51 protein-coding genes, 1 tRNA gene and 1 riboswitch (1 of these 53 only partly in view) are annotated in these 55899 nt (G+C 69.3%); of the genes, 25 read left to right on the forward strand and 27 right to left on the reverse strand.

Annotation, left to right across the window (positions count from 1 at the left end; all coding sequences use genetic code 11):
* On the reverse strand, positions 1–217 hold a 217-nt coding region (locus LPN01_RS15015), incomplete at its 3' end, for a helix-turn-helix domain-containing protein (protein ID WP_262829232.1).
* 290 nt (positions 218–507) lie between these two features.
* Between LPN01_RS15015 and LPN01_RS15020 the strand changes: the two genes are divergently transcribed.
* Positions 508–1539, forward strand: coding sequence for a cation diffusion facilitator family transporter (locus LPN01_RS15020; protein WP_262829233.1), 1032 nt, complete (start codon positions 508–510; stop codon positions 1537–1539).
* Here LPN01_RS15020 and LPN01_RS15025 read toward each other — a convergent pair.
* From LPN01_RS15025 to LPN01_RS15035, 3 genes are all read right to left on the reverse strand, one after another.
* Positions 1470–2282: a DUF1206 domain-containing protein gene (locus LPN01_RS15025; RefSeq protein ID WP_262829234.1), complete on the reverse strand. Its 813-nt coding sequence runs from the start codon at positions 2280–2282 to the stop codon at positions 1470–1472. The genes LPN01_RS15020 and LPN01_RS15025 overlap by 70 nt on opposite strands.
* Before the next feature lie 706 nt (positions 2283–2988).
* Positions 2989–3603 carry a DUF4893 domain-containing protein gene (locus tag LPN01_RS15030; protein ID WP_262829235.1) on the reverse strand — a complete coding sequence of 205 codons (615 nt, stop codon included), beginning with the start codon at positions 3601–3603 and terminating at the stop codon, positions 2989–2991.
* Entirely contained in the window at positions 3600–4385 is a 786-nt protein-coding gene (locus tag LPN01_RS15035; RefSeq protein WP_262829236.1) for a 3-hydroxybutyrate dehydrogenase, read from the reverse strand. The genes LPN01_RS15030 and LPN01_RS15035 overlap by 4 nt, the downstream gene beginning before the upstream one ends.
* 102 nt (positions 4386–4487) lie before the next feature.
* Between LPN01_RS15035 and LPN01_RS15040 the strand changes: the two genes are divergently transcribed.
* Positions 4488–5390 (forward strand): neutral zinc metallopeptidase, encoded by a 903-nt coding sequence (locus LPN01_RS15040; RefSeq protein WP_262829237.1) that lies wholly within the window; start codon positions 4488–4490, stop codon positions 5388–5390.
* Between the two features lie 47 nt (positions 5391–5437).
* Here the strand turns inward: LPN01_RS15040 and LPN01_RS15045 are convergent, their stop codons facing one another.
* Entirely contained in the window at positions 5438–6433 is a 996-nt protein-coding gene (locus tag LPN01_RS15045) for an N-acetylmuramoyl-L-alanine amidase family protein (protein WP_410482834.1), read from the reverse strand.
* 409 nt (positions 6434–6842) lie between these two features.
* On the opposite strand from LPN01_RS15045, the gene LPN01_RS15050 reads away from it, so the two are divergent.
* Both LPN01_RS15050 and LPN01_RS15055 read left to right on the forward strand, forming a co-directional pair.
* Entirely contained in the window at positions 6843–9587 is a 2745-nt protein-coding gene (locus LPN01_RS15050; protein ID WP_262829289.1) for an Rne/Rng family ribonuclease, read from the forward strand.
* Between the two features lie 309 nt (positions 9588–9896).
* Complete coding sequence (locus tag LPN01_RS15055) at positions 9897–10277, forward strand: META domain-containing protein (protein ID WP_262829239.1); 381 nt, start codon at positions 9897–9899, stop codon at positions 10275–10277.
* A 123-nt stretch (positions 10278–10400) separates the two neighbouring features.
* On the opposite strand, the gene LPN01_RS15060 is transcribed toward LPN01_RS15055, so the two are convergent.
* Positions 10401–11390, reverse strand: a complete 990-nt coding sequence (locus LPN01_RS15060; protein WP_262829240.1) for an NADP-dependent oxidoreductase — start codon at positions 11388–11390, stop codon at positions 10401–10403.
* A 108-nt stretch (positions 11391–11498) separates the two neighbouring features.
* Positions 11499–12707: a DUF2171 domain-containing protein gene (locus LPN01_RS15065; protein ID WP_262829241.1), complete on the reverse strand. Its 1209-nt coding sequence runs from the start codon at positions 12705–12707 to the stop codon at positions 11499–11501.
* A 249-nt stretch (positions 12708–12956) separates the two neighbouring features.
* Here LPN01_RS15065 and LPN01_RS15070 point away from each other — a divergent pair.
* The 3 genes from LPN01_RS15070 (at position 12957) to LPN01_RS15080 (ending at position 14603) form a co-directional block, all read left to right on the forward strand.
* Positions 12957–13032: transfer RNA gene (locus LPN01_RS15070), tRNA-Ala, on the forward strand.
* Positions 13033–13134: 102 nt separating this feature from the next.
* Positions 13135–13872, forward strand: coding sequence for an NUDIX hydrolase (locus tag LPN01_RS15075; protein WP_262829242.1), 738 nt, complete (start codon positions 13135–13137; stop codon positions 13870–13872).
* Positions 13872–14603, forward strand: a complete 732-nt coding sequence (locus LPN01_RS15080; protein WP_262829243.1) for an extensin family protein — start codon at positions 13872–13874, stop codon at positions 14601–14603. The genes LPN01_RS15075 and LPN01_RS15080 overlap by 1 nt, the downstream gene beginning before the upstream one ends.
* A gap of 39 nt (positions 14604–14642) precedes the next feature.
* On the opposite strand, the gene LPN01_RS15085 is transcribed toward LPN01_RS15080, so the two are convergent.
* The 4 genes from LPN01_RS15085 to LPN01_RS15100 all read right to left on the reverse strand — a co-directional run bounded on the left by LPN01_RS15085 (position 14643) and on the right by LPN01_RS15100 (position 17453).
* Positions 14643–15200 (reverse strand): hypothetical protein, encoded by a 558-nt coding sequence (locus LPN01_RS15085; protein WP_262829244.1) that lies wholly within the window; start codon positions 15198–15200, stop codon positions 14643–14645.
* Positions 15201–15491: 291 nt separating this feature from the next.
* Positions 15492–15767 carry a hypothetical protein gene (locus LPN01_RS15090; protein WP_262829245.1) on the reverse strand — a complete coding sequence of 92 codons (276 nt, stop codon included), beginning with the start codon at positions 15765–15767 and terminating at the stop codon, positions 15492–15494.
* A gap of 64 nt (positions 15768–15831) precedes the next feature.
* Positions 15832–16617, reverse strand: a complete 786-nt coding sequence (locus tag LPN01_RS15095; RefSeq protein ID WP_262829246.1) for a transglutaminase-like domain-containing protein — start codon at positions 16615–16617, stop codon at positions 15832–15834.
* A gap of 83 nt (positions 16618–16700) precedes the next feature.
* On the reverse strand, positions 16701–17453 hold the full coding sequence (locus LPN01_RS15100; RefSeq protein ID WP_262829247.1) for a Bax inhibitor-1/YccA family protein: 753 nt from the start codon (positions 17451–17453) through the stop codon (positions 16701–16703).
* 132 nt (positions 17454–17585) lie between these two features.
* Here LPN01_RS15100 and thpR point away from each other — a divergent pair, with 132 nt between their 5' ends.
* Both thpR and LPN01_RS15110 read left to right on the forward strand, forming a co-directional pair.
* Positions 17586–18155, forward strand: a complete 570-nt coding sequence (gene thpR / locus LPN01_RS15105) for an RNA 2',3'-cyclic phosphodiesterase (RefSeq protein ID WP_262829248.1) — start codon at positions 17586–17588, stop codon at positions 18153–18155.
* Between the two features lie 23 nt (positions 18156–18178).
* Entirely contained in the window at positions 18179–18715 is a 537-nt protein-coding gene (locus tag LPN01_RS15110; protein ID WP_262829249.1) for a superoxide dismutase family protein, read from the forward strand.
* Positions 18716–18758: 43 nt separating this feature from the next.
* Here LPN01_RS15110 and LPN01_RS15115 read toward each other — a convergent pair whose 3' ends face one another.
* The 3 genes from LPN01_RS15115 to LPN01_RS15125 form a co-directional block, all read right to left on the reverse strand.
* Positions 18759–20330 (reverse strand): spinster family MFS transporter, encoded by a 1572-nt coding sequence (locus LPN01_RS15115; RefSeq protein ID WP_262829250.1) that lies wholly within the window; start codon positions 20328–20330, stop codon positions 18759–18761.
* Positions 20331–20429: 99 nt separating this feature from the next.
* Complete coding sequence (locus tag LPN01_RS15120) at positions 20430–21113, reverse strand: hypothetical protein (protein ID WP_262829251.1); 684 nt, start codon at positions 21111–21113, stop codon at positions 20430–20432.
* Positions 21086–22321, reverse strand: coding sequence for a TIGR04063 family PEP-CTERM/XrtA system glycosyltransferase (locus tag LPN01_RS15125; RefSeq protein WP_262829252.1), 1236 nt, complete (start codon positions 22319–22321; stop codon positions 21086–21088). Before LPN01_RS15125 ends, LPN01_RS15120 begins: the two co-directional genes overlap by 28 nt.
* Before the next feature lie 137 nt (positions 22322–22458).
* On the opposite strand from LPN01_RS15125, the gene LPN01_RS15130 reads away from it, so the two are divergent.
* The 3 genes from LPN01_RS15130 to LPN01_RS15140 are packed head-to-tail and all read left to right on the forward strand — an operon-like array spanning position 22459 to position 25011.
* Positions 22459–22611 (forward strand): hypothetical protein, encoded by a 153-nt coding sequence (locus LPN01_RS15130; protein WP_262829253.1) that lies wholly within the window; start codon positions 22459–22461, stop codon positions 22609–22611.
* Positions 22604–23959 (forward strand): putative O-glycosylation ligase, exosortase A system-associated, encoded by a 1356-nt coding sequence (locus LPN01_RS15135; protein WP_262829254.1) that lies wholly within the window; start codon positions 22604–22606, stop codon positions 23957–23959. Before LPN01_RS15130 ends, LPN01_RS15135 begins: the two co-directional genes overlap by 8 nt.
* The gene (locus LPN01_RS15140) at positions 23956–25011 is read left to right on the forward strand and encodes an acyltransferase family protein (protein WP_262829255.1); all 1056 of its coding nucleotides are present in this window, start codon (positions 23956–23958) and stop codon (positions 25009–25011) included. Before LPN01_RS15135 ends, LPN01_RS15140 begins: the two co-directional genes overlap by 4 nt.
* A 22-nt stretch (positions 25012–25033) precedes the next feature.
* Here LPN01_RS15140 and LPN01_RS15145 read toward each other — a convergent pair whose 3' ends face one another.
* The gene (locus tag LPN01_RS15145) at positions 25034–25600 is read right to left on the reverse strand and encodes a type 1 glutamine amidotransferase domain-containing protein (protein ID WP_262829256.1); all 567 of its coding nucleotides are present in this window, start codon (positions 25598–25600) and stop codon (positions 25034–25036) included.
* Between the two features lie 128 nt (positions 25601–25728).
* Here LPN01_RS15145 and LPN01_RS15150 point away from each other — a divergent pair, with 128 nt between their 5' ends.
* Both LPN01_RS15150 and LPN01_RS15155 read left to right on the forward strand, forming a co-directional pair.
* Positions 25729–26757: a DNA topoisomerase IB gene (locus LPN01_RS15150; protein WP_262829257.1), complete on the forward strand. Its 1029-nt coding sequence runs from the start codon at positions 25729–25731 to the stop codon at positions 26755–26757.
* A gap of 11 nt (positions 26758–26768) precedes the next feature.
* Positions 26769–27965, forward strand: a complete 1197-nt coding sequence (locus LPN01_RS15155; protein ID WP_262829258.1) for a mechanosensitive ion channel family protein — start codon at positions 26769–26771, stop codon at positions 27963–27965.
* Here the strand turns inward: LPN01_RS15155 and putA are convergent.
* The gene (gene putA / locus LPN01_RS15160; RefSeq protein ID WP_410482837.1) at positions 27962–30961 is read right to left on the reverse strand and encodes a bifunctional proline dehydrogenase/L-glutamate gamma-semialdehyde dehydrogenase PutA; all 3000 of its coding nucleotides are present in this window, start codon (positions 30959–30961) and stop codon (positions 27962–27964) included. The two genes, LPN01_RS15155 and putA, sit on opposite strands and share 4 nt — an antisense overlap.
* Positions 30962–31121: 160 nt before the next feature.
* Between putA and LPN01_RS15165 the strand changes: the two genes are divergently transcribed.
* The 3 genes from LPN01_RS15165 to LPN01_RS15175 all read left to right on the forward strand — a co-directional run bounded on the left by LPN01_RS15165 (position 31122) and on the right by LPN01_RS15175 (position 33606).
* Complete coding sequence (locus LPN01_RS15165; protein ID WP_262829290.1) at positions 31122–31556, forward strand: MaoC family dehydratase; 435 nt, start codon at positions 31122–31124, stop codon at positions 31554–31556.
* 31 nt (positions 31557–31587) lie between these two features.
* On the forward strand, positions 31588–32766 hold the full coding sequence (locus tag LPN01_RS15170) for an acetyl-CoA C-acyltransferase (RefSeq protein WP_262829260.1): 1179 nt from the start codon (positions 31588–31590) through the stop codon (positions 32764–32766).
* 357 nt (positions 32767–33123) lie between these two features.
* Entirely contained in the window at positions 33124–33606 is a 483-nt protein-coding gene (locus LPN01_RS15175) for a pyridoxamine 5'-phosphate oxidase family protein (RefSeq protein ID WP_262829261.1), read from the forward strand.
* A 78-nt stretch (positions 33607–33684) separates the two neighbouring features.
* On the opposite strand, the gene LPN01_RS15180 is transcribed toward LPN01_RS15175, so the two are convergent.
* Positions 33685–34917, reverse strand: coding sequence for a polyhydroxyalkanoate depolymerase (locus tag LPN01_RS15180; protein ID WP_262829291.1), 1233 nt, complete (start codon positions 34915–34917; stop codon positions 33685–33687).
* A 152-nt stretch (positions 34918–35069) separates the two neighbouring features.
* On the opposite strand from LPN01_RS15180, the gene LPN01_RS15185 reads away from it, so the two are divergent.
* Positions 35070–36839 carry an ABC transporter transmembrane domain-containing protein gene (locus LPN01_RS15185; RefSeq protein WP_262829262.1) on the forward strand — a complete coding sequence of 590 codons (1770 nt, stop codon included), beginning with the start codon at positions 35070–35072 and terminating at the stop codon, positions 36837–36839.
* Positions 36840–36916: 77 nt separating this feature from the next.
* A complete protein-coding gene (locus LPN01_RS15190; protein ID WP_262829263.1) occupies positions 36917–38065 on the forward strand; it encodes a saccharopine dehydrogenase family protein in 1149 nt (382 codons plus the stop codon).
* 40 nt (positions 38066–38105) lie between these two features.
* Here the strand turns inward: LPN01_RS15190 and LPN01_RS15195 are convergent, their stop codons facing one another.
* Entirely contained in the window at positions 38106–38435 is a 330-nt protein-coding gene (locus LPN01_RS15195; RefSeq protein ID WP_262829264.1) for a hypothetical protein, read from the reverse strand.
* Positions 38432–40657 (reverse strand): ribonuclease R family protein, encoded by a 2226-nt coding sequence (locus LPN01_RS15200; protein ID WP_262829265.1) that lies wholly within the window; start codon positions 40655–40657, stop codon positions 38432–38434. The genes LPN01_RS15195 and LPN01_RS15200 overlap by 4 nt, the downstream gene beginning before the upstream one ends.
* 33 nt (positions 40658–40690) lie before the next feature.
* Between LPN01_RS15200 and LPN01_RS15205 the strand changes: the two genes are divergently transcribed.
* Complete coding sequence (locus tag LPN01_RS15205) at positions 40691–41665, forward strand: rhodanese-related sulfurtransferase (RefSeq protein ID WP_410482835.1); 975 nt, start codon at positions 40691–40693, stop codon at positions 41663–41665.
* Between the two features lie 750 nt (positions 41666–42415).
* Here LPN01_RS15205 and LPN01_RS15210 read toward each other — a convergent pair.
* Positions 42416–43945: a proline--tRNA ligase gene (locus LPN01_RS15210; RefSeq protein WP_262829266.1), complete on the reverse strand. Its 1530-nt coding sequence runs from the start codon at positions 43943–43945 to the stop codon at positions 42416–42418.
* A 79-nt stretch (positions 43946–44024) separates the two neighbouring features.
* Between LPN01_RS15210 and LPN01_RS15215 the strand changes: the two genes are divergently transcribed.
* Positions 44025–44933 carry a DMT family transporter gene (locus tag LPN01_RS15215; RefSeq protein ID WP_262829267.1) on the forward strand — a complete coding sequence of 303 codons (909 nt, stop codon included), beginning with the start codon at positions 44025–44027 and terminating at the stop codon, positions 44931–44933.
* Here the strand turns inward: LPN01_RS15215 and LPN01_RS15220 are convergent.
* From LPN01_RS15220 to LPN01_RS15245, 6 genes are all read right to left on the reverse strand, one after another.
* Complete coding sequence (locus LPN01_RS15220) at positions 44900–45442, reverse strand: cytochrome c biogenesis protein CcdC (RefSeq protein ID WP_262829268.1); 543 nt, start codon at positions 45440–45442, stop codon at positions 44900–44902. The genes LPN01_RS15215 and LPN01_RS15220 overlap by 34 nt on opposite strands.
* A 77-nt stretch (positions 45443–45519) precedes the next feature.
* Positions 45520–47088 carry an aminomethyl-transferring glycine dehydrogenase subunit GcvPB gene (gene gcvPB, locus LPN01_RS15225; RefSeq protein ID WP_262829269.1) on the reverse strand — a complete coding sequence of 523 codons (1569 nt, stop codon included), beginning with the start codon at positions 47086–47088 and terminating at the stop codon, positions 45520–45522.
* Positions 47085–48443 (reverse strand): aminomethyl-transferring glycine dehydrogenase subunit GcvPA, encoded by a 1359-nt coding sequence (gene gcvPA / locus LPN01_RS15230; RefSeq protein ID WP_262829293.1) that lies wholly within the window; start codon positions 48441–48443, stop codon positions 47085–47087. The genes gcvPB and gcvPA overlap by 4 nt, the downstream gene beginning before the upstream one ends.
* A 120-nt stretch (positions 48444–48563) precedes the next feature.
* Positions 48564–48935, reverse strand: coding sequence for a glycine cleavage system protein GcvH (gene gcvH / locus LPN01_RS15235; protein ID WP_262829270.1), 372 nt, complete (start codon positions 48933–48935; stop codon positions 48564–48566).
* Positions 48935–50128 (reverse strand): glycine cleavage system aminomethyltransferase GcvT, encoded by a 1194-nt coding sequence (gene gcvT, locus LPN01_RS15240; protein ID WP_262829271.1) that lies wholly within the window; start codon positions 50126–50128, stop codon positions 48935–48937. Before gcvT ends, gcvH begins: the two co-directional genes overlap by 1 nt.
* Before the next feature lie 164 nt (positions 50129–50292).
* Positions 50293–50384, reverse strand: a riboswitch (glycine riboswitch).
* Between the two features lie 165 nt (positions 50385–50549).
* Positions 50550–51203 carry a hypothetical protein gene (locus tag LPN01_RS15245; protein ID WP_410482836.1) on the reverse strand — a complete coding sequence of 218 codons (654 nt, stop codon included), beginning with the start codon at positions 51201–51203 and terminating at the stop codon, positions 50550–50552.
* Positions 51204–51434: 231 nt separating this feature from the next.
* Here LPN01_RS15245 and ispH point away from each other — a divergent pair, with 231 nt between their 5' ends.
* The 3 genes from ispH (at position 51435) to rnhA (ending at position 53963) form a co-directional block, all read left to right on the forward strand.
* Positions 51435–52406 (forward strand): 4-hydroxy-3-methylbut-2-enyl diphosphate reductase, encoded by a 972-nt coding sequence (gene ispH, locus LPN01_RS15250; RefSeq protein ID WP_262829273.1) that lies wholly within the window; start codon positions 51435–51437, stop codon positions 52404–52406.
* A gap of 130 nt (positions 52407–52536) precedes the next feature.
* On the forward strand, positions 52537–53490 hold the full coding sequence (gene thrB / locus LPN01_RS15255) for a homoserine kinase (RefSeq protein ID WP_262829274.1): 954 nt from the start codon (positions 52537–52539) through the stop codon (positions 53488–53490).
* Complete coding sequence (gene rnhA / locus LPN01_RS15260) at positions 53487–53963, forward strand: ribonuclease HI (protein ID WP_262829275.1); 477 nt, start codon at positions 53487–53489, stop codon at positions 53961–53963. The genes thrB and rnhA overlap by 4 nt, the downstream gene beginning before the upstream one ends.
* A gap of 189 nt (positions 53964–54152) precedes the next feature.
* On the opposite strand, the gene LPN01_RS15265 is transcribed toward rnhA, so the two are convergent.
* Positions 54153–55166 carry a DUF3644 domain-containing protein gene (locus tag LPN01_RS15265; RefSeq protein WP_262829276.1) on the reverse strand — a complete coding sequence of 338 codons (1014 nt, stop codon included), beginning with the start codon at positions 55164–55166 and terminating at the stop codon, positions 54153–54155.
* Between the two features lie 191 nt (positions 55167–55357).
* On the opposite strand from LPN01_RS15265, the gene LPN01_RS15270 reads away from it, so the two are divergent.
* Positions 55358–55899 carry the 5' portion of a hypothetical protein gene (locus LPN01_RS15270; protein ID WP_262829277.1) on the forward strand. The gene runs 529 nt beyond the window's last position, so only the first 542 of its 1071 coding nucleotides appear in the window; its start codon is at positions 55358–55360; its stop codon lies off the right edge, out of view.

Raw genomic sequence — 55899 nt, forward strand, 5'->3', positions numbered from 1 at the left:
CGCCCGGCTCGCCCGCGGTCAGCGCGCGTGGATCGAAGTCGTAGGATTCGGCGAGCTTGACCAGCAGCGCCGCCGACAGCGGCCGCTGGTTGCGCTCGACGAGGTTGAGGTAGCTCGACGAGATCGCGAGCGTCTCCGCCATCGCCGCCTGCGTCAGCCCGGCCTGGCGGCGCAATCGACGCACCGCGTGCCCGGCAAACAGTTTACGCTCCGCCATCCCGTCCTCCCGATCGCGTCGAAGCGTCGGACACGCCCGATCATTTGTCAAATCCTTACAGCGTGACGATCCGGCCTGTCTGCGTGGTGGACACGATGACATGCCCGCCGCCGTCGCGGCACTGCCCGACCGCCCGGTCCGCGGCTACCCACCGGTCGAGAGTTTCCTGGGGAGGAAAGGTGGCCGTCGGTGTTTCGTACACCGGCGGCCATTCCCGTTTGGCAACGGACCCGCACGCGCGGTTCGCGCGTAGCGTCACCGGCACGACGATACCGCCACGGGGAGCATGCATGGGCCAGGGACTGACCGCACGGATTCGCGAGAACATCGTGCTCTACGGCGCACTGGCCGCCAACCTCGGGATCGGCATCGCGAAGTTCGTCGCGGCGGGGATCACCGGATCGTCGTCGATGCTGACCGAAGGCGTGCACAGCTGCGTCGACAGCGGCAACCAGGTCCTGCTGCTCTACGGACAGCACCGTGCCAAGCGCCAGCCCGACGCGGTCCACCCGTTCGGTTATGGCCGCGAACTCTATTTCTGGGCGTTCGTCGTCGCGATCCTGATCTTCGCGGTCGGCGCCGGCGTCTCGGTCTACGAGGGCTATCTCCACATCGTCGAGCCGGAGCCGCTGAGCGACCCGCTGGTGAACTATATCGTGCTTGCCATCGCCTTTGCGCTGGAGGGGTCGTCGTGGTTCATCGCGATGCGCGAATTCGCCAAGGCGAAGGGCGACACCGGATGGTGGCGCGCGATCCGGCAGAGCAAGGATCCGGCGGGGTTCATCGTCCTCTTCGAGGATTCGGCGGCGCTCGCGGGTCTTGCGATCGCCGCGATCGGCGTCTGGGCGAGCCATGCGCTGGCCGATCCGCGGATCGACGGCGTCGCATCGATCGCGATCGGCCTGATCCTGGGGCTCGTCGCCGTCCTGCTCGCGCGCGAGGCGAAGGGGCTGCTGATCGGCGAGCGCGCCAATCCACAGGTGGTCGAGACGGTGCGCGCGATCATCGATCGCCACCCGGCGGTGACCTGCGTCAACCACGTCCGCACGATCCACACCGCGCCGGATGCGATCTTCGTCGCGGTCAGCGCCGATTTCGTCGACCACGTCACGATGGGGGAGGCGGAAACGCTGATCGAGCACCTCGAGGACGAATTGCGCGCCGCGGTGCCGCTGCTCAGTTCAATCTACATCCGCCCCGAAAAGCGCGAGAATGCGGCGACGCTGGCGCCGGCGGGTGATCGCCGCCGCGGTCAGTTCGCGAGGCGCGCCGCGCCGCGGCTCAACCGCTCGATCACCTGCGTATCGGTGATGCGGCGATAGACCGCCTCCACCGCGCTGAACACGCCGAACAGCAACAGCCCCGCCGCGACGGTGATGCGCAGGCTTTCGGGAAAGCTGTCGAGCGCCTGTTCCAGCCCGCCCGCGTCGGACGCGCGGCTGTTGCGGCTCGCCTGCGCCATGAACACGCCGGTCGCGGCAAAGACGATACCGCGCGCCAGATAGCCGGCACGCCCGACCCAGGCGACCCAGGCCTGTCCCGCCGCACGCGGTTCGAGATGCTTGAGGAACCCCAGCTTGACCGCCTTGACGATCTGGTACGCCGCCAGTCCGATGAGGACCGCCGCCACCACGATCAGCGCGATCCGGCCGCCAGGCCAGCGCAAGGCCGTCGATGCGCCCATCTCCGCGGCATTGCCCGCGCTGCGCTCGCCCCAGACGAGCAAGCGCACCGCCGCCCAGCACAGCGACAGGTGCACCACGCCCGATATCGCGCCGCCCAGTCGCTTGACGATCCCGCCCGCGCCGCTCCCCTGCCCCTCGCTGTCGACCGCGGCCTCGGACAGGCGCCACAGGCCATAGCCGGCGAAGCCCAGCGCCATCAGCGCCAGCACTATCCCGCCGCCCGTGCTCTGCACGAAACCGAGCGCGCCCTGGTTGTCCTCCGTCCGGCCGAGCCGCAGCGTCAGGTAACCGACCGCGCCATAGGTCACCGCGCGCGCCGCGAAGCCGAGCCGCGCCGCCATCTCCAGTCCGTCGATCCTGCCGCTCGCCCGTTGTGCCATGTCGTCGCCTCCCCGTGTCCGCACGCCAACCGTCACGCACCGGCGATCGTTCCGGCGCGGACCGCCGGCCCGGCCATGGTTGCACGGGATGCCGGCGCGCTGGTATCGGGGCGCGGATGCAACGCCTGCTCCTGCGCCTGCCGCGCGCCGCCGTGATGCTGTTCGCCCTGGCGCTGACGCCCGCCCCCGCCGGCGCCGCGGTGACGATGACCTTCTGGAGCCACGACTTCGGCAAGCATTTCCCGCATGCGCTCATCAGCCTGCGCGGAACGCCCGACGCCGGCGGCGCGGCGGTCGACCGCGTGCTGGGCTTCACCGCCCGGTCGCTGTCGCCGGCGATCCTGTTGGGGACGGTCCGCGGGCGCGTCGAATCGCCCGACCGCGGATATATGGACCAGAGCGTCGCCCAGTTCTCGGTCGTGCTCGACGATGCGCGCTACGCAAGAGTGGTGGCGCTGGCCGCGGCATGGGACGAGGCGACCGGCGACGCGCGGTACAATCTCAAGTCGCGCAACTGCGTCCATTTCGTCCGCGAAGCCGCGCGGATCGCGGGGCTCGCCGGGCTCGACCAGCCGCGGCTGATGAAGAAGCCGCGATCCTATCTGCAGGCGGTGGCGGCGGCGAACCCGGACAGGATCACGATCGTCGCGATGCGCGGCGATGCCTATCTGGCATCGCTGCCGCCGCTCGCCCCCGCCGATCCGCCCTATCCCCGCACGATCTCCATCACGTCGAGCGTCGACTGGAATCCCGGGAACGGCAGCACCAGCCGCCAGCGGGCCGGGCCGATGCGCTCGACCAGCCCCGCCATGTCGCGTCGTTTGTCGCGGCCGTAGCGCATCGGCCGGTCCTCGTCGCCGAGCGCCAGTGTGCCGAGGAAGACGGTGCGCGCATCGGTGCCGTCGTACAGATCGCCGCTGGCGCGCTGTTCGCCGTCGGTGACGAAGCGGCGGACGCCCGCCTCCTCGATCACGCGGCACCCCTGCCACGCGCCGCTCAGCAACGCGCGGGTGCCGGGCCCGACCCCGCCCAGTCGATGGACGCGGCACCGGTAGCTGCCGGGCCGCAGCGCCGCGCCCTCGATCGCGCGGTCGGGGTCGAACAGCGCCCGGTCGGCACGCAGCGCGGCGGCCCCGTCCGCCGTCGCGCCGACCTTGGCCAGCGCCTGCACCCAGGCGTCGCGCCAGCCGCGCAGTCGCTCGCGGTCCTGCCGCGTCGCGACCTTGCGCCAGTCGACGTCGACGTCCGCCTGCGCCCGGACCGCCGCGGTCGCGAGCAGCGCCACGGCGAGCGCGGGCAGCGCGACGCGCAGCGCCCTCATGCCGCGGTCCAGCCGCCGTCGACCGACATATTGGCGCCGGTGATCGCCTTCGCCTCGTCGCGGCAGAGGAACAGCGCGAGCGCGGCGACCTGTTCGGGGGTGACGAACGCCTTGGTCGGCTGCGCCGCGAGCAGCACGTCGTTCATCACCTGTTCGCGCGTCATCCCGCGCGCGGCCATCGTGTCGGGGATCTGCGCCTCGACCAACGGCGTCCAGACGTAGCCCGGCGAGATGCAGTTGACCGTGATCCCCGAGGTCGCGGTTTCGAGCGCCAGCGTCTTGGTGAGGCCCGCGATGCCGTGCTTGGCCATGACATAGGCCGACTTGTTGGGGCTCGCGACGAGGCTGTGCGCCGAGGCGGTGGTGATGAGACGCCCCCAGCCGCGCGCCTTCATGTGCGGGATCGCCGCCTTCGCGACATACCAGGCCGACAACAGGTTGATGCGGATGATCGCCTCCATCCGGTCGTCCGGGAAGCTTTCGATCGGCGAGACGTGCTGGATGCCGGCATTGTTGACCGCGATGTCGACGCCGCCCGTTTCGCGCGCGGCGCGATCGACCAGCGCGGCGATCTGGTCGGGCTTCGTCATGTCGGCGGGATCGTACAGCGCCGCCGCGCCGCTGGCGCCGGCGAGCTCGGCGCGGATCACCTCGATCGCGGCGGCGTCGCCGAACCCGTTGATGACGACGCTCGCGCCCTCGGCGGCGAACGCGCGGGCATAGGCGAGGCCGATGCCGGAGGTGGAGCCGGTGACCAATGCGGTCTTGCCCTTGAGGAACATCAGAACTCTCCTGTTGATCCCCGGTACCTGCGTCGATGCGCGGCCGGTTGCAACCGGGGGTGGTGTTCGGGCATTCGTAACGCAAGCTAAACGGAGCCTGCCATGCGCCTCGACGATTTCGACCCCAATATTGACGTCGGCGACCAGGGCAACCGGGGCGGTGGCGGTGGCGGCGGCGGCCTGCTGTTCGGCCTGCTGCCGCTGATCGGCAGCCGGTTCGGCTGTGGCGGGATCGTCGTCGCACTCCTGCTGTTCGCCGTGTTCGGCGGGCTGGGCAATCTGGGCAGCCTGGTCGGCGGCGGTGGCGGCAGCGGCACGCAGGTGACGCGCAACGCCCCCGCAGGGGGCACGTCGGCAACGCAGATCTGCACCTCCGATCCCGCCAAGAAGGCGGCGTGCGACGCATTCAGTTCCGCGCAGAAGACGTGGACGGCGCTGTTCGCGCAGAGCGGCGAACGCTTCCAGGCACCCGGCCTCCAGTTCTTCTCGCAGAACGGCCAGTCCGGTTGCGGCGCGGCCCAATCGGCCATGGGGCCCTTCTATTGCCCGACCGACCAGAAGATCTACCTCGACACCAGCTTCTTCGGCGAACTCGCCAACCGCTTCGGTGCCAAGGGCGACTTCGCGCAGGACTATGTGATCGCGCACGAGTTCGGCCACCATATCCAGAACCTGCTCGGCACGTCGGACAAGGTGCAGCAGATCCAGCGCAGCGCGGGTGAGGTCGAGGGCAATGCCGCCTCGGTCCGCCTCGAATTGCAGGCCGATTGCTATGCCGGCGTCTGGGCGGCGCAAAACCGCAGCCGGATGGAGCCCGGCGACCTCGAGGAAGGGCTGACCGCGGCGCATGCGATCGGCGACGACACCTTGCAGAAGGAAAGCCAGGGCCGCGTCGTCCCCGACAGCTTCACGCACGGCACGTCGGCGGAGCGCGCGAAATGGCTCCAGCGCGGCATCCAGAGCGGCGATCCGGCGCAATGCGACACCTTCTCCGGCGCGATCTGATCGATCCGCCGCGCTGGGCGCCGTTCCTGCCGCCGCCGGAGCGCCGTTCAGCGGCCCGCGAGCTGACGGGCGAAATGCACCTCGACCGCCCGCGTCACGCTGTCGGCGATCCGCTGGCGTCCGTCCGGGCTGTCGAGAAAGGCGGCGTCGACCGGGTTTGAGATATAGCCCGTCTCGAACAGGATCGAGGGCATGTCGGGCGCCTTCAGCACCATCAGCGACGCCATCCGGTGGAACACCGGCTTGGTCGGGATCCGCGGCCTGGCTTCGCGGCCGAGCAGGCGGGCGAAGGCCGCGGACGTGTTCATCGTCTCGCGCTGCGTCAGGTCGATCAGGATCGACGACACGTCCGCGCCCGCATCGCCCAGGTTGAGGCCGGCGATCACGTCCGCCTTGTTCTCCCGCGCCGCGAGCCGCGCCGCCTCCTTGTCGGACGCGACCTCGGACAGCGTATAGACCGACGCGCCCGACGCATCGCCGCTGCCGACGCTGTCGCAATGGATCGAGATGAACAGCGCCGCCTTCAGCCGGCGCGCGATCCCGTAGCGTTCGCGCAGCACGAGATAGCGGTCGTCGTCGCGGGTCAGCGCGACGCGCACGCGCCCGGTGGCGAGCAGGTCGTCGCGGATCGCCTGCGCGATGCGCAGCGTAACGTCCTTCTCGCGCAGGCCGTTGGCGGCGTTGATCGCGCCGGGATCGATCCCGCCATGGCCCGCGTCGATCACCACCAGCGGCCGGCTGTCGTCGCCACGCACACGCGGCAGCGTCATGCCGCGCGCGGGCGGCGGCACCGGCACCGACACCTTATATTGCGGCCGCCGGCCCCATCGGGCGATGTCGAGCGCCACGGCGTCGGGCACCGGGCCTCGATCGGCGACGGCGGGTCGCGCGCCCGACGCCGGCGGCGCGATCCCCAGGGCGACGGTCAGGAGCGCGGGCGCGAACACGTGATATCCTTGCCGCGACCGGGGGCTGCGGGTCCAGCGAAAAGCCATGCTCACCTCGTCCCGCGTCGCCACCGCGGGACGCCTGCCGCGCGTCATGCCGCAGCGTCCGCAAACGCGCGGTTAACGTACGCGAGCGGCAGGATTCTGCCGCTTCGGGCGGCAATGTGCTGCCAGTTGCGGTGCGGGTGTGGCGATGCTACCAATCACCGGCACCCGTGCGTCGCGCCAACCACAGGCGACGTGCAGGTCCCCGCGTCTTCCCGGCGCGGGTTTAACCAGGTTGACGCTCGCATGACGCACTTATCCAACGTTCGACACCGCCCGGCTTCGGCCGGCGGCGTGTCGGGCGTGTGGGAGGGCCGTGCCCCCCGACGTGCCGGGCGAGCAGACGCATCTTTGCCACATCGCGCCGGTTTGCCCGGCGCCACCTATCAACGCGCGTGCGCGCCCTTCGGCGATGCCGGTGGAGCGCCACGCGCGCGGAGACATTTCAATGACCACGCGTATGCTGATCGACGCACGCCACCGGGAGGAAACCCGGGTCGCCGTCGTCAAGAATAACCGGATCGAGGAATTCGATTTCGAGAGCGCCGAGCGCAAGCAGCTCAAGGGCAACATCTACCTCGCCAAGGTGACCCGCGTCGAACCGTCGCTGCAGGCGGCGTTCGTCGACTATGGCGGCAATCGCCACGGCTTCCTCGCGTTCAGCGAGATCCACCCCGATTACTACCAGATCCCCAAGGAGGATCGCGACGCGCTGCTGCGCGAGGAGGCGGAGCATGCCGCCGAGGAAGCCGCGCTGCGCGCCGAGCACGACGACGACGACCATGACGACGACGGCGATCACGGCGACGACCATGGCGGCGACGACCACGACGACGATTACGACGCCGACGACGGCGATGGCGACGCGGGCGAGGACGGCGAAGGCGCGGCCGAGCGACCGTCCAAGAAGGCGCGCAACGGCAACGACGATCAGGTGGAGGCCCTGCGCCAGCGTCGCATGAACCTGCGCCGCCGCTACAAGATCCAGGACGTGATCCGCCGCCGCCAGGTGCTGCTGGTGCAGGTCGTGAAGGAAGAGCGCGGCAACAAGGGCGCGGCGCTGACGACCTATCTCAGCCTCGCCGGCCGCTATTGCGTGCTGATGCCCAACACGTCGCACGGCGGCGGGATCAGCCGCAAGATCAGCAACGCCGCCGATCGCAAGCGGCTGAAGTCGATCATGGCCGACATGCAGCTGCCGCCGTCGATGGGCTGTATCGTGCGGACCGCCGGGCTCCAGCGCACGAAGGTCGAGATCAAGCGCGACTTCGACTATCTCGCGCGGCTGTGGGACGGCATCCGCGACGCGACGCTCGGCTCGTCGGCGCCGGCGCTGATCTACGGCGACAGCGACCTCATCAAGCGCGCGATCCGCGACATCTACAATCGCGAGATCGACGAGGTGATCGTCGAGGGCGAGGAGGGCTATCTCCACGCCAAGGAATTCATGAAGCTGCTGATGCCCAGCCACGCGCGCCGGGTGAAGCAATATGCCGACGCGGTGCCGCTGTTCCAGCGTGCGCACGTCGAGGACCAGCTGGCCGCGATGTACCATCCGGTCGTGCAGCTGAAATCGGGCGGCTATCTGGTCATCAACCCGACCGAGGCGCTGGTGTCGATCGACATCAACTCCGGCCGTTCGACGCGCGAGCACAATATCGAACAGACCGCGACCGCGACCAACCTCGAGGCCGCCAAGGAAATCGCCCGCCAGCTGCGCCTGCGCGACATGGCCGGCCTCGTCGTCATCGACTTCATCGACATGGACAACAATTCGAACGTCCGGAAGGTCGAGAAGGCGATGAAGGAGGCGCTGAAGGACGATCGCGCCCGCATTCAGGTCGGCCGCATCTCGTCGTTCGGGCTGATGGAAATGAGCCGCCAGCGCCTGCGCACCGGCGTGCTGGAGGCGTCGACGCGCGCCTGCCCGCATTGCGAGGGGACCGGGCTCGTCCGCACCGCCTCGTCCGCCGGCCTGTCGGCGCTGCGCATGATCGAGGACGAGGCCGCGCGCGGTCGCGGCTCGCTGCTGACGCTGCGCGCCAGCCAGGAAGCGACGATCTACGTCCTCAACCGCAAGCGCGCCGACATCGCCGAGATCGAGGACCGCTACGGCGTGCAGGTCGAGATCCTGCCCGATCGCGAGGAGGAGGGCGCGCGCATGTCGGTCGAGGCGTCGGGTCCGCCGCCCGCCTATGCGCCCAAGATCGAGGCGCTGATCGCCGAGGACTATGACGACGTCCCCGAGGAGATCGAGGAGGACGAGGAAGAGATCGTCGAAGAGGCGGAGGCCGAGGAACAGCCCCGCCGCGAAAGCCGTCCGCGCGAACAGCGCGAGGATGGCGAGGGTCGCGGTCGTGGTCGCCGCCGGCGTCGCGGGCGTCGCGGTCGCAAGGACGAGAATGGCGAGGGCGGCCAGGACGACGGCGCGCAGGACGACGCGCGCGGTCAGGACGAGGACGCACCCGTCGGCACGATCGATGCCGACCTCGACGACGGCGACGCGGTCAGCGATCGCGCCGACACCGGCGATGCCGAGTTCGCCGGCGAGCAGCCGCAGGGCGAGGGACGCCGCCGTCGCGGTCGTCGCGGTCGCCGCGGTGGCCGTCGTCAGGAGGGCACGCAGGACGGCGCCGATCGCGGCGCGACGGACCCGCAGTTCCCCGATGACGAGGCGGACACCGCACAGGACGAGCGCGAACCGATCGTCGAGGCCGGCGATGCCGGTCCGGTGACGACCGGGCTCGACGCCCCCGCCCCTGCCGTGGTCGAGGACGCCGTTCCCGTGGATGCGCCCAAGACGCGCCGCCGTCCGCGCGCACGCGCCGGCGCCCCGGCGGTCGATGCGCCCGTGGTCGAGGCACAACCCGTCGCCGAGGCCGCTGCCGCTGTGGACGCGGATGTGCCGGCCAAGCCCAAGCGCACCCGCAAGAAGGCGACGCCGGCCCCCGCCGCGACAGACGACGTGACGCCAGCCGCCCCGGTCGTCGAGGACGCACCCGCCGCCGGGGAAAAGCCGAAGCGCCGCCGCACGCGCAAGCCGGCCGCAACGGAGGAGGCCGCAGCCGTCGAGGATAGCGCGCCGGAACCGGTGGTGGCGGACGAGGCCCCCGCGGCCGAGGTCGCGGACACGCCGGCCGGCGGCAGCGACGACCCGGACGGTGCCCCGCGCCGCGGCTGGTGGCAGCGCACCTTCGGCGCCTGAACCCCTGACGACGACCCCTCCCGCTCACCCGAGCGGGAGGGGTTTTCGTTGGAACCGGACACGCCGCGGGATGGCCACGCCGGGGGGGGTCTGCGCAACATCACGAGGGGAACGGCCGCGTCGGGTCGCTCGACGGTCTACGCCGAACCATCCTCGATCTCAGCCTTGCTTTGAAAGCCCCGCGGTTCGTGCGGGTGGAATCCGCGGTGATTCACTTCCGATATTCGACCGATCCGCCTCGGTTACGGAAAACGGCCCGCACCAGCGATCCGGCATAGCGGCCGTTCCACCCGAAAAGGCACCACGCCAATGCTCGCTATCACGATGGCCATCCTGTTATCGACCGCGATCGGCGGGCGTGATCCTGCGACGTCGGGGACATATCCGGCAAACATGGCCGATCGGATTTGGGTGCTGCATCATTTCGATAATGTCAGCGTGTCGGACCCGAATGCCGCCACGCTCACGTTTCGGCGCGATGGCGGGGTCGAAGGAACGGTGTGCAACAACAGGGGGTCTTCAGGCTGGTGGTCCTGGTCCGCCAGGCGATCCGGCCGCGAAGGTGCCATCACCTATCGACCGGATGATCCGGGAAAATTGACCCTTTACACTTTGATCGGATGCCGCATCCCGGGGTCGGGAACGATCGGCGGAGATTTTTGGCAGAAAATGCGCTCTGCGACGTCCTGAAACGTATCGGCGTCGACATTGACGATCACGTTCGCCGATCGATCGTCGGCCACGCTCGTCCGTCGCGCAGAGCCGGAGCGGGCGCCATGACGCGAGATCGCCATCACGGCGCCCGCCCCCGTCCTACACGCGCACCAGCATCTTGCCGGTGTTGCCGCCGGTGAACAGCCCCAGGAAGGCGTCGGGCATGCTGTCCAGCCCGTCGAACACCGTCTCGTTGCGCTTGAGCTTGCCGTCCTTCAGCCATCCGCCCATGTCACGGTAGAATTCGGCGGCGCGGTCCATATAGTCGCTGACGATGAAGCCCTGGATGCGCATCCGCATCCCGATCAGCCGCGCCAGATAGCGCAATTCGGTCGCCTTGCCGCTGTTGTACACGTCGATCATGCCGCAGATCGCGAAGCGTGCACCCTGGTTGCCGTGCGCCAGCGCGGCGTCGAGATGCTCGCCGCCGACATTGTCGAAATAGACGTCGATGCCGGTCCGCGCGACCTCGCCCAGCGCCTTCACCACCGGCGTGCCGCCTTTGTAGTCGATCACCGCGTCGGCGCCGAGCGATTCGACCCATGCGCATTTGTCCGCGCCCCCGGCGGAGCCGATCACGCGGCACCCCTTCGCCTTGGCGATCTGCACCACGGTCGATCCGACCGCGCCCGCCGCAGCGGAAACGAAGACGGTATCGCCTTCCTTCGCGCCCGCGACCTCGAGGAGCCCGAAATAGGCGGTCATCCCCGGCATGCCGAGCTGGCCCAGATAGGCCTGCGGATCGACATCGAGCTGCGGCAGCGGCTGGACCTGATCGGCGGGCAGGATCGCCTCGTCGCGCCAGCCGGCGAAATGCTGGACGACGTCGCCCGGCGTGTAGCGGTCGGATCGGCTTTCCACGACCTTGCCGATCGCTCCGCCCTGCATCGGCGCGCCCAATTCAAACGGCGGCGTGTAGCTCTTCACGTCGTTCATCCGCCCGCGCATGTACGGATCGACCGACAGCCAGGTGTTGGCGATGCGGACCTCGCCGTCACCCAGATCGCGCGTGCCGAGATCGACGATCTCGAAATTGTCCATCGTCGGCGTGCCTTGCGGCCGGGACTTGAGACTCCATGCGCGTGCCATTCCTGCTCTCCTTGGTTCGTTGCCGCCAGCTTGGCCAGTTCAGTTGCATTCCGCAACGAAAAAGGCCCGGGAAATCCCGGGCCTTTCCGTCGGTTCGTCGCGTCCGGGTCAATAGGTGCCCGAGAAGCTCCGGTTGAGCGTCTTGCCCTCGTCACCGGTCGTCGCGGTGGTCGAGGATGCGCCCGAGGTGCCGGTCGATGCCGCGCCGGCGCTCGACCGCGTCGTCGCATCGCTGCCGGTCGTCTGGCCGTAGCGTGCACGGTCGTTGCCCTCGTCGCCGAACATCGCCTGGTTGCGTTCTTCGTCGCGCCATGCCTTCTTGGCTTCGGCGGCGGTCTTGCTCAGCGTGACCTTGCCATCCACCGTCTGCAGCCAGCTCGACGGGATCGAATGATGGCGACCCCCGGCATCGACGTCGTTCTTGGTCAGCAGGATGCGATCACCGCGCACCTTGTCGACCGTGCCGACATGCTCGCCGTCGGAACCCACGACGTCCATATGCTCCTCGACCGAGTTCAGCGAATCGCGCTGCGTCTGGCGCGTCGAGCGCCAAGATCCGAACTCGTTTTCGAACTTCGTCCGGTTTTCGCGGCGATATTCGTCATAATCGCGGTCCAGCGACTGGATCTGGCCGCGGCGCCAGCTGTGATAATCGTTGTCGCGGTCGGTGTCGTAACGATCGTCCATCCGCGAATCATATTCGCGACGGCGCTCGGCATCCTCGTCGCCGAACCACGAGCGGACCTCGTCGCCCGCGCGGGCGAGGAACCCGCGATCCTCATAGTCATAGCCCTGCGGCTGACGGCCATAGCCCTGCTGGCCCTGCGGCCGTCCGTAGGACGCCGGCCGCGATCCGCGGTCGCTGCGGTAATTGTCGTCGTCGGCGTGCTTGCGGCTGCCGAAATCCTCGAACGGGCGGCTGCCCGACCCGTAGCTGCCATGATATTCGCGCGGCGCATCGCGACCGGCATCCGCGCCATAGCGCTGGCGCTCGCCGTAGCGGCCGTCGGACTGGCTGTCGTAACGACCCGCCTGATCCCGGTCCTGGCGCGAAACCGCATCGCGGCCGTAGCCGCCCTGCCCGCCGTAATAGTCGCGCCCGCCGGCGGTGCCGCCGCCCTGATACTGGTCGCGCTGCGCGTAGCGCTGGTTGCCATAGTCGCGGCTGCCATAGCCCTGCCGCTCACGGTCGCGGTTGCCGTACTGGCCCGCGGTGCCATAGTCGCGCGCGCTGGAATAGCTGTCGTCGCGGCCGGAGCCGTAGTCGCGGCCGTAGTCCTGACGGTCGTCGTCGCGCGGATAGCGTTCGTAGCCCATGGTCATCTCCTGAAAGATCGTCCTGCGGGTGCGGGGCGCATCATTGGCTGCACGCCCCTGCTCCTGGGCTAAAAAAGGTCCAGCCGACGCTTCGTTCCTATCGTTGCCTGACCGCAACGACTTTGCGTCGCACGGGACGCCCGGCCGGTCGCAACCGATTTTTTTGAGATGGGGGACGCCCGCGGCCTGTTGCATCGCCCATGGAGGCTCGCTAATGGCGTCGCTCCGGCCAGGCCGGACCCGGGGTGCGGGGCTGTAGCTCAGATGGGAGAGCGCTGCAATCGCACTGCAGAGGTCAGGGGTTCGATTCCCCTCAGCTCCACCACCACCCCGCGCCGACGCTATCCTGCCCCTATACTCCCCCTGCCTGCGCGAACCCGATCGATCGGGTGACGCCGTTCGCGGTCGCCACGCGTTGGGACGCGGCATGCCCAACGATCCCATTCCCGCCGCGACCCTGATCCTGATCCGCGACCGCGCTGCGGGTCCGCCGGACCTGCTAGTGGTCGAACGGGCAAAGGCGATGGCGTTCGCGGGCGGCGCGATGGTCTTTCCCGGCGGACGTATCGACCCCGGCGACCGGGCGGCGGCGGCGGGCGACGACGATCGTGCCGCGCGGATCGCCGCGATCCGCGAGACGATCGAGGAAGCCGGCGTCGCGGTCGGCATCGTGCCGCCGCCCTCGCCCGCGCTGCTCGCCACGATCCGCCGACGACTGCACGACGGAGAACCGTTCGCGGCGATCCTCGCGGACGCGGGCCTGACGCTCGATCTCGACGCGCTGGTGCCGTTCGCGCGCTGGCTGCCGGCGCACGCGCACATGCGCATCTTCGACACGCTGTTCTTCCTCGCGCGCGCGCCCGACGACGCCGCCCCCACCGTCGACGAAACCGAGACCGTCCGGCTCGCCTGGACCGGTGCCCGGGCACTGCTGGACGATGCCGACGCAGGGCGCGCCACGATCATCTATCCCACGCGGCGCAACCTCGAACGGCTGGCGAGGTTTGCCAGCCATGCCGATGCGGTCGCGGATGCCGCGGCCAATCCGGTGCGGACGATCACGCCCTTCGTCGAGGAGCGCGACGGCGTGCCGCACCTCTGCATCCCCGCTGACTGCGGCTATCCGGTCACCGGCGAGCCGATGAGCGCGGCGATGCGCGGCTGATGCGGGCGCTGCGCCGGGCGATCGGCTGGTCGGCGGCGTGCCTCGCGATCCTCGCCGGGCTGCTGCTGTTGTGGGCGTGGGTGCGGGGACGGCCGCAGGACCTGCCGTGGACGCCGCTCGACCTGTCGCAACCGGTCGGCCTGTTTACCGGCGCCAAGCTCGCCGCGCTCGGCCGCGATTTTCCCCGCTGTCGCGCGCTGCTCGATGCCGCGGGCGTGCGCTACAACGTCCTGCCGCCGCGTACCGATGGCGGCCGGTGCGGCTATGCCGACGGCGTGCGCTTCGCTGCGGGCGGATCGCGGCGCATCGGCCTGCGGCCGGCGGAGCTCGGGGTCGCCTGCCCGGTCGCCGCTGCGCTGGCCAAATGGGAATGGGACGTCGTCCAGCCCGCGGCGCAGCGCCGCTTCGGCCGCCGCGTCGCGACGATCGACCATTTCGGCAGCTATTCCTGCCGCCGCCTCTACGGCCGCGACGCGGGCAGCTGGAGCGAGCATGCCACCGCGGATGCGGTCGACATCGCCGGTTTCCGCCTGTCCGACGGCACACGCGTCACGGTCGTCGGCGACTGGTCGGGCGGCGGTGCGAAGGCGGCGTTCCTGCGCGACGTGCGCGACGGGGCATGCACGCTGTTCGCGACGACCCTGTCGCCCGACTACAACGCCGCCCACCGCGACCACCTGCACCTCGATCAGGCCGATCGCGGCCGCACGGGCTGGCGCGCCTGCCGGTGACGTCCTGCGCTCCGGCCCCCCGGCGGAGCGCAGGCGCGGTCAGTGCGGCAGCGCCGCCGAACCGCTGTCGACCTTTTCGACCCAGTGCGGGAAGAACGCGGGCTGACGGTTCGACCAGCCGGACGCGGTCGCCGCCGCCTCGCTGATCGACTGGAGCAGCTTGCGACGCAGCTCCGGGTGAAGATGCGGCAGCGCCGCGGCGGCGCAGAAGGCGCTCGGCAGCCACGGCCGCGCCGCGGCGCCGATCAGGCGCTCGTAGAGAAAGCGGAATGCCGAAAAGCTCGTCAGCCGCCCCTGCCCCAGGTCGAAGCCCACCAGCGTCACCAGCGGCGCGAGAAACGGCTCCACCGCGGCGAGATCGGCATCGTCGGGCACCAGCAGCCGCAGTTCGGGCAGTGCACGGTACAGACGCGCCTGCGCGCGGATGCTCGCCGCCTCGACGACGTCGCGCGACCAGCGGGCCATCGCGTCGTCGCGATCCAGCCCGATGTCGAGGCTGCGCCGGATGTAGCGCTGCGTCGAACTCGGGAACGCTGCGAATTCCTTCATTTCGGCCAGCGTCATCGCGCCTTCGGCCGGTCTCATCTTGGCACCCATGATCGTGACCCCACCCCGCAGTGAACAATATCGCGACCATGGCACAGGATGGTTAACAGCCGCCTTAACGCCATCGTCTTGCGATGGTCACAAAGCATCACGAAACCTGTTGCACCGCAACATCGGATGCGACGAGCGGAGCCGCACTCGTCGCAAAGCCCGTGGGGTGCGACCCGCGGGCAACAAACGTGCGGCGCGGGTTAACGGCGGCCACGCCTGCCGATCCGGGGGCGCACATACGAAAACGGCGGCCCGAACCGGACCGCCGCTCCCGTTAGAACTGTGCGCAAGTCACTGCTGACGCGCGCGTTCCGCTTCCTCGTCATAGCCCGACGACGGCGCCGGGCCATGGTTGTGCACCGGCTGGGTCGACGATGGCGGGTCGCTTGCGTCCATCGATTCGTCGAGGCCCGCGTCCAGGCGCGCATCCGCGCTCTCCGGGTTCTTTTCCAGCCGCTTGTTGATCGCCTTGTCCTGGCCCGCGTCCTGACGCGGATCGCGCTCCTGGCCGTTGGCGGTCGGCGCGACCGACAGGCTGTCCAGCGCCTTCTCGTCGATACCGGTCATATGACACCCTCCTGTGATTACAGATGCAGAACGATCGCCCGATCGTTTCCGTTCCTGTCCGACGTCATCCGTCGGCGCGGGTGACGCGCACGTCCTGGCGGACGAACTGCGCCTCGCCGAATACGGTCATGAAGGCGATGTCGGTCGCATCGCGGCCGACGCAGACCCGCGCGATCGTATCGGCGGGGGCCATGCCGGTCGCGTCCACCAGCCGCCACGCGCCGTCGAGCCACATTTCGGCCACCGCATGGAAATCGGGCGGATCGACGCCGGGCGCATAGGCGGCGACGCAGCGTGCCGGAATCTCCCCCGCCCGCGCGAGCGCCACCAGCAGGTGCGCATAGTCCCGGCACACGCCCGACCGGCTGGCGAACGTGTCGAGCGCCGTCGTCTCGCCGCTGCTGCTGTTCGACCGGTATTCGAGTGCCCCCGCCACCCAGTCGGTCAGCGCCGCGGCGAGCGCACCGCCGGTCAGCCGGCCGAACTCGCGGCGGACGAACCCCTCCAGCCGGTCCGATTGGCAATAGCGGCTCGGCAATAGGTAAGGGACGAGCGCGCCGTCGAGGTCGCGCACCGGCGTCGCCGGCAGCACGCCGATCGACGCGTCGGTGCGGACGACATCGACCGTCGCGCGATATTCCGCCTTCAGCCAGCTGTCGGCGCGGATCCAGCAGCGCTGGCCGATCCCGTCCTCGCCGCGCACGGCGGCGATGGGATTGTCGCTCCATACCGTCAGCGCTTCCGATACGATCCGCTGGTCGGGCATCGCCGCCGCCTCGATCTGCAACAGCACGTCGGCGGGTGGTCCGATGATGGCATAGTCGAGATCGACGGCGATCGTGAGCCGCATGGGGGCCGGTCCTTCAGGCAAAAAAAGAAGAGCCCGGCGGCATCGGCCACCGGGCTCCGGTCATCGACGTTCGATGGGCTGCGTCAGTTCCGCTGCGATCCGAACAGGCGCAGGACGAACAGGAACATGTTGATGAAGTCGAGGTACAGCGACAGCGCCGACATGATGACCGCCTTGCCCACCATGTCGCTGCCCGCGACCTGGAAGTACAGGCTCTTGGTACGCTGCGTGTCATAGGCGGTGAGGCCCGCGAACAGCAGCACGCCGACCGCGCTGATGACGAGGTTCATGACGCCCGACTGGAGGAACATGTTGATGACGCTCGCGACCAGCAGGCCAACGACACCGATGATGAGGAACGTGCCGAACGCCGACAGGTCGCGCTTCGTGGTGTAGCCGTAGAGGCTGAGCGCGGCGAAGCCCGCCGCGGTGGCGAAGAACGCGCCCGCGATCGACGTCCCGCTATAGACGAGGAAGATCGTCGAGAGCGACACGCCCATCAGCACCGCGAAAGCCCAGAACAGCATCTGCAGCGTCGCCGTCTTCATCCGGCCCTGCCCGAAGCTCATCGCGAAGACGATCGCGAGCGGCGACAGCGCGACGATGAAGCCCAGCATGCTGGTGCGGCCGGTCGGGCCGACCAGCGCGTTGACCGCGCCGCTCGAGGCGAACAGCAGCGCGACGATGCCGGTCAGCAGCACGCCGGAGGTCATGTAATTGTAGACCGACAGCATGTACGAGCGCAGACCCGCGTCATAGGCGCCGCTGCGCGCTGTGTCGGCGCGCGCGGCTCCGAATGGCGCGGCGCTCGGCCGGGGGTCAGACCAGTTTGCCATGGTATCCGAAACTCCTTTGCCGACCTGATGTCGGATGACCGAAATATCGGCTTCGCCCGGTCGCATTTCAAGCGAAACCGGATATGTTGCCGATACGGGGCAATAGAACATTACAAAGGGGCTTTCGTTCACATGCCGCGCCTGTTCGTCGCCCTGCGCCCGCCCCCCGACATCCGCCGATTGCTCGACGGCGCGATGGGCGGCGTACCGATGGCGCGGTGGCAGGACGACGCGCAGCTCCACTGCACGCTGCGCTTCATCGGCGAGGTCGACCGGCCGCAGGCGGAAGACGTCGCCGCCGCGCTGGCGAGCGTCCACGCCCCCGCCCCGGTCGTCCGGGTGGCGGGCGTCGGCCGGTTCGCGCGACAGGGCCGCACCGACACCCTCTGGGCCGCACTCGCCGGCGGCGGCGATGCGCTGCACCACCTCGCGCGCAAGATCGACCAGGCGTGCATCCGGGCGGGACTGACGCCCGAGCGCCGCGCCTACATGCCCCACATCACGCTCGCGCGCCTGCCGCGAAGCGCCGGCGCGGCGCCGGAGATCGCGGGCTGGCTCGCGGCCCACGCCGGGCTGGCGACGCCCGCCTTCGCGATGCCGCACCTCATGCTCTATGAAAGCCACCTCGGCCATGGCGGCGCCATCTACGAGCCCGTCGTCCGCTGGCCGCTGGAACCACCGGCGACCGCGCCGGGTTCGTGACCTCGATCAGGGAGAAATCGACCATGCGCACTATCTTCGTCCTCGCCGGCCTGTCCACGCTGGCCCTTGCCGCCTGCACCCGCGACGAATCGGTCGCGGTCGGATCGCCGACCCCGGGCGGCGCGCGGGCCACCGCATCGCTGAAGACCGCGACCGGCGCCGACGCCGGTCGCGCGACCGCGACCGAGGTCGCCGGCGGCATCCGCTACACGCTCGACGTCAAGGGCCTGCCCGTCGGCACGCATGGCGCGCACGTTCACATGATCGGCCGCTGCGACGCCCCCGACTTCACCACCGCCGGGGGCCATTGGAACCCGACCGCGATGAAGCACGGCAGCATGAATCCGCAGGGGCCGCACGAGGGCGACCTGCCCAACCTGATCGTCGGATCGGACGGCCGCGGCACGCTGGGCATCACCGTGCCCGGCGCGACGATGGCGGGGCTGCTCGATGCCGACGGCGCGGCGATCGTCGTCCATGCGGCGGCCGACGACCTGATGACCGATCCGTCGGGCAACAGCGGCGGGCGGATCGCCTGCGGCGTGTTCGCCGCCGCCTGACGGCGCGTCCCCATCGCCGCGTCGTTGCGGCGATGGGGACGGGTCAGATCGCTTCGCCCGCCGCCCGCGCCCGCGCCTCGCGCGATGCCTCCGCCTTGGGCACCAGCCGATAGGCGGCGATCGCGCAGCCCAGCGTGATCGGCATGACCGCGAGCAGCGATAGCATGCCGACCGACAGGCTGCCCGACAGCGTCGAGATCCGGCCCGCCAGATAGGGCCCCATCGCAAGGCCCATCAGCGTCGTGCCGATGAAGAAGGTCGCGGTCGCGGTGCCCCGCATGCGCGGCAGCACGAGGTCCTGCGTCGTCGCCGCCGCCGAACCGAGGGCGCCGCTGGCCGTCAGCCCGGCGAGGAAGATGCAGGGATAGAAGACCCAGACGCTGCTCGCGGTGAACGCCCCGATCAGGAACGGCACGGGCACGGTGGCGCCGAAGATGACGACGATCAGCCGCCCGGCGGGGTCGGCACGCCGCAACCGGTCCGCGACGACGCCGCCGATCGTCAGCCCAAGGAAGCCCGACAACGCGCCGCTGCTGCCGAGGAACAGCCCGGCGCGCGCCGGCGTCTCTGCCAGTTCGCGCATCACATAGGGCGCCGCCCAGAAGCTCGACGCATAGCTCAGGAACGCGTTCAGGCCGTATGCCACGACGGTGCACAGGAACGCCGGCGTGCCGACGATCAGCGCGAAGGTCGCCGGATCGCGGCGCTTGAGCGCGCAGGCCCAGGAAAACACCGCGTAGACGCCGATTCCGATCGCCAGCCATTGCGGCTTGGGTTCGCCCAGTCCGATCAGCAGCGCGACGGTCGCGACGACGGCGGCGAGCCCGGTCAGGTTGACCAGCAACGCCCGCGTGCCGCCCCGCGCCGCGCCGATGATCGTCAGCGGCGGGATGATCGTCAGCAATTCCTCGAAAAAGGCGCGGAACGGCGCGGGGTGCCGTTCGGGTTCGGGCAACCCCTCCACCAACCCGCGGATCGGCTCGCGCACGGTGGCGATCCATGCCGCGACGATCAGTCCGGGCAGACCGACCGCGAGGAACGCCGCCTGCCACCCGACCAGCCCGAGCGGGCCGCCGCCCGGCCAGGCCCGGTTCCAGCCCTGGACGATCAGGCCGCCGATGAACAAGGAACAGCCCCCGCCGACGTACAGCCCGGCCGAATAGATCGACAGCGCCGTGGCGCGCAGGCGCTTGGGAAAATAGTCGGAAATCAGCGAGTAGGCAGCCGGACTTGCAGTCGCTTCGCCGACGCCGACGCCGATCCGCGCCGCCGCCAGCTGGCCGCCGGTACGCGAGAATCCCGACAATGCGGTCATCGTCGACCAGAGGGCCAGACCCACCGTCATCAGCCGCACGCGGTGCCAGCTGTCCGCCAGCCGCCCCAGCGGGATCCCGAACAGCGCGTAGAATACGCCGAACGCGGTGCCGTACAGGAACCCCAGATCCTCGTCCTTCAGGTGCAGGTCGCGCTTGATGTCTTCGGCCAGGATCGAGATCACCTGGCGGTCGATGAAGTTGAGGACATAGACGACGAACAGGATGCCGAGCACGTACCAGGCGTAGCGCGATGCCTGCTGGCCATCCGCCAGGGGCTGTTGCGGGGCTGGGGTCGCCATCTACCTCTCCGTTCGGTTTTGCCGGAGGCTAACAGACGAACGCCGGAGCGGTAACCCGGAAAACGATACCCGATATTCTAAAGACGATGCGGCGGCGGATCAGGCGCGCAACGGGCGGCGCGTCCCCTGCTCCAGCCGCATCAGCAGCGATTCGATCGACGGCGCCGCGGGCGATTCGGCCGGTGCACGCGGCAGTTCGACCGTCGTGATCCGTTCGCCATCGGCCAGGGCGAGGCGCGGCCGGAGCGGCGCGACCGGCCGCACCGGCTCGCGCGGCACGTCGGGGACGGCGCCGGGATGGAAGGCGGCGAGCGGCAGGTCGAGGTCGGCGGGGATCGGACGCACCGCCGGCGGCGGCGCTGGCGGGGGCAGCGGCGCCCCCAGGTCGGCCGCCGACATCGGCTTGCGGGCGGGGGCATCGGGATGCGTGTCGGCACGACGGAGCACGGGCACACCGGCCTCCGCCACCGGTCGCGGCGCCAGCAGGCCACCCGGCCCGAACAGCAGGAACAGGGCCGACCACGCCACCGCCGCCGCCACCGCGCCGACGCCGACCGCCAGCGCGGCATGCGCGGTCGCGCCGAGCGGCGGCGCCGCCATCGGCACCAGCGACGGCAGCCCGCTCCGCCATACCCAATCCTCCAGCACGTCGCGCGGCACCAACCGCACCGGCACCGCCGCGACGATTCCCGCGATCGCGCCACCCGCCGGCGCGATCCAGCGGTCGAGGCCGGCGAGGCGCCATGCGGGACGTTTCAGACTCGGGCTGGTGAACGCTGCCATGATCCATCCACTGTCGCGGCCGCCATCAGCCGCTGGTAAACGGGTTCGTAACGACAAATGTTTGACGACCAGTTACGCTCGGCGGCGACGAACGCCCGCCCCCGCGCGCGCCGCGCCGCCCAGCCGCTGCGGTCCGCGAGCAATCCGGCGAGCGCGGTGGCGATGGCGGCGGGATCGTCCGGGCGGAACAGCGTGCCGGTGTCGCCGTCGCGGATCAGTTCGCGATGTCCGCCGACGTCGGACGCCGCCACCAGACGCCCCTGCGCCATCGCCTCCAGCGGCTTGAGCGGCGTCACCAGATCGGTCAGCCGCATCGCCTTGCGCGGATAGGCCAGCACGTCGATCAGCGCGTAATAGCGCTCGACCTGCGCGTGCGGCACGCGGCCCGCGAAGCGGATCGCCGCCGCGGCGGGCGATGCCGCCGCCTGCGCGCGCAACGCCGCCTCCATCGGCCCGCCGCCGACCAGCAGCAGCCGCGCGCGCGGCCGCGCCGCGATCAGCGCGGGCATCGCCGCGATCAGGTCGTCGAGCCCTTCGTAATCGTAGAAGCTGCCGATGAAACCGATCGTCTCGGCATCGACCAGGTCCAGCGACGCGGCCAGCGCCGGATCCGGCGCGACGGGGTCGCCGAACAGCGTCAGGTCGACGCCGTTGGGCGACACCACGATCCTGTCCGCGGCGATGCCGCGCGCGATCAGGTCGTCGCGCAGGCCGTCGCAGATGACCGCGACCGCATCCGCGCGCCGCGCCGCCCAGCTCTCCAGCGCGCGCGTCGTGCGATATTTCAGCGACCCTTCGCGGCCCGTACCGTTGCCGACCGCCGCATCTTCCCAGAAGGCGCGGATCTCGTAGACCAGCGGCAGCCTGCGCGCGCGTGCGACCCGATACGCCGCGAGCGCATCGAGCACCGGCGAATGCGCGTGCAGGATGTCGGGACGGAAGGCATCGACGGCGGCATCGATCCGCCGGGCGAAGGCGGCGATCCCGGCCAGTTCCCCCATCACCCCCGGCCGTAACGGCGTGCGCGTACGATAGAAGGTCAGCCCGTCAACCGATTCGACCGCGTCGCCCGCGCCGCCGTGGCGCGGCCCGGTGACGGCCGCGACCTGCCAGCCGCGCTGTTCCTGCGCCTTCAGGATCGCGCGCGTGCGAAAGGTGTAGCCGCTCTGCAGCGGCAGTCCGTGGTCGAGGACGTGGAGGATGCGCATCGCCGCCGCATGCCACGCCGGCGCTTAATGCCGCGTCAACCGCCCCCCTCCGCGGACGTCCCGCCGGACTTAACGCGGCATCAACCCGGGTCCGCTATCGCTCGCCCGGCCCGTACGCAAAGGAGCGCCGCGACACCATGATCGACACGCTGTCGCTCGCCCTGACGCACGGACTGATGCTGCTCGCGGCCTGGCTGCTGCTGCGCCGCCCCGATCTCGATTCCGAAGCGCCGCCGCCGCGGCACTGGCGTGCGCGTGGCAAGCCGGCGGAGCCGCCCGCCGGTGCGTGACCTGTTCTTCGTCGCATTCCTCGTCGCGATCTTCGCGATGGGGCTGCGCCGGCCGTTCGTGCTCGTGCTCGCCTATGTCTATATCGACATCGTCTCGCCGCAGCGGCTGACCTATATCCTGCTCAACACCGTTCCGATTTCGCTGATCGCGGTGACGCTGGCGGTCGGCGGCTGGATGGCGATGGATGCGAAGGCGGACAGCCGCTTCACCCCGCGCCAGGGGCTGATGCTGGTGCTGCTGCTCTATTGCTGGGCGACGACGGGCGGCGCCGATTTCCCGATCGACGCGCACGACAAATGGGACTGGGTATGGAAGTGCCTGGCGTTCGCGGCCTTCCTGCCGCTGACGCTGCGCACGCGGCTGCGGATCGAGGCGCTGCTGCTGTTCATGATCCTGTCGGCCGCATCGATCATCATCGTCGGCGGGATCAAGACCGCCGCAGGCGGCGGCGGCTATGGCCAGCTCGACCTGATGGTGAACAACAATTCGGGCCTGTACGAAGGCAGCACGATCTCCACCGTCGCTATCGCGATCGTGCCGCTGATCGCGTGGTTCATGCGGTTCGGCACGATCTTCCGCCCCGACTGGCGGGTAAAGGGCTTCTGCCTGTGCCTGATCTTCGCCTGCCTGCTGATCCCGGTCGGCACGTCGACGCGCACCGGTCTGCTGTGCATCGTCCTCGTCGCGCTGCTGTCGCTGCGCAACGCGCGGCGCAAGCTGCTCTATCTGGCTATGATCGCCGCGGCGGCGGTGATCGCGGTGCCGTTCCTGCCCGCGAGCTTCACCGACCGGATGAGCACGATCAAGAGCCACGACGCCGACGAATCCGCCTCCACGCGGCTCGCCGTGTGGCAGTGGACGATCGACTATGCGAAGGCGCATCCGTTCGGCGGCGGGTTCGAGGCGTATCGCGGCAACCATATCCGCTACGAGATCCGCAAGACCGATGGCGCCGGCCCGTCCCCGGGGGTGACCGAACAGGCGGTGACCGACAAGGCCCGCGGCTATCACAGCGCCTATTTCGAGATGCTCGGCGAACAGGGCTATATCGGGCTCGCGCTATGGCTGGCGATCAGCCTCACCGGCGTCGCGCGGATGGAGGTGCTGCGCCGCCGCTATCGCGATCCGGACGGCGAATTCGCCTGGGCGGGCCCGCTTGCCGCCGCGTTGCAGACCGCGCATCTCGTCTACCTGCTCGGGGCGGCGTTCATCGCGATCGCGTTCCAGCCCTTCGTCTACATGCTCATCGGTGCGCAGATCGGGCTCGATTCGTATCTGGCGCGCCGACGCGCCGACACCGCGCGCGTGCCGATGCGCGCGCCCCGCGCCGCGCCGCAGCCGGCATGACCGAATTGCGCGCGCTGACCGGCGCCCGCGGCGTCGCGGCGTGGCTGGTCGTATTCTACCACATCCGCGGCGGCATTGCGGACCTGCCGCCCGCGATCGAGACGCTGCTGGCCAAGGGTTATCTGGCGGTCGACTTCTTTTTCCTGTTGTCCGGTTTCGTCATCTGGCTGACGTGGCACGATCGGCTGCGGGCGCCGGGCGCGATCCCGCTGTTTCTCCGCAAGCGGATCGCGCGCGTCTGGCCGTTGCACGCGACGATGCTCGCCTGCGCGGTCGCGCTCGCGCTGCTGCTCCGCGCGACCGGCCGGCACGACCCGGCGTTTCCCTTCGCGGAGCTGCCGCTGCATGTGCTGCTGGTGCAGAACTGGGGCGGTACCGACATGCTGCGGTGGAACGATCCGGCGTGGTCGATCAGCTGCGAATTCGCCGCCTATCTCGCCTTCCCGCTGCTGGTCCTCGCGGTCGACTGGCGGCGGCTGCCGGGCTGGGGACTGGCGGCAACGATCGCCGTCCTGCTGGTGGCGCTCCATCTCGCGATGCGCGGCGCGGCGTCGCTGGGGAGCGACATCCCCCGCTTAGGACTGGTCCGCTGCCTCGCCGAATTCGCGACCGGGACGCTCGTCGCCGCATTGTATCTGCGCAGGCCGTCGCCGGCGTGGCCCCTCGCGGTCGCTGCGATCGCCGCAGGCGGCTGGGCGCTGGGCGTGCCCGAGACGCTGGCGGTCCCCGCGATGTTCGCCGCGGCGCTGCTCGCGCTGGCGCTCACCGCAGGGCGACCGCACCATCCGCTGGAGGGCCGTGCGGTCCATGCGCTGGGCGTGGTCAGCTACGCCACCTATCTGTCGCATTTCCTGCTGTGGAAGGCGTTCCGACTGCCGCTCGGCGGCTCGTCCCTGTCGATGTCGCTGATCGCGCTGTACCTTGCGCTGGTGCTCGCCGCGTCCTTCGTACTGTATCGGCTGGTCGAGAGGCCGGCCCAGCGCCTGCTCGCCACGCCGCGGCCCGGGGCGCGGCCCCGGCGCGGTCGCGGTGGACGGGTGACGCAGCCCTAGACGCCGCGCCACCCGCGCCGGATCAGGCGTCCTCGCTTTCCTCCGCCAGCTCTTCGGCCAGCGCGTCGAGGATCGCCGCGTTGAACGCGGGAATGTCGTCGGGCTTGCGGCTGGTGATGAGGTTGCCGTCGACCACTACCGCTTCGTCGACCACGTCCGCGCCGGCATTCTCGAGGTCGGTGCGCACCGACGGCCAGCTCGTCACGCGCCGTCCGTCGACCACGTCCGCCTCGACCAGCAGCCACGGCGCGTGGCAGATCGCGGCGACGATCTTGTCGTCCTCCATGAATTCGGTGACGATCTCGACCGCGCGCTCCTGAAGCCGCAGCTTGTCGGGGTTGCCGACGCCGCCCGGCAGCACCAGCGCATCGTAATCGCCGGTATCGACGTCGTCGAGCGTCAGGTCGGGCGTGATGCTCTCGCCCTTTTCATCGTCGTTGACGACACCGCGGATCGGGTCCGTGGTGATCGAGGCCAGCGTCAGGGTGACGCCCGCATCCAGCAGCGCCTGCCGCGGCTTGAACAATTCGTCCTGTTCGAAGCCGTTCGTCGCGATCATCAGCACGCGCGCTTGCGATAGGTCGGCCATGTCGGGGTAACTCCTGTGGTGGGGTGCCGTCCCTCAACCCCCGCCCGCCCCGCCATGTTCCGGTGGCGCGCCGGAACACACCGCATCCCCTGCGCATTTCCGAACGACCTGCCGAAAGGACACGCCGCGTGGCATCACGGATCACCTATTGCGACGATTCCAGACCGGGCATCACCCGCAGGAAGGTCCGCAACGGCTGGGCCTATTACAGCCCCGACGGCGAGCGCATCACCGATCGCGACGAAATCGACCGGCTCAACGCCGTCGGCCTGCCCCCCGCCTATCGCGATGCCTGGTATTGCCCGAAGGCCAACGGCCATATCCAGGCGGTCGGCTGGGACGAAAAGGGCCGCAAGCAATATCGCTACCACACCGGCTTCCGCGAGGCGCAGGAGGCGGCGAAATACGAGAAATGTGCCGACTTCGGTCATTGCCTGCCACGGCTGCGCAAGCGGGTGGAGGCGGACCTGTCCGCGCGCGGGCTGCACCGCGACCGCGCGATCGCCGCGGTCGTCCGGCTGCTCGATATCGGCCATATCCGCGTCGGCAACGAAGCCTATGCGCAGGCGAACGAAAGCTATGGCGCGACGACGCTGCGCAAGGAACACGGATCGGTCCGCGGCAACACGCTCAAGCTGCGCTACAAGGGCAAGTCCGGGCGCACGCGCGACATGACGGTGACCGACAGGCGGCTCGCCGCGACGGTCCGCAAGATGCAGGACCTCGACGAACAGCACCTGTTCGCCTGGGTCGACGCGGACGGCGAGGCGCATCCGGTCACCTCGTCCGACGTCAACGACTATATCCGTACCGCCACCGGGGGCGATTTCACCGCCAAGCATTTCCGCACCTGGGGTGCCAGCGTCACGGCATTCGAGGCGCTCGCCAACGCCGAGGCGGACCTCAGCCTGAAGGCCATGCTCGAACCCGTGGTCGAGCGACTGGGCAATACGCCCGCCATCGCGCGCAAGAGCTACGTTCACCCCGCGCTCATCGCCCTCGTGAAAAAGGGGCAGCAGAGGTTCCGCACGGCGCTGCGCCTGCCGCGCTCCGCCCGCTATCTGAGCCGGGAGGAACGCGGGCTGATCGCCTTCCTCGAAACCGGGCAGGACCCGGTCGCGGCCGCAACGCCGCCCGCCCTGAAGGCGGCCGCCTGAAAAGAGTATCGATGACGACCAGCAACACCGCCGCCAGCGCGCCGATCCTCGATGCCGGCACCGTCCAGGACCAGATCGGCGAACTCTACCGCGCGAGCGAGATCTGGCTGCACACCCACTGGCTCCAGATCCTCATCGCCTTCGGCATCGGTTCGGTGATCGTCGTCGCGCTGCACGGCCTGCGCCGGCTCGGCCAGCGCCTCTGCGGCAAGCCGCTCGGCGACCCGGCGCTCGGCACGGCGGCGACGCGGCGCGGCTGGGGCACGATCATCGGGCGGGCGATCACGCGGACGAACAACTTCTTCATCGTCATGCTCGCGGCCAAGCTGGTCGTCGGTTATGCCGGCGCGCCGAGCCAGGTCGCGACGACCGTCAATTTCCTGTGGACGGTGGCATCGGTGTTCCAGGCCGCGATCTGGGCGCGCGAACTGATCCTCGGCGCGATCGAACATCGCACCAGCAGCGAACATTACAGCGGCGAGGCGCTGCTGAGCGCGATGGGGCTGATCCGGCTGCTCGTCACCGTCGCGCTGTTCGCGGTCGCGCTGGTCGTCGTGCTCGACAACCTCGGCGTCAACGTCACCGGCCTGATCGCCGGGCTGGGCGTCGGTGGCATCGCCATCGGCCTTGCCGCACAGGGCATCTTCGGCGATTTGTTCGCGGCGCTCGCCATCATCTTCGACCGCCCGTTCCGCCGCGGCGACAAGATCAGCTACGGCACCACCAGCGGCGTCATCGAATCGATCGGGCTGAAAAGCACGCGCATCCGCGCCTTTACCGGCGAGCTGCGCGTCATCAGCAACAAGCAGTTGCTGGACAAGGAAATCCAGAACACCAGCGTGCGCGACCACATCCGCATCCAGTTCACGATCGGCGCGGCCTACGAAACCCCGCCCGACGCGCTCGCCCGCATCCCGGCGATGCTGCGCGAGATCGCCGAAGGCGAAGGCGGCAAGGTGGCGCGCTCCAGCTTCGAAAGCTTCGGCGCGTCGAGCCTCGACTTCGTGCTGCAATTCGACATTCCCGGCGACGACTGGGCCACCGCGCATCCGATGCGCGACCGTGTGATGGTCGCCATCATGACCCGCTTCGCGGCGGAGGGGATCGTCATCCCGTACCCGACGCAGACGACCTACACCGCGGCCCCCGACGGGACGCTGGTGATGCCATATGCGGCAACGGCGGCGGCGGCGGCGCCCTCCTCCTAGAGTCCCCCCTCGTCCAGCGACAGCAGCGACGCATTGCCGCCCGCCGACGTGGTGTCGACCGACACGGCGCGCTCGGCGCAGAAGCGGTACAGGTAATGCGGGCCGCCCGCCTTGGGGCCGGTGCCCGACAGCCCCTCGCCGCCGAACGGCTGCGATCCCACCACCGCGCCGATCATCGACCGGTTGATGTAGAGGTTGCCGACCGCCGCCGCCGCCTCGGTCACCTCGGCGGCGCGCGCGATGCGGCTGTGCAGCCCCATGGTCAGGCCATAGCCCTTGGCATTGACCCGCGCGATCGTCTCCGACAGCGTGCCGGCGGGCCATGTCGCGACGTGCAGGATCGGGCCGAACCACTCACGGTCGAGATCCTCGATCCGGTCGAGGCGCACCAGCGTCGGCGGCACGAACAGGCCGTCCGCGGGCGCGTCGAGCGTCTTCAGGGTGCGGGCCGAGACGCTGGCGCGATAGTCCATCAGCCGGTCGTACGAAGCCCGGTCGATCACCGGGCCGACGTCGGTCGCGGGATCGGCGGGATCGCCCAGCCGCAGCGTGTCCATCGCCCCCTTCAGCATGTCGATCACCGTGTCGGCGACATCCGCCTGCACCAGCAGCAGCCGCAACGCCGAACACCGTTGCCCCGCCGAACGGAACGACGAGGTGACGACATCGGCGACCACCTGTTCGGGCAGCGCCGTCGAATCGACGATCATCGCATTGATCCCGCCGGTTTCGGCGATCAGCGGCACGATCGGGCGATCGTCGTCCTGCACCAGCGTCCGCGCGATGCGCTTGGCGGTCGCGGTCGATCCGGTGAAGGCGACGCCGGCGACGCGCACGTCGGCGGTCAGCGCCGCGCCGACCTCCGGCCCGCCGGTGACCAGCACCAGCGCATCCGCCGGCACGCCTGCGCGGTGCGCCAGCGCGACCGCGACCCGCGCGATTTCCGGCGTCTGCGGTGCGGGCTTGGCGACGACGGTATTCCCCGCGACCAGGGCCGCGACGGTCTGGCCCAGGAAGATCGCGAGCGGGAAGTTCCACGGCGCGATCGTCGCCCACACGCCGCGCCCCTCGATATGCAGCATGTTGCGTTCGCCGGTCGGACCCGGCAGCTCGACCGCGCGCAGCCGCGCGCGCGCCTCGCCCGCATAATAGCGACAGAAGTCTGCCGCCTCGCGCACCTCGCCGATCGCGTCCGGAATCGTCTTGAACGCCTCCTGCACGCAGATCGCCATCAGCCGGTCGCGGTGCTCCTCGACCAGGTCGGCGAGCCGTTCGAGACAGGCGGCGCGATCGTCCACCGGCGTGGCCGACCAGGCGGGAAAGGCGGCGTGCGCGCGGCCGATGGCATGGGCAACGTCGCCCTCACCTTTTCCATGGCCTTCGGCAGCGGGCCCCTTCCCCGTCCCGACGGGAGAGGACGGGAGCGGCGTAGCCGCGGAAGGGCGAGGGTAAACGGGCTGCTTTACCGCCGCCACCGCCGCCTCCAGCGTCGCGACGTCGCTCAGGTCCAGCCCGCGCGAATTGCGATGTCCTGGCGCGAACAGGTCTTTCGGCAACGGGATGCTGGGATGCCGCGCGCCGCCGACCGCGGCGATCTTCGCCACCGGATCCGCCAGGATCTCGTCCTCGCTCAGCCGCGCATCGGCCAGCTGGTGCACGAAACTGGAGTTCGCGCCGTTTTCCAGCAGGCGCCGGACCAGATAGGCGAGCAGGTCGCGGTGACCGCCGACGGGCGCGTAGATGCGACAGTGATAGCCGTTCTCGCGCACCAGCCGCTCGTAAAGGCCGTCACCCATGCCGTGCAGCCGCTGGAATTCGAAATCGCGCGAATTGCCCGCCCATTCCAGGATCGTCGCGACGGTCAGCGCATTGTGGCTGGCAAAGGCGGGGCGGATGTTCTCCGCCGCCAGCATGTCCTTCGCCACCGCCAGATAGGATACGTCGGTCGCCGCCTTGCGGGTGAAGAGCGGATAGTCGGCCAGCCCCTCGACCTGCGTGCGCTTGATCTCGCTGTCCCAATAGGCGCCCTTGACCAGCCGCACGTTCATGATCCGGTCGAGCCCGTTCGCCCAGGCGACCACCGGCCGCGCGCGCTTGCCATAGGCCTGCACCGCCATGCCGAACCCATCCCAACCCTTCAGCGAGGGCAGCGCGGCGACGGCACCGATGATGTCGAGGCTCATCTCGAGCCGTTCGGATTCCTCGGCATCGACGGTCAGCGCGATGCCCTTGTCCGCCGCCTGCACCGCCAGCGCCTCCAGCATCTCGGTCAGCGCGGGCACGCACTCGCTCCACCGCGCCACCTCGTAGCGCGGGTGCAGCGCCGACAGCTTGACCGACACCGAATGCCCCGCCGCGGGGTCGCTGCCCACCGCCTCGATCGCGCCGACGTACGACTGGAAATAGCGCTCGCCGTCGGCGAACGTGCGCGCCGCCTCGCCCAGCATGTCGAAACTGGCAGTGAAGCCCTTGTTCTCGCCGCGCTTCATCCGTCGCATCGCCTCGTCGATGGTGCGCCCCATCACGAAGATCTCGCCCATCGTCTTCATGGCGGTGCCGACCGCCTGGCGCACGAACGGCTCGCCTGCCCGGCTGATGAGGCGCCGCAGCGGGCCCGACGGCCCCTCGCCGACCAGGACGCGTCCGACGACCAGGCCCCAGGTCGCGGTGTTGACCAGCTTGCTGTTCGACCGCCCGGCATGACTGCGCCAGTCCGCATCGCCCAGCTTGTCCGCGATCAGCAGGTCGGCGGTTTCGGGATCGGGCACGCGCAGGAACGCCTCGGCGAGGCTGAGCAGCGCGACGCCCTCCGACGAATTCAGCCGGTATTCCTGCAGGAACTGGTTCACCCACCCGCGGTTCTGCGCGGCGCGCAGGTCGGCGAGCAGCCCCGATGCGTGGCCGACGATCCGCTGGCGCGAATCGGGCGAGGTCGACGCCCGGTCCAGCAGGGACTTTAGAACATCGGGTTCGCTGGCGCGGTACAGTTGCGCCATGGATTTGCGGGCAGCGGACGTAGCGGCAGAGGACATGTTCAAGCTTTCGGTCGGTCGAGGCTTGCGAGGGACACCCTCCCGCGCCTAGAGGATGGCCCGCGTCTAGCGCCAAAATGTGTTGGAGGGGAATCCCGTGACGACGACGATCACCGCGGAAGAGATGAAGGCCAGGATCGGCACCGAGACCGTGTCCGACTGGGTCGAGGTGACGCAGGCGATGATCGACACGTTCGCCGACGCCACCGGCGACCACCAGTTCATCCACGTCGATCCCGTCGCCGCCGCCGCGACCCCGTTCGGCGGCACGATCGCGCACGGCTTCCTGACGCTGTCGCTGATGCCGCTGCTGTCGTCGAAGGTGCCGGACATGCCGCGGCTGGCGGGCGCCAAAATGGGCGTGAACTACGGTGGCAACAGTGTCCGCTTCCTCACCCCCGTCCCCTCTGGCAGCCGCGTGCGCGGCCGGTTCACGCTGATCGCGTTCGACGAGAAGCGCCCGGGCCAGTTCCAGCAGACCAATGCGTTCACCGTCGAGATCGAGGGGGTCGAGAAACCCGCGATGGTCGCCGAGTGGATCAGCCAGATCTTCGTCTAACCGTCATCCATCGTCACTGGGAGGATCCCTCATGCGCTCCGCCGTCATCGTCTCCACCGCCCGCACCCCGATCGGCCGCGCCTATCGCGGCGCCTTCAACGCCACGACGCCACAGGCGCTCGCCGGCCATGCCATCGCCCATGCCGTCCAGCGCGCGGGGATCGAGGGGGCGGAGGTGGACGACGTCGTGCTCGGCGCGGCGCTCCAGCAGGGGCATCAGGCGGGCAACATCGCCCGTCAGGCCGCGCTGCGCGCCGGCCTGCCGACGTCGGTGTCGGGCATGTCGCTCGACCGGCAATGCGCCAGCGGCCTGATGGCGATCGCCACCGCCGCGAAGCAAATCATCGTCGACGGCATGGACATCGCCGTCGGCGGCGGCGTCGAGAGCATCAGCATGGTCCAGACGCCGCAGATGCGCGTCGCCCCGGACAAGGAGCTGATCGCGATGCACGGCGACATCTACATGCCGATGCTCCAGACCGCGGAGACGGTGGCGAAGCGCTACGGCATCGGGCGCGAGGCGCAGGACGCCTATGGCCTCCAGTCGCAGCAGCGCACCGCCGCCGCGCAGGCCGCGGACAAGTTCGACGACGAGATCGTCGCCATGGCGGCGACGATGAACGTCGTCGACAAGGCGACCAAGGAGGTCAGCACCCGGGACGTCACGCTGTCGAAGGACGAGGGCAACCGCGCCGACACGACGCTGGAAGGGCTTCAGGCGCTCCAGCCCGTCCTCGGCCCCGATGCCGTCATCACCGCGGGCAACGCCAGCCAGCTGTCGGACGGCGCATCGGCATCGGTGCTGATGGAGGAAGGCGTCGCCGCCGCGCGGGGGCTGACCCCGCTCGGCCGCTACGTCGGCATGGCGGTCGCCGGCACCGAGCCGGACGAGATGGGGATCGGCCCGGTCTATGCCATCCCCAAGCTGTTGAAAGCCAATGGCCTGACGATGGACGACATCGGCCTGTGGGAACTCAACGAGGCATTCGCGGTGCAGGTCCTCTATTGCCGCGACACGCTCGGCATTCCCGACGACCTGCTCAACGTCAACGGCGGCGCGATCTCGATCGGCCACCCCTATGGCATGTCGGGCGCGCGGATGACTGGCCACGCGCTGATCGAGGGCAAGCGCCGCGGCGCCCGGTACGTCGTCGTGACGATGTGCATCGGCGGCGGCATGGGCGGCGCGGGATTGTTCGAAGTGCTGTAACTTGAACTTCGTTGCGCGAAACGATATCACGATGCGCGGCCACTTCACGAACTGGCCTCTGTAGAGCCCCGGTCGTTGCAGCGATCGGGGCTCAATGCGTTTGGGGCCTGGATTGCAGTCCAGACTCCGCCCGGCGCCTTATCGGTGGCGTGCCACTTCGATGATCTTCAGGACGAAGGTCCCGAAGGCGAAGAGCAAACCGAGGATGAGGCACAGATCGGCAAGTTTCACGAACTCATTCCTCTGTAGCGACGGCGGGATTGCCGCCACCGGCCATCGTGGCCGATGCGGCCCCATCGCGCAACCAACCCGGGTGGCGCTCGTTCTCCCGCCAACCCCACACGCAGGAGACGACGCATGGCCGATCACGACAGCCCGCAGGAAATCGCCGCCAAGTTCCTCGACAAGCTGAAGAGCAGCCCCTTCGTGATGATCGGGCTGAACGACGGCGCGCATTCCGAGCCGATGACGGCGCAGATCGACGACGATCAGCCCAACACGCTGTTCTTCTTTTCCGGCCGCGACAACCGTATCGCCAAGGGTGGCGACGCGATGGCGCAATTCGTCGGCAAGGGGCACGATTTCTTCGCCTGCCTCGCCGGCACCGTCACGCGCGACGACGACCGCGCGCAGATCGACAAGCTCTGGAACAACCAGGTCGACGCCTGGTTTCCGGGCGGCAAGGACGATCCCAACGTGACGCTGCTGCGCTTCGACATCGACAGTGCCGAACTGTGGGAAACCGACATCTCGATCTCCGGACGGGTCAAGATGCTGTTCGGCGGTGCGATCCGCGGCGATGAATCGAGCAGCCACGCCGTGGTCGATTCGGTCGCCTGACCCATGGCGGGGTGGTCCCGCAGGCCATCCCGAACCAATCCACCGGGGAGCGGTGCCACAGGCGCCGCTCCCGTCGGGTCAGCCGTGGGTCGCCATCCATTCCTCGACCACCGGCGCGACGTGGTTGCGCCATTTCGAGCCGTTGAAGATGCCGTAATGCCCGGCCCCCTCGGCCATCAGGTATCGCTTGCGGTCGTCGGACAGGTTGGTCGCCAGCGTCAGCGCGGCGCGCGTCTGGCCCAGCCCCGAAATGTCGTCGCGCTCGCCCTCGATCGCCAGCACCGCGACGTCGGTGATCGCCCCCGGATCGACGCGGCGGCCACGGTGCATCATCTCGCCCTTCGGCAACGCATGCGTCTGGAAGACGAGATCGACCGTCTGGAGATAGAATTCCGCGGTCATGTCGCAGACCGAGCGATATTCCTCGTAGAAGCTCTTGGTCGCATCGGCGCTCTCGCCGTCGCCCTGGACCAGATGTTTGAACATCTCCCAATGCGACACCATGTGGTTGCCGAGGTTCATTGACATGAAGCCGGCGAGCTGGAGGAACCCCGGATAGACCTTCCGGCCGGCGCCCGGATACATCATCGGCACCTTGACGACGACGTTCTGCTCGAACCAGGCATGCGGCCGTTCGGTCGCCAGCGTGTTGACCGCGGTCGGCGCCTCGCGCGTGTCGACCGGGCCACCCATCATCGTCAGCGTCTTGGGTCGGCAGGGATGCTTGTCCGCGCTCATCAGCGCGACCGCGGCATAGCAGGGCACCGAGGGCTGGCAGACCGCGAGCATGTGCGTGCCGCCCTGCCCTTCGTTCGGGCCGATCGCCTCCATGAACGCGACGAGGTAATCGATATAGTCGTCGAGGTCGAAACGGCCATCGGTCAGCGGCACCAGCTTCGCGTCGCGCCAGTCGGTGATATAGACCTCCGCGGTCGGCAGCATCCGCTCGACCGTTCCGCGCAGCAGCGTGGCGAAATGGCCCGACATCGGCGCGACGATCAGCAGTTTCGGCCCCGTCTCGACGCCCTCGCGGCGGAAGCGCTTCAGCTGGCCGAACGGCTTCTGGAGCACGATCTCCTCATGCACCGCGACCTCGCGACCCTCGATCGTCGTATGCGTCAGGCCGAAGGCGGGCTTGCCCCGCGTGGCGGATGCATGGGCGAAGACCTCCAGCGCCGACCCGATCAGCGAACCACCGCCGCCATAGGACCAGGGATTGGCCGGATTGCGCATCCAGTCCGCACCGAAGGTCGCCATGGCGCTGGCGCCGGCGAGCATCGATCGCTGCATTTCATAGGCATCGTAGAGCATGCTGATATCTTCACCCATGTCAGGTTGACGTATAGGTAACGCAAAGCGCGTGCCTGGCAATGTGCCTAAACGCACCAGAAGCCGGATAGGCCCCCCGACCGTCCCGCGCCGGGGCGTTGAGCGCCCCTGCCGCGACTGCTAGGCGCTTCGCGATGGCCAAACCTCCCGTTCCAACCAACCGCCGCCTCGGCGACCTGCGTCTCGTGGCGGAACGCGTGCTCGCCTATCCGCGGCACCTCGCGATGGCGCTCGCCGCGCTGGCTACGACATCGGCGGCGACGATCGGCATCCCCTACGGGTTCAAGCGGGTGATCGATCGCGGCTTCGCCCCCGGCGGCGGCGAGACGGTGGCCTCGTCGTTCCACTATCTGCTGATGATCGTCGCGGTGCTCGCGGTCGCGACGGCGATCCGCTTCTATTTCGTGTCGTGGCTGGGCGAACGCGTGGTCGCCGACATCCGGACGCGGGTACAGGCGCATCTGCTCGGCCTCACCCCGCGCTTCTTCGAAGAGAACCGGCCGTCGGAAATCGCGTCGCGACTGACGTCCGATACCGCGCTGATCGAGAGCGTCGTCGGCAGCACGGTCAGCATCGCGCTGCGCAACACCTTCACCGGCGTCGGCGGCATGATCTATCTGTTCACGCTCTCGCCGAAGCTTGCGGGCATGTTGCTGCTGGGCATCCCGCTCATCATCCTGCCGGTGACCGTGCTCGGCCGCCGCATCCGCAACCTGTCGCGCACGTCGCAGGACCGCGTGGCGGACGTCGGCTCGCTCGTCACCGAAACGCTGGGCGCGATGAAGATCGTGCAGGCGTTCGGCCAGGAACCGCGTGAGGCGCAGCGCTTCACCGCCGCGGTCGACGCGACGTTCGCCGCCGCGAAGACGCGGATCGCGCTGCGTGCGGTGATGACCGCCATCATGATCTTCCTGATCTTCGGCTCGATCACGCTCGTGCTGTGGGAGGGCGCGACCGACGTCGCCGCGGGGCGGATCACCGGCGGCGCGATCGCCGCCTTCGTGCTGACGGGCGGGATCGTCGCCGGCGCGTTCGGTGCCTTGACCGAGGTCTATGGCGACCTGCTCCGCGGTGCGGGCGCGGCGAGCCGCCTTGCCGAACTGCTCGCCGAACGGCCGGAGATCACGCGCCCCGCCACCCCGATCCCCCTGCCGGTGCCGGTCAGCGGCGCGCTGACGTTCGACCGCGTCCGCTTCCATTACCCGACCCGGCCGGAGGTCGCGGCGCTCGACGCCTTCTCGCTCGCCATCCGCCCCGGCGAGACGGTGGCGGTGGTGGGGCCGTCGGGCGCGGGCAAGTCGACGCTGTTCCAGCTGGCCGAGCGCTTCTACGACCCCGCCGAGGGGCAGGTGCTGCTCGACGGCGTCGAACTGCGCGAGGCGGATCCGGCGGCGATCCGGGCGCAAATCGCGATGGTGCCGCAGGATACCGTGATCTTCGGCGCCAGCGCGCGCGACAACCTGCGCTACGGCGACTGGCAGGCGAGCGACGAGGCGCTGTGGGCGGCGGCGGAGGCGGCCAATGCCGCCGATTTCCTGCGCGCGCTGCCGCAGGGGCTGGACACCAACCTCGGCGAGGGCGGTGCACGCCTGTCGGGCGGCCAGCGCCAGCGCGTGACGATCGCGCGCGCGCTGCTGCGCGATGCCCCTATCCTGCTGCTCGACGAGGCGACCAGCGCGCTCGACGCGGAAAGCGAGCGGCTGGTGCAGCAGGCGCTGGAGCGGCTGATGGAGAACCGCACCACGCTGGTGATCGCACACCGGCTGGCGACGGTGCGCGCGGCGCAGCGGATCATCGTCATGGACGAAGGCCGCATCGTCGAGGAAGGGACCCACGCCAGCCTGATCGGTCAGGACGGCCTGTACGCCCGCCTCGCCCGGTTGCAGTTCAGCGAGGCGGCATAGCGGCATCCCGCCGCCCGCATCTTGATCCCGCCGCACCCGAAGCGCATGACGTGCGCGTCAAGCCAAGGGAGAGAGCAATGCGCGACTATGACATCATCGTCTATGGCGCGACCGGCTTCACCGGGCGGCTGGTCGCCGAATATCTCGTCCAGCAGGGCGTCGGCCGCTGGGCGATGGCGGGGCGCAGCCGTGCCAAGCTCGAGTCGGTGCGCGACCTGATCGGCGCGCCGGCCGACACGCCGCTGGTCGTCGCGGACGCCGACGATCCCGCCTCGCTCGGCGCGATGGCCGCATCGACCGCGGTCGTGCTGACGACGGTCGGGCCCTACCAGCTGTACGGCGAGCCGCTCGTCGCCGCCTGCGTCGCGGCGGGCACCGCCTATGTCGACCTGTGCGGCGAGCCCGCCTGGATGCGCCGGATGATCGACGCGCATCACGTCGATGCCCAGCGAACCGGCGCGCGCATCGTCTTTTCCTGCGGGTTCGATTCGATCCCCTTCGATCTCGGCGTCCAGACGTTGCAGGAGTGCGCGCGCGTCAAATACGGCCGGCCGGCACCGCGCGTGAAGGGTCGCGTGCGCGCGATGCAGGGCGGTTTTTCCGGCGGCACCGCGGCCAGCCTGAAGGCGACGCTGGCCGCCGCGGCGCGGGATCCGTCGATCCTCGGCCTGCTGGCCAGCCCGTTCGCGCTGACGCCGGGGTTCAGCGGACCGCACCAGCCGACCGGACTGCTGCCGGAGTTCGACGCGACGCTCAACACCTGGGTCGCGCCCTTCATCATGGCGGCGATCAACACGAAGAACGTGCACCGCACCAACTTCCTGCTCGACCACCCCTATGGCCGCGACTTCGTCTACGACGAGATGATGGTCGCGGGGCTCGGCGATATGGGCAAGGCCGCGGCGGAGGCGATCGCGCGGCTCAATCCGCTGGCGAGCGACAAGGGCCCGAAGCCCGGCGAAGGGCCGAGCAAGGACGAGCGCGACAACGGCCATTACGACCTGCTGTTCGTCGGGCTGATGCCGGACGGGGCGCGGTTCGACGCCGTCGTCACCGGCGATCGCGATCCGGGCTATGGCTCGACCAGCAAGATGATCGCCGAAACCGCCCGCTGCCTGCTGGAGACGGAGGGCGCGGGCGGCGTCTGGACGCCCGGCGCGCTGCTCGGCAAGTCGCTGCGCGACCGGTTGCAGGACAAGGCGGGACTGACCTTCACGGCGGGGTGATTGCGGGGGTCGGGAACAGGCGAAGGTTACGCGACCACCCTCACCCCCGGTAGAACAGCACCGCCACCGCCGCGACCAGCAGTGCCACGATCAGCATCACCGGCACGCTGCGCGCCCGGCGTGCCGCGGCGGCGGCCTCATAGGCGTCCATGTCGAAATAGAACCGCCCCGCCCGGGGCATCCGGATCGAACCGTCGGCGATCATCGCCGCGAACGCCTTCGCCTCGCGCGCATCCGCGGGCACGAACGCGATCGCGTCGTCGGCGGTGACCGCGCGCACCTCGACGAAGTGCGGGGCGATGCTGCCCCTGACCAGATACCGGTCGCGCACCGTGCCGCGCGCGGGCTCGCGGACCAGCCGGCCGGTCACCGCCGCTTGCCCTGATGGCGGATGTTCTGCGGCCGGCCGCGGTGCTTGATGACGCGGTCCTTGCGACCCGAGCCGAGGTGCCGCGGCCCCGGCGCCGCGCCCTTGCCGCCGGGCAGCTCGAAGCGCAGCGCGCCCGACACCGGGTTCGCCTCCGCCAGCCGCAGGTCGATGCGCTGGCCGAGCGCATATTCCTCGCCGCTCTGCTCGCCGATCAGCTTGCGCGCCGCCTCGTCGAAGCGGAAATATTCGCCGCCGAGGTCGCGTACCGGCATCAGTCCGTCGCCGCCGATCCCCTCGACCGTCGCGAAGAAGCCGTAGTTCTGCACGCCGGTGATCCGCGCCGCGACCGTTTCGCCGACGCGTTCCGAGAGGAATGCGGCGACGTAGCGGTCGATCGTGTCGCGCTCCGCCTCCATCGCGCGGCGCTCGAGGCCGCTGATCGTCGTCCCGATCTGCTCCATCGCCTCGGCATCCGCCGCGGTCAGACCGCCCGGACCCAGCGCATAGGCGCCGACCAGCGACCGATGCACGACGAGGTCGGCGTAGCGCCGGATCGGCGAGGTGAAATGCGCGTAGGAGCCGAGGCTCAGGCCGAAATGCCCCTGGTTCGCCGGCGCATAATAGGCCTGGGTCTGCGTCCGCAGCACCTGCTCCATCACTTGCGGCCGGAAGTCGGCGTCGCCGACGCGGGCGAGCACGTGGTTGAACGTCGCCGGGCGGATCACCTGCCCCAGCGCGAAGGCGACGTCGAAGGTTTCCAGATAGTCCTTCAGCGCGACGAGCTTCTCGCGGCTGGGCGGTTCGTGCACGCGGTACATCACCGGTGCCTTCTTCGCCTCCAGCGCCTTCGCCGCGGCGACGTTGGCGGCGATCATGTAATCCTCGATCAGCCGGTGCGCGTCCAGCCGCTCGCGCGGAGCGACCGACATGATCCGCCCCATCTCGTCGAGCACCACCCGGCGTTCGGGCAGGTCGAGATCGAGCGGTTCGCGCGCGTCGCGCGCCTTGGCGAGCGCACGCCAGCACGCCCAGAGCGGTGCCAGCACCGTGTCGGTCAGCGGATGGGCCAAGTCGCCGTCGATCGCCGCCTGCGCATGCTCATAGGCGAGGTTCGCCGCGATCCGCACCCGCGCGCGGGTGAACCGCCAGTGCAGGAGCTTGCCGTTCCGGTCGATGCGCAGGTGACACGCGAGCGCGGCGCGATCCCCGCCCTCCTTCAGCGAACACACCTCGGCGGACAGGATCTCGGGCAGCATCGGCACGACGCGATCGGGGAAATAGACCGAATTGCCGCGCCGCCGCGCCTCGCGGTCGATCGACGATCCGGGGCGGACATAGAAGCTGACGTCGGCGATCGCGACGACGGCCTGCCATCCGCCGGCGTTGCCCGGATCGTCGTCGGGTGCCGCCCAGACGGCATCGTCGTGGTCGCGCGCATCGATCGGATCGATCGCGACGATCGGCAGGTGCGTCAGGTCCTCGCGATCGTCGCCCAGCGGCTGCGCCGACACCCGCGTCGCCTCGTCCAGCGTCTCGCCCGAAAACACGTCGGGGATGCCGAGCTTGTGGATGGCGATCAGCGAGAAGCTGCGCGGCGCGAACGGATCGCCCAGCCGCTGTACGACCCGGACCGCGATCCGCGGCGGCCGGCCCGTCATTTCCGCCATCACCAGGTCGCCCGCCTCCGCGTCGGCGACGTCGGACACCGGGAATTCGCGCCGGTCCTTCTTCTCGACGCCGGTCAGCCAGAACCGGTCGCCGTCGCGGCGCAGCACGCCCAGCACCTGTTCCGATGCCTTGGCGAGCACCTTCATCGGATGCGCGATCCAGCCCTTGCCGGCCTCCTCGGTGCGCGCGAGGATGCGCTCGCCGATCCCCAGCGCGCCGCGCTTTCGCTCCCGCACGCGCAGCCGCGGCGGCGGCGTCTCCGCCTCCCACCGGTCCGGCACCGCCCAGACGGTGCCGCCATCGTCGACGTCGGCGATGCGCAACACCGTGACCTTGGGCAGCCCGCCCATCTTGTGAAAGGCGCGGCCGGGGGCGCCGTCGATCAGCCCCTCGTCCGCCATGTCCTTCAGCAGCGCCTTCAGCGCGATCTTTTCCTGCGCGGTCAGACCGAACGCCTTGGCGATCTCGCGCTTGCCGGCCGGGACGTCGGAGCGTTCGATGAAATCGAGGATCTGCGCCTGCGTCGGCAGGCCCGTTCTGGTTTTCTTTATCACGTACGGGAGATAGGGGGCCGGAGGCGATCCGTCATGCGCGATCTTTGCGCGCGCGGCGCCAAGCCGCTAAGGGCGCTCGCCATGCCGCCGATCCGCGTTTGCGCGCTCTACCGCTTTACCCCGTTCGACGATCCCGCCGCGCTGCGGGAACCGTTGCTCGCTGCGTGCGAGGCCGCGGGCGTGCGCGGCACGCTGCTGCTGGCGCACGAGGGGATCAACGGCACCATCGCCGGGTCCGCTACGGGGGTCGACGCGGTGCTGACGCACATCCGCGCGCTGCCGGGCTGCGCGACGCTCGACGTCAAGGATTCGCGCGCCGGGACGATGCCCTTCCACCGCACCAAGGTGCGCGTGAAGCGCGAGATCGTGACGATGGGCGAACCGGCGATCGATCCGCTCGACGCGGGTCATTACGTCGACCCCGCCGACTGGAACGCGCTGATCGCCGACCCGCGGACGGTGCTGATCGACACTCGCAACGATTACGAGGTCGCGGTCGGCACGTTCGCGGGCGCGATCGATCCCGACACGCGGACGTTCCGCGATTTTCCCGCCTGGTTCCGGACGCATCGCGAGGCGCTGCTCGCCGGGGACCGTCAGGTCGCGATGTTCTGCACCGGCGGCATCCGGTGCGAGAAGGCGACCGCCTTCCTGAAGGCGGAGGGCGTCGATGCGGTCTTTCACCTGAAGGGGGGCGTGCTCAAATATCTGGAACAGGTGCCGGCGGCGGACAGCGCATGGACCGGCGAATGCTTCGTCTTCGACGAGCGTGTCGCGGTCGGCCACGGCCTGACGCCGGGCACGCACGGCCTGTGCCGCGCCTGCCGGATGCCGGTGTCCGAGGCGGATCAAGCCTCGCCCCTGTACGAGGAAGGCGTGCGCTGCCCGCGCTGCGCCGGCACGCGCGACGACGCCGATCGTGCGCGTTACGCCGAGCGGCACCGCCAGGCTCTGCTGGCGGACGCACGAGGCGAGGCGCATGTCGGGCGGCGCTACCCGGACGAATAGCCCTGCCGCGCCGACCATCGACGATCGTCATTGCGGTGCGGGAGGGATCGATACACGCAGACGTTGCGCCCCGAGATCCCACGTCACGTCTATGGTTTCCCGCCTGCACGGGAAAAAGGGCGGATCGGGATACGTCGTCGTCCCAGCGCTCGAGGGGAGGACGTGAAAAGGCCTGACGCGCAACACGCCGCCCTCGTCATCCCCGCGCAGGCGGGGATCCATAGACGCTGACGTCGCTGCTCAAGTCTCCACAGCGCGGCTATGGATTCCCGCCTTCGCGGGAATGACAACGGGAGAGGAATGGCGCCGGCGTGCCCGTGGATTCCTGCCTGCGCGGGAGAAAGGGCGGACCAGAATACACCGTCGTCCCAGGGGCCGCCTCCCTGCGTCATCCCAGCGCTCGACGGGAGGACGTGGACTGGCCAGGCAAGCAACACGCCGCCCTCGTCATCCCCGCGCAGGCGGGGATCCATAGACGCTGACGTCGCTGCTCAAGTCTCGACGGCGCGGCTATGGATTCCCGCCTTCGCGGGAATGACAACGGGAGAGGAATGGCGCCGGCGCGCCACGCCGCTGCGACGAAACATGGTTCGCTAGGAATGCGGAGGCGATGCGCCGGCGCCACCGGTCGTACCTGTCGCGCGCGATGGCATGCCGAGCGCTGCCGCGACCGGCGCCTGTCCGCGTCCTCCGCGCCTCTGCGCTACCATCACCGCCCGAGGGGTCAACGACCGCGAACGGCGTCGGCCCTCAATAGGCCCGCGCCAGCAGCACGCGCTCGACCGCCGGCTCGCCGGTGAACACGCACACGCCCTCGGCCGCGCCGGCATCCGACGGCGCGTTGCGGATCGTCAGCTTCAGCGCCTTCAGCCGCTCGACCACCGCGTCCAGCGCCGCGCCGGTCGGCCTCGCCCAGTTCACCTCGACCCAGCCGGGGGTCTTCGCGCCCTCGGCGAAATGCGCCTCGACCGCGGCGAAGTCCGCCGCGGGGACGATGTTCGCCTTCAGCCGCGCGCTCGCCTCGGCATGCAGCGCCTGCTGGATCGCGGCGAGCAGCGCAGGCGCATCCGCCTCGAAATCGCCGCGCGGCATCACGTTGCTGTCGAGCTTGCCGTCGGCACGGTACAGCCGGTCGCGGCGGATCACCGACACGTTGCCGCCCGCCATGTCGCGCCCGCCGATCTCGACGACGATCGGCGCTCCCTTCTTGACCCAGCCCCAGCGCTTCGTCGCGGCCCTGGCGGGCTTGAGGTCGAGCAGCGCGCGCACCGGTTCGCCGAGCGCCGACGACTGCGACAGGTTGGACTGGATGTCCCTGGCATAGGCGATCAGCGCCTCGTCTTCCGGCGCGTCGCGCAGCATCGGCACGATCACGATCTGCCACGGCGCGATCCGCGGCGGCACGCGCAGTCCGTCGTCGTCGCCATGCACCATGATGACGCCACCGATCATCCGCGTGCTGACGCCCCAGCTCGTAGTGTTGGCGAGCTCGAATTCGCCCGCCGAATTCTGGAAGCGGATATTCTGCGCACGCGCGAAATTGGTGCCGAGGAAATGGCTGGTGCCCGCCTGCAGCGCCTTGCCGTCCTGCATCATCGCCTCGATGCTGTAGGTCGCGACGGCGCCGGGGAAGCGCTCGTTCTCCGGCTTTTCGCCCGCGACCACCGGCAGGGCGAGGCAATCCTCGGCGAAGGACCGGTACACCTCGAGCATCTTGCGCGTCTCGTCGCGCGCCTCGTCGGCGGTGGCGTGGGCGGTATGCCCCTCCTGCCACAGGAACTCGCTGGTGCGCAGGAACATGCGCGTGCGCATTTCCCAGCGCACGACATTGGCCCATTGGTTGATGAGCACCGGCAGGTCGCGCCACGATTGCACCCAGCGCGCGAACGCGGTGCCGATCACCGTTTCCGACGTCGGCCGCACGACCAGCGGCTCCTCCAGCTTCGCGGCGGGATCGGGGACCAGCCCGCCCTGCCCGTCCGCGATCAGCCGGTGATGCGTGACGACCGCCATCTCCTTGGCGAAGCCGTCGACGTGCTCGGCCTCCTTTTCGAAATAGGACAGCGGGATGAACAGCGGGAAATAGCAATTCTCGTGCCCCGTCGCCTTGATCCGGTCGTCGAGCAGCCGCTGGATCCGTTCCCAGATGCCATAGCCCCAGGGGCGGATGACCATGCAGCCGCGCACGCCCGATTCCTCGGCGAGGTCGGCCTCCGCGATGACGGATTGATACCAGGCGGCGAAATCGGCGTCGCGCGTGACGGAGAGAGCATGCTTCATGGGGGCCGAATATCCTTGCCGGGGATATTTCGCCACCTCAGACTTGTCCGCAGGTGCACGCGCCCGCAAGGGATTGCCGGTGACCGACCGCATCCTCCCCGCCATCGCGCTGCGCCTGCTGTCGGTGGTGTTCTTCGCGTTGATGAACGCCGCGATCAAGCTCGCCGGGCACTGGGGTGCGGGCGTCGTCGAGATCCTGTTCTTCCGCCAGTTCGGCGCGGCGTTGCTCGTCACCGCGCTGATCGGCGCGGGACCGGGGTTGCGCACGGTCGCGACCGGCCGCCTGCGCGCGCACGTCCTGCGCGCGATCGTCGGCCTGTCGGCGATGGCGATGAGCTTCAACGGCCTCGTCGCGCTGCCGCTCGCCGAGGCGACGACGATCGGCTTCACCGTGCCGATCTTCGCGACCATCCTCGGCGCGGCGGTGCTGCGCGAGCCGACCGGCCGGTGGCGCTGGGGCGCGGTCACGGTCGGCTTCGTCGGCGTGCTGATCGTCGCCTGGCCGGGCCTCGCCGCGGGGGGCGGCCACTTCCCGCTGCGCGGCGCGGCCTTTGCCCTCGCCGGCGCGTTCGGCACCGCCTGCGTCACCATCCTGCTGCGCCGGATGGGCAGGACGGAGGGCGCGCTGACGATCGTCTTCTGGTTTTCGGTGCTGTCGCTGGTGCCGCTGTCGATCCTCTACCTGCCGAACGCGCGGGCGCACGGGCCCGCGGTGTGGATGGCGCTGGCCGCGGTCGGGCTGCTCGGCGGCTGCGCGCAGGTGGCGATGACCAATTCGTTGCGGCTCGGGCCGGTCGCGGTGGTGGTGCCGATGGATTATTCCAGCCTGTTGTGGGCGACGCTGCTCGGCTGGCTGGCGTTCGACATGCTGCCCGGCGCCGCGACGTGGATCGGCGCACCGGTCATCATCGCCAGCGGCCTCGTCATCGTCTGGCGCGAAACCGTGCGGCGGCGTCAGGAGACGCTGGCCGCCGGCGAGATCGCCTGACCGGCGCGCGCGGCGGCGAGCATGCGACGCCCGCGCAGATACATCTCCAGCCGCTGCGCGGTGAACAGACCCAGCGCCAGCGCCATCAGCACGTCGGTGATCGCCATCGGATCGAGCCCGACAGGGCCGGCATAGGCGATCGCGCCGCGTGCGCTGCTGCGGACGACGATTAGCAGCACGATGAACAGCAATGCCGCGGGCGACGACGTCTGCCCGAGCGCATGCGTTTCGGGATCGATCGTGATCCGCATCATCCGCCCGCGCTGCCAGCCGAGCGCACCACCCAGCACGACCGCGGCGAGGCAGAACGCCCAGCCCCAGCCGTGCGGCGGAAAGCGCGAGAAGGTGAAACCGATGACGACGGCATAGAAGGCCGGCAGCATCCACAACCGCTCCAGCTTGAGCGGCCGCACCCGGCTCATCCGCTTCCAGCGGATCGCCATCACCACCGCGATCACGACGAGCGGTATGGCGTAGCTGATCCAGCCGGTCGGTTGCTCGGTATGCATGCGGGTCCCCCGTTCGGGGCGATGCTAGCCGGGCGCGGCGTCCGGGGAAAGACGTCCCGCGCCCGGCGAACGGGCGTCTATTCCGCCGCCTGTGCCAGCGGCGCGTCCTTCCATACCAGCACCGGCTTGCGCGCGGCGAGCGTCTCGTCCAGCCGGCTGCGCGGTGCGAAATGCGGCGCCGACTTGAGCGACGCATCGCCCGCCTTCGCCCGCTCCGCCACCGATCGCAGCGCGCCGATGAACTGGTCCAGCGCCGCCTTCGATTCGGTTTCGGTCGGCTCGACCAGCATCGCGCCGTGCACGACCAGCGGGAAATAGACCGTCATCGGGTGGAACCCCTCGTCGATCAGCCCCTTGGCGACGTCCAGCGTCGAGAACCCCTCGGCGAGGTTCGCATCGCTGAAGATCGCCTCGTGCATGCACGGCCCGGCATGCGCGAACGGCGCGTCGAGCGTGCCCTCCAGGCTGCGCAACACGTAATTGGCGTTGAGCACGGCATCCTCGGCGACCTGGCGCAGGCCGTCGGCACCATGGCTGAGGATATAGGTCAGCGCGCGAGTGAACATGCCCATCTGGCCGTGGAAGGCCACCATGCGGCCGAAGCTGCCGGCATGGTGTTCGCCCGCATTCTCTTCCTCGACCAGCACGAACTGTCCGTCCTGCCGCTCGACGAACGGCAGCGGCGCGAACGGCGTCAGCGCCGCGGAGAACACCACCGGCCCCGACCCCGGCCCGCCGCCGCCGTGGGGCGTCGAGAAGGTCTTGTGCAAGTTGATGTGCATCGCATCGACGCCGAGATCGCCTGGCCGCACGCGCCCGACGATCGCGTTGAAGTTCGCGCCGTCGCAATAGACGTAGCCGCCTGCCGCGTGCACCGCGTCGGAGATCGTGCGCAGGTCGCGTTCGAACAGGCCGCAGGTGTTGGGATTGGTAATCATCACCCCGGCGACGTCGGGGCCGAGGCGCGCGACCAGCGCCGCGGTGTCGACGCGGCCATCGGCGGTCGCGGGGATGTCCTCGACCTGGAACCCGGCGAAGGCGGCGGTGGCGGGGTTGGTCCCGTGCGCCGATTCGGGAACGAGGATGACCTTGCGCCCGCCCTCGCCGCGCTGCTCCAGCGCCGCCTTGATCGCCAGGATGCCGCACAATTCGCCGTGCGCGCCCGCCTTGGGGCTCATCGCGACGCTGGTCATGCCGGTCAGCGTCACCAGCCAGTGCGCCAGCTGGTGGATCACCTCCAGCGCGCCCTGCACGGTATCGACCGGCTGCAACGGATGGACGTCGGCGAAGCCGGGCAGCCGCGCCATCTTCTCGTTCAGCCGCGGATTGTGCTTCATCGTGCACGACCCGAGCGGGAACAGCCCCAGGTCGATCGCGTAATTCTGGCGGCTGAGACGGGTATAGTGGCGCACCGCCTCCGGCTCGGCGAGCCCGGGCAGGCCGATCGGTGCCTTGCGCGTGAGGTCGCCGAGCCGCGATCCGGCGACGTCGCCGTCGGCGAAATCGACCCCGGTCGTCTCGGTCGAGCCGATCTCGAAGATCAGCGCCTCTTCCAGCATCAGCGCCCTGTTGCCGGTGGAGGTCGGGGCCGCGTCGCCCTTGCCCGCGGTCATCTCGGGCCGCCAGCCGCTCTGATTGATGCTCATGCCAGAACCTCCTCGAGTGCGACGGCAAGCGTCTCGACGTCCTCCGCGGTCGTCGTTTCGGTGACCGCGACGACCAGCCCGTTGGCGAGGTCCGCCGCGTCGGGGTACAGCCGTCCGAGCGAGACGCCCGCCAGGACGCCGCGATCGGCCAGCGTCCGCACCACCGGTCGCGCCTCCGTCGGCAGCCGCAGCGTGAATTCGTTGAAGAAGGTCGGTGTCACCAGTTCCACCCCCGGCACCTGCGCCAGCCGGTCGGCCGCGCGGCAGGCGCCGGCATGGTTGATCCCCGCCAGCCGCCGCAGGCCGGCTTCGCCGAGCAGCGTCATGTGGACCGAGAACGCCAGCGCGCAGAGGCCGGAGTTGGTGCAGATGTTCGACGTCGCCTTTTCGCGGCGGATATGCTGTTCGCGCGTCGACAGCGTCAGCACGAAGCCGCGCTTGCCATCGGCGTCCGCCGTCTCGCCGCACAGCCGCCCGGGCATCTGTCGGACGTATTTGTCCTTGCACCCGAACAGCCCCACATACGGGCCGCCGAACTGCAGGCCGACGCCCAGCGACTGGCCTTCGCCGACGACGATGTCGGCGTCCATCTCGCCGGGGCTGCGGATCGCGCCCAGCGCCACCGGCTCGGTGACGACCGCGATCAGCAGCGCCTTCTTCGCATGGCAGGCGTCGGCGAGCGGCGTCAGGTCGGCGATACGGCCGAGAATGTCGGGATATTGCACCACCACGCAGGACGTATCGCCATCGATCGCGGCGATCAGCGCGTCGAGATCGGTTTCCGCGGCCAGCGTCGGGACCGAGGTTTCGAGCACGTCGCCGGTGTATTTCGCCATCGTCCTCGCGACGCTGACGTAATGCGGGTGCAGCCCGCCCGACAGGATCGCCTTGCCCTTGCGGGTGATGCGCCGCGCCATGCCGATCGCTTCCCAGCAGGCGGTCGATCCGTCGTACATCGATGCGTTCGCCACGTCGGTGCCGAGCAGGCGCGCGACCTGCGTCTGGAACTCGAACAGCATCTGCAACGTGCCCTGCGCGATCTCGGGCTGGTAGGGCGTGTAGGCGGTCAGGAACTCGCCGCGCTGGATCAGGTGATCGACGCTGGCGGGGACGTGATGGCGGTAGGCGCCGGCACCGAGGAAGAAGGGCACCTCGCCCGCGACGACGTTCTTGCGGGCGAGCGCGGTCATGTGGCGTTCGACGCTGAGTTCGGACGCATGGTTCGGCAGGCCGTGGACGGGACCGTCGAGCCGCGCGGCTTCGGGCACGTCGATGAACAGGTCGTCGATCGTGTCCGCACCGATGACGGACAGCATCGCCTCACGATCGGGCTGGGTAAGCGGCAGGTAGCGCATCATAGGCTCCTCCCCTCCCGCTTGCGGGAGGGGTCGGGGGTGGGCCTGTCCATGAAAGAGCAACGCTGGAGGCGACAGGCCCGCCCCCAGCCCCTCCCACCAGCGGGAGGGAGAGCGACCTTACAGCTTCGCGACGAACGCCTCGTAGGCGGTTTCGTCCATCAGTTCCTCGACCTCGGCGGGATCGCTGAGCGTGATCTTGAAGAACCAGCCTTCGCCCTCCGGATCGGAATTGACGAGGCTGGGGTCGTCGGTCAGCGCCGCATTGCCTTCGAGCACGTTGCCCGACACCGGCGAATAGACGTCGGATGCGGCCTTGACCGATTCGACCACCGCGGCCTCGTCGCCCTTGGCGAGCTGCTTGCCGTCCTCCGGCACGTCGACGAACACGATGTCGCCGAGCTGGCCCTGCGCATAGTCGGAGATGCCGACGGTGCCGATGTCGCCATCGATGTCGACCCATTCGTGATCTTCGGTGAAATAACGGCTCATCACTTGCCTCCTGCACGGACATAGCGGTGGGGAACGAACGGCATCGCGACGACGCGCGCCGCATGGATCTTGCCGCGCTGGACGAGGCGCAGGTCGGTGCCCGGCGTCGCCAGATCGGCGGGAACATAGGCCATCGCGATCGGCGCGCCGACGCTGGGCGCGAAGCCGCCGCTGGTGACGCGGCCGATCACCGCGCCGTCGACGTCGACGACGCTCGCGCCTTCGCGCACCGGCTGGCGGCCGTCGACCGACAGGCCGACGCGCTTCACCGCCGGACCGCCCTCGCGCTCGGCGAGGATGCGCGCGGCGCCGGCGAAGTCCGCCGCCTCGCGCCGCCGCTTCGACAGCGCGAAGCCCAGGTCCGCCATGACCGGCGTCGTTTCGGGATCGAGGTCGTGGCCGTAGAGCGGCAACCCCGCCTCGAGCCGGAGCGAATCGCGCGCGCCGAGGCCGATCGGCTTCACCTCCGGCTCGGCGCAGATCGCATCGGCGAAGGCCGCCGCGGCCTCGGCCGGGATCGAGATCTCGACGCCGTCCTCGCCGGTGTAGCCCGACCGGCTGATCCACAGCGCATGGCCGTTCCAGTCGAAGGCGCCGGCGGTCATGAACACCAGCGCATCGACGCCGGGGACCAGCCGCGCGACCGCGGCGACCGCCTTTGGCCCCTGCACCGCCAGCAGCGCCTGGTCGTCCATCAGGTTCATCGTGATGTCGTCGGGCAGCACGTCGAGCAGGTAGGACAGATCGTCGTACTTCGTCGCGCCGTTGACGACGACGTAATGGCTCGCCTCGCCGAACGGATGCGCGCCCTCGGCGGGCAGCGTCGTCGCCATCAGATCGTCGAGGATACCGCCATCGTCGTTGAGCAGCAGCGAATAGCGGATCTTCGTCGCGGCGAGCCCGGTCAGGTCGCCCGGCAGCACCGCTTCCAGCGCCCGGGCGACGCCGTCGCCGGTCAGGCCGACCTGGCCCATGTGGCTGACGTCGAACAGCCCGGCCGATTCGCGAGTCCACAGATGCTCGGCCATGATGCCCTCGTACTGGACGGGCATCTCATAGCCGGCGAACGGCACCATGCGGCCGCCGCGGGCGCGGTGCCAGGCATCGAGCGGCAGCAACTGGATCGCGGGTTCCTCGCCCTCGTCCACGCCGTCGAGCGGGTCGGGCAAGGTGTCTGGCAGCGTATCGCTCATCAACCGTCTCCAAGAAAAGCCGCACGGGACCGACGCGGCAGACCCGCGTCCGATCCGTCTGACCCCCTCTGTCACGGTGACCTGAGAGCTTTGACCCGCCGCGCGCCGCGCATCGGGCTTACCCCTTCGGTGGCTCCTGAAAGGAACGCTTTCCAGAGTGTCGAGAGACGCGCGCGGTCCCGTTTGCCTGAGAGATTCCGGGGTGGTTGCTCCTTCGGCGGCCCCCTTGCCAGGGGCTCTCTCCCGCGCACATCCATGCCGGTCGCCCGGCATCGACACGGGTCGCTCTGACGGCGGCGCGGGGGTTAGTCAATCGCGAAAGCGCTATGCGGTACGCGCTCGACGACCACGCTCGCCATCCCGACGCGGGCGGGGATGACGACAGGGGCGTGGGTGGCGGAAGGGCCGACCGGGCAGCCGGTCAGCGCTGGGCGTTGTACTTGAGCTGGTCGTCGGTCAGCTGGAAGCCGACGAGCGCCTCGAAGCTGGCGCGCAGCACCGCGGAGCGCACCTCGGGCCGGGCGAGCGGGTCGGTCGCCGCATCCTCGTCGCCCGCCTTGCGCTTGCGGGTCAGCTGTTCGCGCACCTCGTCCGGCAGCGTCGCCGCGCTGCGCGTGATCTGGGTCGAGGCGCTGCCGCTCGCCTGCGCGCGCGCCTGGCCGGCGTCGAAGTGGATCGCGACCTGGCCCTTGCGCTTGGCGGTCACCGCGGTGCCGCCGCGCACGATCGCGATATAATAGGGCAGGACGACGTCGCGCGGCGCATCGGTGCGGGTGCGGCGCGCGAGCACGTCGAACGTCACCTCGGTCGCGATCTGTTCGCCCGCGTCGTTGCAGGTGCCGCGGACGTTGGTCATGCTCGCGACCACGTCCACGGCGCTCGCATCGCGACTGGTGACGGGATCGAACAGCGTGATGTCGCCGGTGCCGGCCGCGACGCCCACCGTCGGGCAGGCGGAGCGCACGGCGGTGATGCCGCCTTCCACGATCTCGCCCTTGCTGGCGCACCCCGAGAGGACGAGCGCGAGGGCGGACAGGCCGAGAAGCGGTGTTTTCACGGGGACGCGTACCTTCATCGAACGGGCAATGGATCGCCGCCGGATCGACCGGTCGGAGCGGCACCAGCATAGGAACCGGCTTTGGCGCGTGCAAGCAATCGCGTACTGCCGCGCGTGGAAGCAACCGCGTCCTGCCGCGCGTGGAAGCAACCGCGTTCTCCCGCGCGTGGAAGCAACCGCGTCCTGCCGCGCGTCGAAGCAATCGCGTACTTCCGCGCGTTCGCGCAATCGCGTAGGAGGCGGCACATCATGGCGTCCCTTCCAAGCGCGGCCGGTACCAGACCGGCCCTCGAGCTGCTGATCGCAGCGCCCCGTGGCTTCTGCGCCGGTGTCGACCGCGCGATCCGCATCGTCGAACTCGCGATCGAGAAGCACGGCGCCCCCGTCTATGTCCGGCACGAAATCGTCCACAACAAGTTCGTCGTCGACACGCTGAAGGCGCAGGGGGCGGTGTTCGTCGAGGACCTCGATCAGGTTCCCGACGGCGCGCCGGTGGTCTTTTCCGCCCATGGCGTGCCGAAGTCGGTACCCGCCGCGGCGCAGGACCGCGGGCTCGACTATCTCGACGCGACCTGCCCGCTCGTCTCGAAGGTCCATCGCCAGGCCGAACGACTCGTCGCCGCCGGCCGCCACATCGTGTTCATCGGCCACGAGGGCCATCCCGAGGTCGTCGGCACCTTCGGCCAGGTCCCGGCGGGCGCGATGTCGCTGATCGAGACGACCGCGGATGCGGAGGCGTTCACGCCGCCCGACCCCGACAATCTCGCCTTCCTGACGCAGACGACGCTGTCGGTCGACGATACCGCGGCGGTCGTGGCGGTGCTCCAGCGCCGCTTCCCCAACATGCAGCCGCCGCGCGGCGAGGACATCTGCTATGCGACGTCGAACCGCCAGGCGGCGGTGAAGGCGATCGCGGCGGCGTGCGACGCGATGCTGGTCATCGGTGCGCCCAATTCGTCCAATTCGGTGCGGCTGGTCGAGGTCGCCGAGCGCGAGGGCATTCCGGCCCGGCTGATCCAGCGTGCCGGCGACATCGACTGGGCGTTCCTCGACGGCGTCGGCACGCTCGGCATCACCGCGGGCGCGTCCGCCCCCGAACTGCTGGTACGCGAGCTCGTCGACCTGCTCGCGACGCGGTTCGAGGTCACCGAGCGCGAGGAGGAAACGACGCGCGAAACGATCGCCTTCAAGCTGCCGCGCGGGCTGGACGCCGCGGCCTGAGCGGTTCGTCGTCCGTCCCGCGCGGCCGGGAACAGACCGTCACCAGCGACACGGACGCCATGTCCGCCGCCATCGGCCCCGCATCCGCAGGGACGACGAGGGGGCGGCAGCGGCGAGCAGGGATTTTTCGATGGCCGTCTACACCCAGGTATCCGCCGAGGCGCTCGCCGCCTTCCTGCGCCGCTACGACGATGTCGGCGACCTCGTCTCCGCCAAGGGCATCGCCGAGGGGGTGGAGAACAGCAACTACCTGATCGACACCACGACGCGGCGGTTCATCCTGACGCTGTACGAAAAGCGCGTCGATGCCGGCGACCTGCCCTTCTTCCTCGACCTGCTCGATCATCTTGCCGCGCGCGGGCTGCCGGTGCCGCCGGCGATCCGCGACCGCGAGGGAGTGGCGATCCAGCAGCTGGAGGGGCGGCCCGCCTGCCTCATCCGTTTCCTCAACGGCGTGTCGCTCAGCCAGCCGACGCCCGAACAGGCGGGCACCGCCGGCGCCGCGCTCGGCGACCTCCACGCCGCGGTCGCGGACTTCGCCGGCCACCGGCCCAACAGCCTGGGCGTCGCGGACTGGCGCCCGCTGCTCGAACGCTGCGGCAACGACCTCGACCGGATCGCCCCCGGCCTGTTCGCCCGCGTCGACGCCGCGCTGGAGCGGGTCGAATCGGCGTGGCCGCACGATCTGCCGACCAGCGTGATCCATGCCGACCTGTTCCCCGACAACGTCCTGACGCTGGGCGCGCGGGTGACCGGGCTGATCGACTTCTATTTCGCCTGCACCGATATCCGCGCCTATGACGTCGCGGTGATGCACGGGTCGTGGGCGTTCGACGCGGCCGGCATCCCGCTGACGGGCGTCGGCGAGGCGCTGCTCGCCAGCTATGCCGGCGCCTTCGGCCTGTCCGCCGCCGAGCGTGCCGCGCTGCCCGTGCTCGCCCGCGGCGCCTGCATCCGCTTCCTGCTGACCCGCGCCTGGGACTGGCTCAACACGCCCGCCGATGCGCTGGTGACGCGCAAGGACCCCCTCGCCTATCTGCGCCGGCTCGACTGGTACGACGCGCATCCGGAGGCTTTCGCATGACCGACCCCGCCCCCCAATTGGTGGAGATCGCCACCGACGGCGCCTGCAAGGGCAATCCCGGCCCCGGCGGCTGGGGCGCGCTGATCCGCTTCGGCGCGCACGAGAAGGAATTGTCGGGCGGCGAAAAGCTCACCACCAACAACCGCATGGAGCTGACCGCCGCGATCGAGGCGCTGAAGGTGCTGACGCGGCCGTGCACGATCCGCCTGTCCACCGACAGCAAATATGTGATGGACGGCCTGACCCGCTGGATCCACGGCTGGCGCAAGAACGGCTGGCGCACCGCCGACAAGAAGCCGGTCAAGAACGCCGAGCTGTGGCAGGCGCTGTTCGCCGAGACGCAGCGGCACGAGATCGAATGGGTCTGGGTCAAGGGCCATGCCGGCAACGCCGACAACGAGCGGGTCGACAAGCTCGCCAGCGACGCCGCGCTCGCCGCGATGCGCGGCTGTGATAGGGGACATATAAGTTAGCTGATTTACCCCCACTATTTGTCCAGTTTCTGTCCAAAATCTATCCGGCTCTTCTCGTAGCGCGCTGGCGAAAAATGTCGCTTTGCGCGTGCACAAGACTGTGCCGGTCATCGGAGTGGAGATCGACCTCTGCGCGACATGGGTCCGACGACGTCGCCATGGGGTGAGAGGCTCGTCGGCGACGCCTCCTCAGCTTGGTCCAGGTTCAGGTTCGAAGAGGGTCGCGCTCTTGCGCTCGTAATGTGCGTCGAAAGCCTTCAGGGCGTTCGGATTAAAGAACGCCTTCCTGCCGCCCTTCCTCCGCTCGGGATCGAGAAATCGTTCGTAGCAGAGCTTCTTGTCCGCCTTGACGGGTTTCATCCGCTCATGGAACTCCGCGTTCTGCTTGAAGTCGGCATAACGCTCCTTCAGCTTCTTGATCAATTCATCATACGTCCAGGTGAAGCCTGGAGGCACCTTGTCGCCTTCGACCATCAGCGTCAGATCGGCCTCCGCGCCGCCGACCACCGACGCCTTGACCGCGGCGTCGTCCTTCTTCTTGATGAGGTCGAAATCGATGCGGACGGTAAAGGCGAAGTCCGACGAGGCCGGCGGAAGCCCCGCCTCCACCTTCTCCATGTGCACCAGGAACTTCGTCACCGCGTCGGACGACTTCTTGGCGACCGCATCGACCACCTTCTGATCCAGATCGAATGAGATAGGGATCGAGGCGATGTTGAGGTCGGAGAACGACAAGCCGAACCATGCCTGCGCAGCTGTGACGTAGTTGCGCACCGCCGCCATCGAGATCTCGGTCAGCTTCTTACGCAACAGCGCGTCCGTTGCGACGAAGTGCGTCGCGCTGTCCCGGATCTCTAACAGCGCCTCGATGTTGGCGATGCACGCCTGGTCGATCCGATCGGACGCATAACCCGACACCAGCTTCCAGCTGCGATCGATGCCGATCGTCATCGGGGTCATGGATCTCGTCCGCTTGACCTCCTTCAGCTTGCTGGGCGAACCATCCTTCTTTTTGCGGGCTCTGAACTCGTGGATGGCGCTGGCCTTCCCGCCGTTCTCCTTGATGATCCGCGCCTTGAGCAGAAGCTCCCATGCATTGATCATCAGGATCGCGAAGGTCTCCTCGCGATACAAGGCCGAAGCGCGATTATACGTCTCGACCGCCGACAGGCATGCGGCGCGCGACTTCGACACCAGCTGCATGTGCTTCGAAGTCGGCAAGGTTCATTCTCCTGCGACAGGTATCCCTTCGAAGCGAGGTCTTGGCAAGTGAGAGACCGTCTTCCGAGCCCCATCCATTCACCCGCTGCCGAAGGAGCGGTTGATCCGACCACGCCCAAGCAATGAGCATAGACTAGGTAGCGGTCACTCCGTCGTCTGACGGAGATAGGAAAATGGCGGATATCGAAAAGACTGGCTCGTCTTCGCCAGCATGGCTGAAGGCCGTCGCACGGGCGCGAACCGTTCGGGAATATCTCAGCCTCGAGAACCCAACCGTGGCGGACGCCGCACTCGCCGCCGCCAAGCTCAATATTTCGAAGCGCAGCTTTTATTATCTGGTGAAGGCCTTTCGAGTCCTCGGCGAACGGCCAGTCCACTCAGTTCCGAGGCCAGCGCGCGTCTCAAAGGAGATCGAGAAGATCATCGCCGGTGCCATCGAAAAGGCCGGCGCCGATGCTCCCATCAACAAGATCGGCCGCATCGCACGCGCGGAGGCCGCGAAGCTGGCAATCCAGCCCCCGGCGAACAAAACCATAGCCTCGCGCGTCCGCGCAGCACGTGGAGAGAGCAACGGCGGCCAAGAAGAAGGCCGCCTGATCATCGACAGCGCGCCCATGGAAGTGCCTGTGGCCTTGAGCGGCGGACGTGCCGTCCCATACGCCACCATCGTCATTGACAGCACGAGCCATCGACCTGTCGGCGTATCGCTGAGCCT

The sequence above is a fragment of the Sphingomonas sp. A2-49 genome, assembly GCF_025548555.1.
In the GTDB taxonomy this organism is placed as follows: domain Bacteria; phylum Pseudomonadota; class Alphaproteobacteria; order Sphingomonadales; family Sphingomonadaceae; genus Sphingomonas.

Bases quoted from the DNA above. Each gene is read 5' to 3' on its own strand.
- LPN01_RS15020 (WP_262829233.1), top strand. From the start codon at position 508: ATGGGCCAGGGACTGACCGCACGGATTCGCGAGAACATCGTGCTCTAC.
- LPN01_RS15025 (WP_262829234.1), bottom strand. From the start codon at position 2,282: ATGGCACAACGGGCGAGCGGCAGGATCGACGGACTGGAGATGGCGGCG.
- LPN01_RS15030 (WP_262829235.1), bottom strand. From the start codon at position 3,603: ATGAGGGCGCTGCGCGTCGCGCTGCCCGCGCTCGCCGTGGCGCTGCTC.
- LPN01_RS15035 (WP_262829236.1), bottom strand. From the start codon at position 4,385: ATGTTCCTCAAGGGCAAGACCGCATTGGTCACCGGCTCCACCTCCGGC.
- LPN01_RS15040 (WP_262829237.1), top strand. From the start codon at position 4,488: ATGCGCCTCGACGATTTCGACCCCAATATTGACGTCGGCGACCAGGGC.
- LPN01_RS15045 (WP_410482834.1), bottom strand. From the start codon at position 6,433: ATGACGCGCGGCAGGCGTCCCGCGGTGGCGACGCGGGACGAGGTGAGC.
- LPN01_RS15050 (WP_262829289.1), top strand. From the start codon at position 6,843: ATGCTGATCGACGCACGCCACCGGGAGGAAACCCGGGTCGCCGTCGTC.
- LPN01_RS15055 (WP_262829239.1), top strand. From the start codon at position 9,897: ATGCTCGCTATCACGATGGCCATCCTGTTATCGACCGCGATCGGCGGG.
- LPN01_RS15060 (WP_262829240.1), bottom strand. From the start codon at position 11,390: ATGGCACGCGCATGGAGTCTCAAGTCCCGGCCGCAAGGCACGCCGACG.
- LPN01_RS15065 (WP_262829241.1), bottom strand. From the start codon at position 12,707: ATGGGCTACGAACGCTATCCGCGCGACGACGACCGTCAGGACTACGGC.
- LPN01_RS15075 (WP_262829242.1), top strand. From the start codon at position 13,135: ATGCCCAACGATCCCATTCCCGCCGCGACCCTGATCCTGATCCGCGAC.
- LPN01_RS15080 (WP_262829243.1), top strand. From the start codon at position 13,872: ATGCGGGCGCTGCGCCGGGCGATCGGCTGGTCGGCGGCGTGCCTCGCG.
- LPN01_RS15085 (WP_262829244.1), bottom strand. From the start codon at position 15,200: ATGGGTGCCAAGATGAGACCGGCCGAAGGCGCGATGACGCTGGCCGAA.
- LPN01_RS15090 (WP_262829245.1), bottom strand. From the start codon at position 15,767: ATGACCGGTATCGACGAGAAGGCGCTGGACAGCCTGTCGGTCGCGCCG.
- LPN01_RS15095 (WP_262829246.1), bottom strand. From the start codon at position 16,617: ATGCGGCTCACGATCGCCGTCGATCTCGACTATGCCATCATCGGACCA.
- LPN01_RS15100 (WP_262829247.1), bottom strand. From the start codon at position 17,453: ATGGCAAACTGGTCTGACCCCCGGCCGAGCGCCGCGCCATTCGGAGCC.
- thpR (WP_262829248.1), top strand. From the start codon at position 17,586: ATGCCGCGCCTGTTCGTCGCCCTGCGCCCGCCCCCCGACATCCGCCGA.
- LPN01_RS15110 (WP_262829249.1), top strand. From the start codon at position 18,179: ATGCGCACTATCTTCGTCCTCGCCGGCCTGTCCACGCTGGCCCTTGCC.
- LPN01_RS15115 (WP_262829250.1), bottom strand. From the start codon at position 20,330: ATGGCGACCCCAGCCCCGCAACAGCCCCTGGCGGATGGCCAGCAGGCA.
- LPN01_RS15120 (WP_262829251.1), bottom strand. From the start codon at position 21,113: ATGGCAGCGTTCACCAGCCCGAGTCTGAAACGTCCCGCATGGCGCCTC.
- LPN01_RS15125 (WP_262829252.1), bottom strand. From the start codon at position 22,321: ATGCGCATCCTCCACGTCCTCGACCACGGACTGCCGCTGCAGAGCGGC.
- LPN01_RS15130 (WP_262829253.1), top strand. From the start codon at position 22,459: ATGATCGACACGCTGTCGCTCGCCCTGACGCACGGACTGATGCTGCTC.
- LPN01_RS15140 (WP_262829255.1), top strand. From the start codon at position 23,956: ATGACCGAATTGCGCGCGCTGACCGGCGCCCGCGGCGTCGCGGCGTGG.
- LPN01_RS15145 (WP_262829256.1), bottom strand. From the start codon at position 25,600: ATGGCCGACCTATCGCAAGCGCGCGTGCTGATGATCGCGACGAACGGC.
- LPN01_RS15155 (WP_262829258.1), top strand. From the start codon at position 26,769: ATGACGACCAGCAACACCGCCGCCAGCGCGCCGATCCTCGATGCCGGC.
- putA (WP_410482837.1), bottom strand. From the start codon at position 30,961: ATGGCGCAACTGTACCGCGCCAGCGAACCCGATGTTCTAAAGTCCCTG.
- LPN01_RS15165 (WP_262829290.1), top strand. From the start codon at position 31,122: ATGAAGGCCAGGATCGGCACCGAGACCGTGTCCGACTGGGTCGAGGTG.
- LPN01_RS15170 (WP_262829260.1), top strand. From the start codon at position 31,588: ATGCGCTCCGCCGTCATCGTCTCCACCGCCCGCACCCCGATCGGCCGC.
- LPN01_RS15175 (WP_262829261.1), top strand. From the start codon at position 33,124: ATGGCCGATCACGACAGCCCGCAGGAAATCGCCGCCAAGTTCCTCGAC.
- LPN01_RS15180 (WP_262829291.1), bottom strand. From the start codon at position 34,917: ATGCTCTACGATGCCTATGAAATGCAGCGATCGATGCTCGCCGGCGCC.
- LPN01_RS15185 (WP_262829262.1), top strand. From the start codon at position 35,070: ATGGCCAAACCTCCCGTTCCAACCAACCGCCGCCTCGGCGACCTGCGT.
- LPN01_RS15190 (WP_262829263.1), top strand. From the start codon at position 36,917: ATGCGCGACTATGACATCATCGTCTATGGCGCGACCGGCTTCACCGGG.
- LPN01_RS15205 (WP_410482835.1), top strand. From the start codon at position 40,691: ATGCGCGATCTTTGCGCGCGCGGCGCCAAGCCGCTAAGGGCGCTCGCC.
- LPN01_RS15210 (WP_262829266.1), bottom strand. From the start codon at position 43,945: ATGAAGCATGCTCTCTCCGTCACGCGCGACGCCGATTTCGCCGCCTGG.
- LPN01_RS15220 (WP_262829268.1), bottom strand. From the start codon at position 45,442: ATGCATACCGAGCAACCGACCGGCTGGATCAGCTACGCCATACCGCTC.
- gcvPB (WP_262829269.1), bottom strand. From the start codon at position 47,088: ATGAGCATCAATCAGAGCGGCTGGCGGCCCGAGATGACCGCGGGCAAG.
- gcvPA (WP_262829293.1), bottom strand. From the start codon at position 48,443: ATGCGCTACCTGCCGCTTACCCAGCCCGATCGTGAGGCGATGCTGTCC.
- gcvH (WP_262829270.1), bottom strand. From the start codon at position 48,935: ATGAGCCGTTATTTCACCGAAGATCACGAATGGGTCGACATCGATGGC.
- gcvT (WP_262829271.1), bottom strand. From the start codon at position 50,128: ATGAGCGATACGCTGCCAGACACCTTGCCCGACCCGCTCGACGGCGTG.
- LPN01_RS15245 (WP_410482836.1), bottom strand. From the start codon at position 51,203: ATGAAGGTACGCGTCCCCGTGAAAACACCGCTTCTCGGCCTGTCCGCC.
- ispH (WP_262829273.1), top strand. From the start codon at position 51,435: ATGGCGTCCCTTCCAAGCGCGGCCGGTACCAGACCGGCCCTCGAGCTG.
- thrB (WP_262829274.1), top strand. From the start codon at position 52,537: ATGGCCGTCTACACCCAGGTATCCGCCGAGGCGCTCGCCGCCTTCCTG.
- rnhA (WP_262829275.1), top strand. From the start codon at position 53,487: ATGACCGACCCCGCCCCCCAATTGGTGGAGATCGCCACCGACGGCGCC.
- LPN01_RS15265 (WP_262829276.1), bottom strand. From the start codon at position 55,166: ATGCAGCTGGTGTCGAAGTCGCGCGCCGCATGCCTGTCGGCGGTCGAG.